49 protein-coding genes (1 of these 49 running past the window's edge) are annotated in these 57,671 nt (G+C 56.5%); 16 read left to right on the top strand and 33 right to left on the bottom strand.

What is annotated here, in order from left to right:
* On the bottom strand, positions 1 to 407 hold a 407-nt coding region (locus HII27_RS02355), incomplete at its 3' end, for a helix-turn-helix domain-containing protein (protein ID WP_185666381.1).
* Between the two features lie 110 nt (positions 408 to 517).
* The gene (pepT, locus tag HII27_RS02360; RefSeq protein ID WP_185666382.1) at positions 518 to 1,744 is read right to left on the bottom strand and encodes a peptidase T; all 1,227 of its coding nucleotides are present in this window, start codon (positions 1,742 to 1,744) and stop codon (positions 518 to 520) included.
* A 267-nt stretch (positions 1,745 to 2,011) separates the two neighbouring features.
* On the opposite strand from pepT, the gene potA reads away from it, so the two are divergent.
* The 4 genes from potA to potD are packed head-to-tail and all read left to right on the top strand — an operon-like array spanning position 2,012 to position 5,840.
* Complete coding sequence (potA, locus tag HII27_RS02365; RefSeq protein WP_185666383.1) at positions 2,012 to 3,148, top strand: spermidine/putrescine ABC transporter ATP-binding protein PotA; 1,137 nt, start codon at positions 2,012 to 2,014, stop codon at positions 3,146 to 3,148.
* On the top strand, positions 3,132 to 3,989 hold the full coding sequence (potB, locus tag HII27_RS02370; protein ID WP_185666384.1) for a spermidine/putrescine ABC transporter permease PotB: 858 nt from the start codon (positions 3,132 to 3,134) through the stop codon (positions 3,987 to 3,989). The genes potA and potB overlap by 17 nt, the downstream gene beginning before the upstream one ends.
* Positions 3,986 to 4,777, top strand: a complete 792-nt coding sequence (potC, locus tag HII27_RS02375) for a spermidine/putrescine ABC transporter permease PotC (protein ID WP_185666385.1) — start codon at positions 3,986 to 3,988, stop codon at positions 4,775 to 4,777. Before potB ends, potC begins: the two co-directional genes overlap by 4 nt.
* A gap of 16 nt (positions 4,778 to 4,793) precedes the next feature.
* The gene (potD, locus tag HII27_RS02380) at positions 4,794 to 5,840 is read left to right on the top strand and encodes a spermidine/putrescine ABC transporter substrate-binding protein PotD (protein ID WP_185666386.1); all 1,047 of its coding nucleotides are present in this window, start codon (positions 4,794 to 4,796) and stop codon (positions 5,838 to 5,840) included.
* 39 nt (positions 5,841 to 5,879) lie between these two features.
* Here the strand turns inward: potD and HII27_RS02385 are convergent, their stop codons facing one another.
* The 3 genes from HII27_RS02385 to HII27_RS02395 all read right to left on the bottom strand — a co-directional run bounded on the left by HII27_RS02385 (position 5,880) and on the right by HII27_RS02395 (position 11,476).
* The gene (locus HII27_RS02385) at positions 5,880 to 6,719 is read right to left on the bottom strand and encodes an aldose 1-epimerase (protein ID WP_185666387.1); all 840 of its coding nucleotides are present in this window, start codon (positions 6,717 to 6,719) and stop codon (positions 5,880 to 5,882) included.
* Positions 6,719 to 8,152, bottom strand: coding sequence for a sugar porter family MFS transporter (locus tag HII27_RS02390; protein WP_185666388.1), 1,434 nt, complete (start codon positions 8,150 to 8,152; stop codon positions 6,719 to 6,721). The genes HII27_RS02385 and HII27_RS02390 overlap by 1 nt, the downstream gene beginning before the upstream one ends.
* Positions 8,153 to 8,218: 66 nt before the next feature.
* A complete protein-coding gene (locus tag HII27_RS02395; protein WP_185666389.1) occupies positions 8,219 to 11,476 on the bottom strand; it encodes a DUF5107 domain-containing protein in 3,258 nt (1,085 codons plus the stop codon).
* Positions 11,477 to 11,590: 114 nt separating this feature from the next.
* On the opposite strand from HII27_RS02395, the gene HII27_RS02400 reads away from it, so the two are divergent.
* Entirely contained in the window at positions 11,591 to 12,787 is a 1,197-nt protein-coding gene (locus HII27_RS02400) for an ROK family transcriptional regulator (RefSeq protein ID WP_185666390.1), read from the top strand.
* Between the two features lie 99 nt (positions 12,788 to 12,886).
* Here HII27_RS02400 and cobB read toward each other — a convergent pair whose 3' ends face one another.
* From cobB to lolC, 5 genes are read right to left on the bottom strand one after another with little or no spacing between them, the layout of a single operon-like run.
* Positions 12,887 to 13,708, bottom strand: a complete 822-nt coding sequence (gene cobB, locus HII27_RS02405) for a Sir2 family NAD+-dependent deacetylase (protein WP_185666391.1) — start codon at positions 13,706 to 13,708, stop codon at positions 12,887 to 12,889.
* Between the two features lie 12 nt (positions 13,709 to 13,720).
* Positions 13,721 to 14,632, bottom strand: coding sequence for an N-acetylglucosamine kinase (gene nagK, locus HII27_RS02410; protein WP_185666737.1), 912 nt, complete (start codon positions 14,630 to 14,632; stop codon positions 13,721 to 13,723).
* Between the two features lie 60 nt (positions 14,633 to 14,692).
* Positions 14,693 to 15,937: a lipoprotein-releasing ABC transporter permease subunit LolE gene (lolE, locus tag HII27_RS02415; RefSeq protein WP_185666392.1), complete on the bottom strand. Its 1,245-nt coding sequence runs from the start codon at positions 15,935 to 15,937 to the stop codon at positions 14,693 to 14,695.
* Entirely contained in the window at positions 15,937 to 16,638 is a 702-nt protein-coding gene (gene lolD, locus HII27_RS02420) for a lipoprotein-releasing ABC transporter ATP-binding protein LolD (RefSeq protein WP_185666393.1), read from the bottom strand. The genes lolE and lolD overlap by 1 nt, the downstream gene beginning before the upstream one ends.
* Positions 16,631 to 17,830: a lipoprotein-releasing ABC transporter permease subunit LolC gene (gene lolC, locus HII27_RS02425; protein ID WP_185666394.1), complete on the bottom strand. Its 1,200-nt coding sequence runs from the start codon at positions 17,828 to 17,830 to the stop codon at positions 16,631 to 16,633. The genes lolD and lolC overlap by 8 nt, the downstream gene beginning before the upstream one ends.
* A 172-nt stretch (positions 17,831 to 18,002) precedes the next feature.
* Between lolC and HII27_RS02430 the strand changes: the two genes are divergently transcribed.
* Positions 18,003 to 18,626: a DUF2238 domain-containing protein gene (locus tag HII27_RS02430; protein WP_185666738.1), complete on the top strand. Its 624-nt coding sequence runs from the start codon at positions 18,003 to 18,005 to the stop codon at positions 18,624 to 18,626.
* Between the two features lie 28 nt (positions 18,627 to 18,654).
* Here HII27_RS02430 and HII27_RS02435 read toward each other — a convergent pair whose 3' ends face one another.
* The 3 genes from HII27_RS02435 to melA form a co-directional block, all read right to left on the bottom strand.
* Positions 18,655 to 18,909 carry a SemiSWEET transporter gene (locus HII27_RS02435; protein WP_185666395.1) on the bottom strand — a complete coding sequence of 85 codons (255 nt, stop codon included), beginning with the start codon at positions 18,907 to 18,909 and terminating at the stop codon, positions 18,655 to 18,657.
* A 2-nt stretch (positions 18,910 to 18,911) separates the two neighbouring features.
* Positions 18,912 to 20,342, bottom strand: a complete 1,431-nt coding sequence (gene melB, locus HII27_RS02440; protein ID WP_185666396.1) for a melibiose:sodium transporter MelB — start codon at positions 20,340 to 20,342, stop codon at positions 18,912 to 18,914.
* 83 nt (positions 20,343 to 20,425) lie between these two features.
* The gene (melA, locus tag HII27_RS02445) at positions 20,426 to 21,781 is read right to left on the bottom strand and encodes an alpha-galactosidase (protein WP_185666397.1); all 1,356 of its coding nucleotides are present in this window, start codon (positions 21,779 to 21,781) and stop codon (positions 20,426 to 20,428) included.
* 419 nt (positions 21,782 to 22,200) lie between these two features.
* Between melA and HII27_RS02450 the strand changes: the two genes are divergently transcribed.
* The 5 genes from HII27_RS02450 (at position 22,201) to fhuE (ending at position 29,923) form a co-directional block, all read left to right on the top strand.
* Positions 22,201 to 22,467, top strand: coding sequence for a hypothetical protein (locus HII27_RS02450; protein WP_185666398.1), 267 nt, complete (start codon positions 22,201 to 22,203; stop codon positions 22,465 to 22,467).
* A 21-nt stretch (positions 22,468 to 22,488) separates the two neighbouring features.
* Entirely contained in the window at positions 22,489 to 22,827 is a 339-nt protein-coding gene (locus HII27_RS02455) for a hypothetical protein (protein ID WP_185666399.1), read from the top strand.
* Positions 22,828 to 23,008: 181 nt separating this feature from the next.
* Positions 23,009 to 23,935 (top strand): transcriptional regulator MelR, encoded by a 927-nt coding sequence (melR, locus tag HII27_RS02460; RefSeq protein WP_185666400.1) that lies wholly within the window; start codon positions 23,009 to 23,011, stop codon positions 23,933 to 23,935.
* Positions 23,936 to 24,051: 116 nt separating this feature from the next.
* The gene (gene mfd, locus HII27_RS02465; protein ID WP_185666401.1) at positions 24,052 to 27,498 is read left to right on the top strand and encodes a transcription-repair coupling factor; all 3,447 of its coding nucleotides are present in this window, start codon (positions 24,052 to 24,054) and stop codon (positions 27,496 to 27,498) included.
* A 253-nt stretch (positions 27,499 to 27,751) separates the two neighbouring features.
* On the top strand, positions 27,752 to 29,923 hold the full coding sequence (fhuE, locus tag HII27_RS02470) for a ferric-rhodotorulic acid/ferric-coprogen receptor FhuE (protein ID WP_185666402.1): 2,172 nt from the start codon (positions 27,752 to 27,754) through the stop codon (positions 29,921 to 29,923).
* Between the two features lie 141 nt (positions 29,924 to 30,064).
* On the opposite strand, the gene ptsG is transcribed toward fhuE, so the two are convergent.
* The 14 genes from ptsG to yceD all read right to left on the bottom strand — a co-directional run bounded on the left by ptsG (position 30,065) and on the right by yceD (position 42,560).
* Entirely contained in the window at positions 30,065 to 31,498 is a 1,434-nt protein-coding gene (gene ptsG / locus HII27_RS02475; RefSeq protein WP_185666403.1) for a PTS glucose transporter subunit IIBC, read from the bottom strand.
* Between the two features lie 319 nt (positions 31,499 to 31,817).
* A complete protein-coding gene (locus HII27_RS02480) occupies positions 31,818 to 32,612 on the bottom strand; it encodes a metal-dependent hydrolase (RefSeq protein WP_185666404.1) in 795 nt (264 codons plus the stop codon).
* 10 nt (positions 32,613 to 32,622) lie between these two features.
* Complete coding sequence (gene holB, locus HII27_RS02485) at positions 32,623 to 33,627, bottom strand: DNA polymerase III subunit delta' (protein WP_185666405.1); 1,005 nt, start codon at positions 33,625 to 33,627, stop codon at positions 32,623 to 32,625.
* On the bottom strand, positions 33,624 to 34,265 hold the full coding sequence (gene tmk, locus HII27_RS02490) for a dTMP kinase (RefSeq protein WP_185666406.1): 642 nt from the start codon (positions 34,263 to 34,265) through the stop codon (positions 33,624 to 33,626). The genes holB and tmk overlap by 4 nt, the downstream gene beginning before the upstream one ends.
* Positions 34,255 to 35,277: a cell division protein YceG gene (gene yceG, locus HII27_RS02495; protein WP_185666407.1), complete on the bottom strand. Its 1,023-nt coding sequence runs from the start codon at positions 35,275 to 35,277 to the stop codon at positions 34,255 to 34,257. Before yceG ends, tmk begins: the two co-directional genes overlap by 11 nt.
* A gap of 1 nt (position 35,278) precedes the next feature.
* Positions 35,279 to 36,088 carry an aminodeoxychorismate lyase gene (pabC, locus tag HII27_RS02500; RefSeq protein WP_185666408.1) on the bottom strand — a complete coding sequence of 270 codons (810 nt, stop codon included), beginning with the start codon at positions 36,086 to 36,088 and terminating at the stop codon, positions 35,279 to 35,281.
* A gap of 141 nt (positions 36,089 to 36,229) precedes the next feature.
* Positions 36,230 to 37,471, bottom strand: coding sequence for a beta-ketoacyl-ACP synthase II (gene fabF, locus HII27_RS02505; protein WP_185666409.1), 1,242 nt, complete (start codon positions 37,469 to 37,471; stop codon positions 36,230 to 36,232).
* An 88-nt stretch (positions 37,472 to 37,559) separates the two neighbouring features.
* The gene (acpP, locus tag HII27_RS02510; RefSeq protein WP_000103754.1) at positions 37,560 to 37,796 is read right to left on the bottom strand and encodes an acyl carrier protein; all 237 of its coding nucleotides are present in this window, start codon (positions 37,794 to 37,796) and stop codon (positions 37,560 to 37,562) included.
* 209 nt (positions 37,797 to 38,005) lie between these two features.
* Entirely contained in the window at positions 38,006 to 38,740 is a 735-nt protein-coding gene (gene fabG, locus HII27_RS02515) for a 3-oxoacyl-ACP reductase FabG (RefSeq protein WP_035894171.1), read from the bottom strand.
* Positions 38,741 to 38,750: 10 nt separating this feature from the next.
* The gene (gene fabD / locus HII27_RS02520) at positions 38,751 to 39,680 is read right to left on the bottom strand and encodes an ACP S-malonyltransferase (RefSeq protein WP_185666410.1); all 930 of its coding nucleotides are present in this window, start codon (positions 39,678 to 39,680) and stop codon (positions 38,751 to 38,753) included.
* Between the two features lie 17 nt (positions 39,681 to 39,697).
* On the bottom strand, positions 39,698 to 40,651 hold the full coding sequence (locus HII27_RS02525; protein WP_185666411.1) for a beta-ketoacyl-ACP synthase III: 954 nt from the start codon (positions 40,649 to 40,651) through the stop codon (positions 39,698 to 39,700).
* Between the two features lie 59 nt (positions 40,652 to 40,710).
* Positions 40,711 to 41,769 carry a phosphate acyltransferase PlsX gene (gene plsX / locus HII27_RS02530; RefSeq protein ID WP_185666412.1) on the bottom strand — a complete coding sequence of 353 codons (1,059 nt, stop codon included), beginning with the start codon at positions 41,767 to 41,769 and terminating at the stop codon, positions 40,711 to 40,713.
* 79 nt (positions 41,770 to 41,848) lie between these two features.
* Positions 41,849 to 42,022: a 50S ribosomal protein L32 gene (gene rpmF, locus HII27_RS02535; protein WP_003036242.1), complete on the bottom strand. Its 174-nt coding sequence runs from the start codon at positions 42,020 to 42,022 to the stop codon at positions 41,849 to 41,851.
* A 16-nt stretch (positions 42,023 to 42,038) separates the two neighbouring features.
* Positions 42,039 to 42,560: a 23S rRNA accumulation protein YceD gene (gene yceD / locus HII27_RS02540; protein WP_185666413.1), complete on the bottom strand. Its 522-nt coding sequence runs from the start codon at positions 42,558 to 42,560 to the stop codon at positions 42,039 to 42,041.
* Positions 42,561 to 42,702: 142 nt separating this feature from the next.
* Here yceD and HII27_RS02545 point away from each other — a divergent pair, with 142 nt between their 5' ends.
* The 3 genes from HII27_RS02545 (at position 42,703) to HII27_RS02555 (ending at position 45,928) form a co-directional block, all read left to right on the top strand.
* The gene (locus tag HII27_RS02545; protein ID WP_185666414.1) at positions 42,703 to 43,287 is read left to right on the top strand and encodes a Maf family protein; all 585 of its coding nucleotides are present in this window, start codon (positions 42,703 to 42,705) and stop codon (positions 43,285 to 43,287) included.
* A gap of 175 nt (positions 43,288 to 43,462) precedes the next feature.
* Complete coding sequence (locus tag HII27_RS02550; RefSeq protein WP_185666739.1) at positions 43,463 to 44,587, top strand: dienelactone hydrolase family protein; 1,125 nt, start codon at positions 43,463 to 43,465, stop codon at positions 44,585 to 44,587.
* Positions 44,588 to 44,692: 105 nt separating this feature from the next.
* Positions 44,693 to 45,928 carry an MFS transporter gene (locus HII27_RS02555; protein ID WP_317983832.1) on the top strand — a complete coding sequence of 412 codons (1,236 nt, stop codon included), beginning with the start codon at positions 44,693 to 44,695 and terminating at the stop codon, positions 45,926 to 45,928.
* A gap of 45 nt (positions 45,929 to 45,973) precedes the next feature.
* On the opposite strand, the gene rluC is transcribed toward HII27_RS02555, so the two are convergent.
* A complete protein-coding gene (gene rluC / locus HII27_RS02560) occupies positions 45,974 to 46,936 on the bottom strand; it encodes a 23S rRNA pseudouridine(955/2504/2580) synthase RluC (RefSeq protein WP_185666415.1) in 963 nt (320 codons plus the stop codon).
* Between the two features lie 656 nt (positions 46,937 to 47,592).
* Here rluC and rne point away from each other — a divergent pair.
* On the top strand, positions 47,593 to 50,865 hold the full coding sequence (gene rne / locus HII27_RS02565; protein ID WP_185666416.1) for a ribonuclease E: 3,273 nt from the start codon (positions 47,593 to 47,595) through the stop codon (positions 50,863 to 50,865).
* Positions 50,866 to 50,910: 45 nt separating this feature from the next.
* On the opposite strand, the gene HII27_RS02570 is transcribed toward rne, so the two are convergent.
* Positions 50,911 to 51,846 (bottom strand): LysR family transcriptional regulator, encoded by a 936-nt coding sequence (locus HII27_RS02570; protein WP_185666417.1) that lies wholly within the window; start codon positions 51,844 to 51,846, stop codon positions 50,911 to 50,913.
* On the opposite strand from HII27_RS02570, the gene HII27_RS02575 reads away from it, so the two are divergent.
* Positions 51,791 to 53,173, top strand: coding sequence for an MFS transporter (locus HII27_RS02575; protein WP_396401268.1), 1,383 nt, complete (start codon positions 51,791 to 51,793; stop codon positions 53,171 to 53,173). The genes HII27_RS02570 and HII27_RS02575 overlap by 56 nt on opposite strands.
* 84 nt (positions 53,174 to 53,257) lie before the next feature.
* On the opposite strand, the gene flgL is transcribed toward HII27_RS02575, so the two are convergent.
* From flgL to HII27_RS02595, 4 genes are all read right to left on the bottom strand, one after another.
* Entirely contained in the window at positions 53,258 to 54,193 is a 936-nt protein-coding gene (flgL, locus tag HII27_RS02580; RefSeq protein ID WP_185666419.1) for a flagellar hook-associated protein FlgL, read from the bottom strand.
* Positions 54,194 to 54,207: 14 nt separating this feature from the next.
* Positions 54,208 to 55,878: a flagellar hook-associated protein FlgK gene (flgK, locus tag HII27_RS02585; protein WP_185666420.1), complete on the bottom strand. Its 1,671-nt coding sequence runs from the start codon at positions 55,876 to 55,878 to the stop codon at positions 54,208 to 54,210.
* A gap of 63 nt (positions 55,879 to 55,941) precedes the next feature.
* Positions 55,942 to 56,892 (bottom strand): flagellar assembly peptidoglycan hydrolase FlgJ, encoded by a 951-nt coding sequence (gene flgJ / locus HII27_RS02590; RefSeq protein ID WP_185666421.1) that lies wholly within the window; start codon positions 56,890 to 56,892, stop codon positions 55,942 to 55,944.
* On the bottom strand, positions 56,892 to 57,671 hold the 3' portion of the coding sequence (locus tag HII27_RS02595) for a flagellar basal body P-ring protein FlgI (RefSeq protein WP_185666422.1). Its footprint extends 318 nt past the window's final position; only the last 780 of its 1,098 coding nucleotides appear in the window; its start codon lies off the right edge, out of view — the gene reads right to left on this strand; the stop codon is at positions 56,892 to 56,894. The genes flgJ and HII27_RS02595 overlap by 1 nt, the downstream gene beginning before the upstream one ends.

The following is a 57,671-nucleotide window of genomic DNA, read 5'->3' on the forward strand; positions in this document are numbered from 1 at the left end:
AGCGGCTGACGATTCCCGGGCGTTCTGTGTTTGCGCTTTCTGTCCGGAACCATCCCCTGGCGTTTGAGGATATCGCCGATAGTGCTGGCAGCCGGGACCGGGAAGTCGGCCTGATGATTAAGGAGCCACATCCGCAGTTTTTTAGGTCCCCAGTCAGGATGTTTTTGCCGTAATGCCATCAGATGGGCAGCAATATCTGGCGGGACGGTGCGGGAATGTGAGAGTGGCGCGCGTGAGCGGTCGAAAAGCGTCGCAGGCTCTGAAGGGTCGAAACGCCCGAGCCATTTATAGCCCGTTTTACGACTGATGCCGAAGAGACGGCAGAGTGCGGAGAAAGACATCGTGCCAGCGTGGCTGGCACGGATAAAATCAAGACGTTGCATAGGTCGGGTCTCAGTCCAGGGCATAGCGAGTCTCCTCTTCTATGCCTGTTATAACTGTTACCCATGTATCCGGTCTAAAGTGTTACCTATGTTCCCGGTTTGTACCGAATGCGACCCCGGGTTTTCTTTACTGGTTAACCGCGTTTCGCCGTCAGCTCCGCGATACGCACAATCACCTGCACCGCCTTCTCCATCCCTTCCAGGGTCACAAACTCGTGCTTGCCGTGGTAGTTATAGCCGCCGGTAAAGAGGTTCGGGCACGGAAGTCCCATAAACGACAGCTGCGCACCGTCGGTGCCGCCGCGAATCGGTTTGAGATCCGGCTCGATGTCGCAATCGCGCATCGCCTGCTGGGCAATATCCAGAATATAAGGATGATCGGCCACCTTTTCGCGCATATTGTAATAGCTGTCTTCAATAATCAGCTCAATATAGCAATCCGGGTGCAGACCTTTCCCCACCTTCTTAGCTATCTCCATCATCTTGCGCTTACGCGCTTCAAACTGCTTGCGGTCGAAATCACGCACGATGTAGTGCATCTCCGCGCGATCCACCGAGCCTTTGATGCTGGTGAGATGGTAGAAGCCTTCGTAGCCTTCGGTGGTTTCCGGGCTCTCGTCGGCCGGCACTTCCGCGTGAATGCGGGCCGCCAGCGACAGCGCGTTGACCATCACCCCTTTCGCGGTACCCGGATGCACGTTGTTACCGACAATCTTGATGGTAATAGAGGCCGCGTTAAAGTTCTCAAACTCCAGCTCGCCCACACCACCGCCGTCTACGGTATAGGCCCACTGGGCGTTAAAGGCTTCAACATCAAAGTGCTTCGCCCCTTTGCCGACCTCTTCATCCGGGGTAAACGCCACGCGAATATCGCCGTGCGGAATGTTTTTCTCTTTCAGCACCGCCAGCGCGGTCATGATTTCGGCAATACCGGCTTTATCATCGGCACCCAGCAGCGTTTTGCCGTCGGTGGTGATAAGCGTTTGCCCCAGCAGTTGATGCAGCACCGGGAACATCACCGGCGACAGCACTTCATCACCGATCCCCAGCGCGATATCGCCGCCGCGATAGTTTTCAACAATTTGCGGATTGACGTTTTTGCCGCTGAAATCCGGAGCGGTATCAACATGGGAGATAAAACCGATCGCCGGAATATCGCCGCTGACGTTCGCCGGGAGGGTGCCCATCACCGTTCCCTTCTCGCTCAGCGTGATGTTAACCAGCCCCATTGTTTCCAATTGCTCTTTGAGCAGATGTAATAGTTTCCACTGCCCTTCGGTACTCGGCACCTGACGCACGCCGGGCTTCGACTGTGTGTCCAGTGAAACGTACTGCAAAAAACGCTCAAGCAATTTATCCATGTAGCCACCCTCACTTTTTGTGACAACATTATCAATAAGCAGGAAAACACAAATATTGCGTCAGGTCACTTTTAGCCCGGCAAAGGCCATTTTTTTCATCAATTCATCGCTAATCATCAGATATACCTAAGGTAGCTTAGACAAGGATTGGCGATTGGGTATCGTTTGCCGTAGAATGCCAGCCCTTATTAATAAATCTCAGACCTCTAAACGTCTAAAGGTGGATAACCACAAACCCCGCATCGGTAAGCCATCCGGTGTGTTGACATGGGACAGAGTAAGAAATTGAATACAAAATCGCGTTCGCTTTCACCGCTGGTGCAACTGGCGGGAATTCGCAAAGATTTCGATGGAAAAACGGTCATCTCCGATCTGAACCTGACCATCAATAACGGCGAGTTCCTCACGCTGCTTGGCCCCTCTGGCTGCGGTAAAACAACCGTTCTTCGCCTTATCGCTGGGCTGGAAAACGTCGATGCCGGGACCATCCATCTGGAAAACCAGGACATCACCGACGTGCCCGCCGAAAACCGCCACGTCAATACCGTGTTCCAGAGCTACGCGCTCTTCCCGCATATGACCGTTTTCGAAAACGTCGCCTTCGGCCTGCGGATGCAGAAAACCCCGGCAAACGACATCAGCCCACGGGTTCACGATGCGCTGCGTATGGTGCAGCTTGAAGAGTTTGCCCAGCGTAAACCGCACCAGCTCTCCGGCGGGCAGCAACAGCGCGTCGCCATTGCCCGCGCCGTGGTCAACAAGCCGAGCCTGCTGCTGCTTGATGAATCCCTCTCCGCGCTCGACTACAAGCTGCGTAAGCAGATGCAGAACGAACTGAAAGCGCTGCAGCGCAAGCTCGGGATCACCTTCGTGTTCGTCACCCACGATCAGGAAGAAGCCCTGACCATGTCCGACCGTATCGTGGTGATGCGCGACGGCAAAATTGAGCAGGACGGCACGCCGCGCGAAATCTACGAAGAGCCGAAGAATCTGTTCGTGGCGAGCTTTATTGGCGAGATTAATATCTTCAACGCCACCGTTATTGAGCGTCTCGACGAGCTGCGCGTTCGCGCCAGCGTCGAAGGCCGCGAATGCAATATTGACGTCAAATTCCCGGTCACCCCAGGGCAGAAGCTCAACGTTCTGCTGCGCCCGGAAGATCTGCGCGTCGATGAAATTCACGACGGCACCGACGTCGACGGCCTGATTGGCTACGTGCGCGAGCGTAACTATAAGGGCATGACGCTGGAGTCAGTGGTGGAGCTTGAGAACGGCAAGATGGTGATGGTCAGCGAATTCTTCAACGAAGACGACCCCGACTTTGACCACTCGTTAGATCAGAAAATGGCGATTAATTGGGTAGAAAGCTGGGAGGTTGTACTGGCTGATGAAGAGCACAAGTAAGTTCCAGAATGTGGTGATTGCCACCATCGTCGGTTGGCTTGTGCTGTTTGTGTTCCTGCCCAACCTGATGATCATCATCACCAGTTTCCTGACGCGTGATGATGCCAACTTCGTCCAGATGGTCTTTACCCTGGACAACTACGCCCGGCTGCTTGACCCGCTATATGCCGAGGTGCTGCTGCACTCGCTGAACATGGCGTTTATCGCTACGCTGGCGTGCCTGGTGCTGGGCTATCCCTTCGCCTGGTTTCTGGCGCGCCTGCCGCATAACGTGCGCCCGCTACTGCTGTTCTTGCTGATTGTTCCCTTCTGGACCAACTCGCTGATTCGCATCTACGGGCTGAAAATTTTCCTCAGCACTAAGGGCTACCTCAACGAATTCCTGCTATGGCTAGGCATTATTGATACCCCTATCCGCATCATGTTCACCCCCAGCGCGGTGATTATCGGCCTCGTCTATATTCTGCTGCCGTTTATGGTAATGCCGCTCTACTCCAGCATTGAAAAGCTCGATAAACCGCTGCTGGAAGCGGCGAAAGACCTCGGCGCCAGCAAGCTGCAAACCTTTATCCGCATCATCATTCCGCTGACCATGCCGGGGATTATCGCCGGCTGCCTGCTGGTAATGTTACCGGCAATGGGGCTGTTCTACGTTTCCGACCTGATGGGCGGCGCGAAAAACCTGCTGATTGGTAACGTCATCAAGAGCCAGTTCCTCAACATCCGCGACTGGCCGTTTGGCGCGGCCACCAGCATTACGCTGACCGTGGTGATGGGGCTGATGCTGCTGGTGTACTGGCGCGCTTCGCGCCTGCTGAACAAGAAGGTGGAGCTGGAATGATCGGTCGACTGCTGCGCGGCGGCTTTATGTCCGCCATTTATGCCTATCTGTACATCCCGATTATTATTTTGATCGTCAACTCGTTTAACAGTTCGCGCTTCGGGATCAACTGGCAGGGCTTCACCACCAAGTGGTACAGCCTGCTGATGAACAACGACAGCCTGCTACAGGCGGCCCAGCACTCGCTGACGATGGCGATTTTCTCCGCCACCGCCGCCACGCTGATTGGCTCGCTCACCGCCGTGGCGCTCTACCGCTATCGCTTTCGCGGCAAACCGTTCGTCAGCGGCATGCTGTTCGTGGTGATGATGTCACCGGATATCGTGATGGCGATTTCCCTGCTGGTGCTGTTTATGCTGCTCGGTATTCAACTGGGCTTCTGGTCGCTGCTGTTCTCGCATATCACCTTCTGCCTGCCGTTTGTGGTGGTCACCGTCTACTCGCGCCTCAAAGGCTTTGACGTGCGTATGCTGGAAGCGGCGAAAGACCTGGGCGCCAGCGAACTGACCATTCTGCGCAAAATTATTCTGCCGCTGGCGCTGCCAGCGGTGGCCGCAGGCTGGTTGTTAAGCTTTACCCTGTCGATGGATGACGTGGTGGTCTCGTCGTTCGTGACCGGGCCAAGCTATGAAATTCTGCCGCTGAAGATCTACTCGATGGTGAAAGTTGGCGTTTCACCGGAAGTGAACGCACTGGCGACGATTTTGCTGGTGCTGTCGCTGGTGATGGTCATTGCCAGCCAGCTGATTGCACGAGATAAAACCAAGAGCCTGAAGGTCAGGCACTAAACTCAGGGGACGTAAAATGAAAAAATGGTCACGCCACCTGCTCGCGGCAGGTGCTTTAGCGCTCGGCATGAGTGCGGCCCACGCGGACGATAGCAAAACGCTCTATTTCTATAACTGGACAGAGTACGTGCCGCCAGGCCTTCTGGAACAGTTCACCAAAGAGACCGGCATCAAGGTTATCTATTCGACCTACGAGTCGAACGAAACCATGTACGCCAAGCTTAAGACCTACAAAGACGGCGCCTACGATCTGGTGGTGCCGTCGACCTACTTTGTCGACAAAATGCGCAAAGAGGGCATGATCCAGAAGATCGATAAAAGTCAGTTGAGCAACTTTAAGAACCTCGACCCGGAGATGCTCAACAAGCCGTTCGATCCGAACAACGACTACTCGATCCCCTACATCTGGGGCGCAACGGCGATTGGTATCAACAGCGATGCCATTGACCCGAAAACCGTCACCAGTTGGGCCGACCTGTGGAAGCCGGAATATAAAGGCAGCCTGCTGCTGACCGACGATGCCCGTGAAGTATTCCAGGTGGCGCTGCGCAAGCTCGGCTACTCCGGTAACACTACCGACCCGAAAGAGATTGAAGCGGCCTACAACGAGCTGAAAAAGCTGATGCCAAACGTGGCAGCGTTCAACTCCGACAACCCGGCTAACCCGTATATGGAAGGCGAAGTGAATCTGGGGATGGTATGGAACGGTTCTGCGTTCGTGGCCCGTCAGGCCGGTACGCCGCTGGAAGTGGTGTGGCCGAAAGAAGGCGGTATCTTCTGGATGGACAGCCTCGCTATTCCGGCCAATGCCAAAAACAAAGAGGGCGCGCTGAAGCTGATTAACTTCCTGCTGCGCCCGGACGTGGCAAAAGAGGTGGCGGAAACCATCGGCTACCCAACGCCAAACCTGGCGGCGCGCAAGCTGCTGAGCCCGGAGGTCGCCAACGACAAATCGCTCTACCCGGATGCCGAGACCATTAACAAAGGCGAATGGCAGAACGATGTCGGCAGCGCCAGCACGCTGTATGAAGAGTATTACCAGAAGCTAAAAGCGGGACGTTAATTATCGCCCCGCTAGCCCGGCAGGCACCGCGCCGCCGGGCTACACCAGCGCTATCTCCGCCGTAAAATGCATCTCCTCTCCCGCACTCAGCAACACTAACCCCGGCTGTCCGTCCATCGAATGCGCATCGACCGGATGGGTTTGCGGTTCAAGACAGACAAACGCTTCGCCTGGTGGGTGATACAACATCAGCCAGGGCGTACGGGCCGTTAACTGTACCGTCATGTCCGATCGCCGTAGCGTCGCCACGCCGCCCCAGCCCGAATAGCCGACATTTTGCCAGCGGTCGGCGACCGGCGCAGGCCGATTAAAGTCGGCGTCTTCAGGCAGCACAGGCTGCCATCGCTCAGGTAAATGTCGTTCCCCTTCTGGCCAGTAACCAGCAGAAGAGAATGTCAGCGTCGTGTCGCTATCTAGGGTAAAGAACGGGTGGATCCCCATACCATACAGCATCGGTTTGGCCCCGCGATGGCGCAGCGTTATCGCCACCTGCAAACGTGCTTCTACCAGCGTATAGCTCAGCTCGGCCTGGTAATCGAAGCCGCAGCGGTGCCGCTGGCTCAGGGTCAGAACGCAGCGTTGCGCCGCCTGTGATACCACCGTCCAGCGGCTTACCCAGCCGTCGCCATGCAGGAAGAAGTCGTTATCCACCGGGGAGTCCGGCAGCGTTATCCGCTCTCCCGCCAGGCTAAAGCGATTGTCGCGTACTCGGTTCGCCACCGGAAGCATGGGAAACAGGGCCACATCATCCGGCCGCGCCCCCTTCCCTGCCCGCAGTAGCGGCTGGCCGTCAGCCACCCGCTCGAGACTCTGCACGGCGCCACCTTGCGGGGTAATGCGCATCCGCAGATGCGCATTCTCAAGCAGCAGTTCGGTCATCAGTGCGCCCGACCGGTATTGGTTGCCGTTGCGCTTTTCTGGTGGCCCGCCGCCAGCTGCTCTTCGAGCGCCTCCAGGGTCACGCCTTTCGTCTCAGGCACGTTACGCAGGATGTAGAGATAGCCCAGCGCGCAAATAACACCATAGAGCGTGAAGCTGCCTGCTGCGCCCAGCCCGGCGTTCAGTAGCGGGAAGGTATAGGTCAGCAGGAAACAGGCCACCCACAGCGCCAATGTTGCCAATGACATCGCCAGCCCACGCACGCGGTTAGGGAAAATCTCCGCCAGCAGCACCCAGGTGACCGGCGCCAGCGTCAGCGCATAAATGGCGATCGCCGCCAGCACCAGCAGCAGCACCGGCCAGCCCATAATGCCCAGCGCGTAGGCTCCGGCAATCAACGCGTAGATAACCGTTAAGCCGCTCGCCCCCAGCAGCATCAGCTTGCGACGCCCCAGTTTATCCACCAGCGGCAGCGCGGCGATGGTGAAGACCAGGTTGATAATCCCGGTTGCGACTATCGATTTCAGCGTGCCGTTGATATCAAACCCGGCGGAGGCAAAAATCTCCTGCGCATAGTTGAAAATCACGTTGATGCCGCACCACTGCTGGAAGATAGCCAGTACGACGCCCATGATAACGACCGGCTTAACCTGCGGCTGTAACAGCGTAGAGAAAGCAACCCGCTGGCTGTCTTTCGCCAGCGTATGGGCGATATCGTTCAGGGTACGGCTGGCGTATTCCGGTGAACCAATGCGTTCCAGCATCTGGCGGGCGCGAGCCTCTTTCCCGGCCTTCATCAGCCAGCGCGGCGATTCCGGTACGATAAACAGCAGCAGTAAAAAAGCCACCGCAGGCAGAAGCTCCGCGCCAAACATCCAGCGCCAGCCCGTTTGCCCGTTCCAGCTTTCAACAATCGCCTGCTGGGTTGCCCCGGCGGCGACCGGCTCGGCAATCAGCAGGTTCACCAGCTGCGCCGCCAGCACGCCAATCACGATAGTCAGTTGGTTGATAGCCACAAAGCGACCGCGTTTTTCCGCCGGGCTCACTTCGGCGATATAGAGTGGGCTGAGCGCAGAGGCCAGCCCAATCCCGACGCCGCCGACGATGCGATACACCACAAACATGTCAAAGTTGCTGGCCATCGCCGTTCCCCACGCCGACGCGCTGAAGAGAATGGCCGCCAGAATAAGCGGCAGTCGGCGACCAAATTTGTCGGCACACCAGCCCGAAACCAGCGCGCCGAGCACGCAACCCACTAGCGCCGAGCTCATCGCCCACCCGGACTGCGCCGGATCGGTGATATTGAAATAGGCTTCATAGAACGGCTTGGCACCGCCGATCACCACCCAGTCATAGCCAAATAGCAGCCCGCCGCAGGCGGCGACCAGGCAGATGGTCCAGACGTACCCCATTTTTAATTCTGTAGCTTTCATGTTGATTTCCTCAGTCGGAAAACGCAGGGTCAGAGTGGCGGGTGGCTCGTGCCACCCGCTGTTATGTTATGGCAACAGCTCGCGTTTCAACACATGACGGAACAGGTGTGCTTTGTCATGAGCCGGATTCAGCGCCAGCAGGCGGGTCAGCAATTCACTGGCGCGTTCACGTTCTCCCAGCCCCAGCCAGCCCAGCGCCTCGATAAACAGACAGTGCTGCTGATGCTGCTGGCGACTATCGCTATCCAGCGCCACCAGGTCCGGCAAGGACACCGCGAAGAAATCACTCTCCGGCGCAATATCACGATTCGCTTCAGCCCAATGGATAAAGCTGCGGAAATGCGCGTCAGCCCCGGCGTGATCGCCGAGAACCCGGCGCGCCATCCCCTGCCAGAAGAGGTAGTCGGCAGGCTGGTCGTTGTAGTATCGTCCGGCCTCCAGCACCGATTCGCCGTCACGGGCACGGCTGAAGTAGTACCGCGCCTGTTCGTGCTGGCCCATCTGAGAGGCATAGACACCCAGCAGATACCAGATGTCGTTATCCGTTTGCCCCGGCAGGCGGCCTTCACCAAGGTTATGCGGGTAGTGCAGCGCGGCTTCCAGCAGTGCGGTGGCCTTGTGGGGATCGTCCTGTGCTAACGCCCGATGCATCTGGTTGAGCAAATACTGGCCGGTAACCTTCCCCTCACCGCCTTCCCATGGATGGAAGACACGGTCGCGCAGTACCTCTGCGGCAGCGTCATAATCACCGTGGGCATGCCACAGGCTGAGCAGCTCGGCGGTCAGATCGTCGCGGCGGAAGACCACGCTCAGGCGGTCATTAAGCCGAGTTAATCGGGTCTCAACGCTTTCTGCGTTCAGCTTCGCAAGACAGTCCAGCTCAAACAGGAAGCGCGCATTCTCGGGTTCCAGCGCCACCGCTTGCGCCAGACTTTGCGCCGCTGCATCGGCATCGTGCTGTTTGTTCCACTGCCAGATACCCAGCAGACGGTGAGCCGGGGCAAAGGTCGGTTCCAGCGTCAGGGTTTGCTGCCAGCAGGCTACCGCTTCGTCGTAACGACGTTTGCTGTACCAGAAGCAGCCCAGCAGCCAGATAGCAAAAGGTGAGTCCTGGAGTTGTTGCAGCATCTGCACTTCATCCAGGGTGTTAGGGAAGCGCACCCGGCGGGCAAAGGCCTGCCGCGCCCGTTGCAGGTTGGCAGCACGATCGTCGCCCAGCGCCGCGCGCCACAGCAGCGGCAGCGTCTCCTGGCTATCGAGAACGGCCAGCAGCGTTCGCGCGTCCTCGCGCAGGCCCAGCGAGACAAGCCAGCCGGCCAGAATGCTGGCGTTGGTTCCGCGCTGTCCCGTCACCTGCAGCAGAGCATCACGATCGGCAGCATCACCACGGATCGCAAAGCGCGCATAGTGCAGCGGGTAGCTCAGCGGATAGTGTGAAAGCTGTTGGGCAGTCCAGCGCAGCGCTTCGTCTTCCCGACCGAGACGCGCCAGAACCAGCGCCTTCAGCCCCATCGCCAGGTTGTTGCTGCCGTTAAACAGCAGGCTTTTCTCCACTTTTTCCAGCGCATCAGCATAGTCACCGCGCTTCATCGCCAGTCGCGCCAGCGCCCAGAAGGCCGCATCGCGACAGTTACCGCTCCAGCTCGCTTTGTAATAGCTATCCCATGCCGCATCGTCGTTACCCTGACGCTCCAGCGCCGTTGCCAGCAGCCAACTAGCCTCACCATCGCGCGGGTTTTTATTCAGACGATGCGTGCGCACCAGCGCGGCTTCCGCGCACTGCTGCGCCTGCACCCAGTCGGCAGCATTCAGCGCCAGCGTACCGAGCGCGACGTTATTGCGATAGTCGTGAGGGTCGATAGCCAGCGCACGACGGTAGTAGTCCTGCGCATGACGGCTGGCATGGTTATACTGCTCAAGGTGCTGGCCGATGAAATAGAGTTCATCCGGGTTATCAAGCGCCTCTGGCTGCGCCGGGGCTTGTGCAGCATCCGGCAGCGGGGTCTCCTGTGGAATATGTTCGTCGTAGCGCAGCAGCGTGGTTCCGGTGGTATCAAGCACTGCCAGCGATAAACGTTGCGGCCCCGGCGACGGCAGCGTCTGCTGCCAGCTTTCCCCCGGCGTTAATGAGATAACGGTCTCCCACTGCGATTCGCCCTCTGCCGTCAGCACAACGCTGACTTCATGCAGTGGGGCCACGGCGTAGACGCCCAGCGTGATGTTATCGTCCTGGCGTTCCAGTTTGATAGCCAGGGTCGTGCTGGCGTTGTGCACCCGCCCCAATTCACCATATGGCAGGAAGTTCTGCACAAAGACCTTCTCTTCAAACGGGGCCAGCCAGGTGAAGTCAGGCTGATTATCGGTGTAGACCCCGGTCATCAGTTCAATGTACGGGCCGTTCTCATCGGTCAGGTTGCGATCCCAGGCCTGGCCAAAATCACCGTAGCCCCAGCTCCACTGTTTTTTGCCCGGTGAGACGTGATGGTCTGCAACGTGCAGCAGCCCGCCATGTTCGCCGTGATGGTAGGCGCCAACAAAGTCATAGTCTGATTTTTCCGCCATATAGGAGGTCGGTACCGGCACGTTTTTATAGCGTGAGATATCCACGCCAGCCGAGTAGTCCACCTTGTAATACGTCCCGGTGGCGATAGGGAATGCCGATACGGCGCGCTTGCCGTGGTCGAAAACGGCGGTCACGTCCGGTGGGAAGATGCTCTGGTGATCGTCACCGCCCTTCACCGCCGGGTTAGCCCACCAGAGGAAATGACGCGGAGTGGCGTTGCCGTTAAAGACCTTACCGGTAATTTCAATGAGCGCCCGGTCCGGATACAGCGTGAAGCCCGCCATCACCTGCAGACCGCGCATCGGCTCCACTTCGCCCATCCATACCGTCTGTTCGCCCTGCTTGCCTGCCTGGATAGTGACGTCAACCGGCATAAAGGTGGTCGGGCGGTGATGCTGCGGCCAGTTAAACTCGATACCACCGGAGATCCACGGTCCCAGCAGACCAACCAGCGCCGGTTTCACCACTTCGTTGTAGTAGACAAAGTCACGCTCACGGACTTTATCGTAGGCACGATGAATACGCCCACCGAGCTCCGGTAGCAGCATGACGCGGATGAAATCATTCTCCATCCAGACCGCCTGGTAGTCGCGCATTTCACGCTCACCGGTCAGGGTATCAATCACCCCATAAGGCCAGACCGCGCCAGATGAGCCCTGATAGACGCGTTTTTCGAGAAACATGGGGTTAGGATCTTCGGCGCCGGTGGTCCATGTCGGGAGGGATACGGTTTCTTGCCAAACCTTCACTGCACTGTACATTCAGCTCTCCACTAAATAAATTGAAGTGAAATGGGGGAATGACAACATTCTGGCTGAGCATGTCGCGGTTAAAATGCGCAATGCTCACGCAATACAGTTAAGGGAGTTAAGTAAATGTTGCGAACCGGTTTTAATAATGCCCGGGTCAGGCAGACCAATAAGCAGGTATTTCTTGGTCATTTATGGCGCGAAAAGCAGCTCAGTAAGTCCCGGCTGGCGCAGATAACCGGGCTGTCGATCCCGGCAGTCAGCAATATTCTGCAGGAGCTGCTGGATGAAGGCCGTATTACCCATTCGCGGGAAAACCTCAGCCAGCGCGGGCTCAACAGCGGCAGCTTCCAGATCCCCACCGATGGCGCCTGGCTGCTGTGTATGAACGTGTCGCCTACCCACATCAGCAGCCAGTTAGCCGATAGCCGGCTGCTCCCCATCGGCGACGTGCAGCACGAAACCATTAGCGCCCCGCAGCCCACCGCGTTGATTAGCGCCATTGCGGCCCACTGGCGGCGGTATAGAAAGCAGCATCCGCAGGCCATCATTAACCTGGCGCTTGGTGTACATGGTCAGGTCGACCCGGTGACCGGGGTTTCGCAAACCATGCCGCAGGCACCGTGGAAAGCGCCGCTGGAAATCCGCTATCTGCTGGAAGAACAACTGGGCATACAGGTGCGTCTGGATAATGACTGTGTGATGCTGGCGTTGGCGGAGAAATGGCAAAATCCGGCGGCGCTGGAAGACTTCTGCGTGATTAATGTCGATTACGGCATTGGTTCATCGTTCGTGATTAACGACAGGATTTGGCGCGGGAGCCTGTATGGTTCGGGACAAATTGGCCATACCATCATCAACCCCGATGGGATGGCCTGTGACTGCGGTCGCTACGGCTGTCTTGAGACGGTGGCGTCATTAAGTGCGTTGAAAAAGCAGGCCCGTATCTGGTTAAAATCTCGTCCTGGTAACCAGAGTCTCGACCCCGATAACCTCACCACCGCACAGCTGATCGATGCCTGGCGGCGCGGAGAAGGTCCGGTACGGGCGTGGGTGGAAAACGCGGCCAGCGCTATTGGGCTAAGCTTGTATAACTTTCTGAATATTCTCAACATTAATCAGATCTGGCTGTATGGTCGAAGCTGTGCCTTTGGCGAACCCTGGCTGAACACCATTATCCGCCAGACCGGGTTTAACCCTTTCGATCACGGCGATACGCCGAAAATTAAGGCCACGCAGATTGGATTCGGTCAATTGACCCCGGGGCAGCAGTTATTGGGCAGCGGTTATCTCTACGTCGAGGCATTGCTGAGTGAAGTTTAACCAACACAATGTAGCCCGGCCAAGCGCAGCGTCGCCGGGATGACAGCAATAAAAAAAGCGGAGCCTGAGCTCCGCTTTTTCATTGTCATAACCCAAACATCAAATTTCTTTCAGCAGCTTCGCCACAAACGCTGGCACCACTTCGCTTGCCAGACCATAGTGCTTCTCTTCAAATTCACTGCCGACCTGGCTTGGCTCAAGGTTCAGCTCGACGGTATGCGCACCGTGCAGCTTCGCTTCGTGAACAAAACCCGCCGCCGGGTAGACGTGGCCCGATGTGCCGATGGCGATAAAGATATCCGCCCTCGCCAGCGCCATATAGATATGGTCCATCTCAAACGGCATTTCGCCAAACCAAACGATATGCGGGCGCAGCGGCGCCGGGAACTGGCAGCAGTGGCAGCGATCGTCAACGGTCAGATCGCCCGGCCAGTCAAACACCTGGCCGCTTTGGGTGCAGCGCACCTTGAGCAGTTCGCCGTGCATGTGCAGCACGTTTTTATTGCCCGCGCGTTCATGCAGATTGTCGATGTTCTGCGTCACCACCAGCACGTTCTCACCCAACGCCTCTTCCAGCCTTGCCAGCGCCAGATGCGCCGGATTCGGCGCAATCTCCGCCTGCTGTAGCTGACGACGGCGTTCGTTGTAGAAGCGTTGCACCAGCTCAGGATCGCGGTGGTAGCCTTCCGGCGTCGCCACGTCCTCAACCCGATGCTCTTCCCACAGCCCGTCCGCCGCGCGGAAGGTCCGAATGCCCGACTCCGCCGAAATGCCTGCGCCCGTCAGTACGACCACTCTTGGTTTATCCATCTCTTCTGGCATCACCCTGTCCGTAAAGAAAATTCGCTGGCGCAGACGCTGGCGCAGCTGACGTTTATTCCGACGAAAACGGCTCAATCGATGTAAGCGGCGCGACTGCATATCTACTCCATGTTAGTTGGTCAGATGAAGGAACGCCGCGCCGCGCATCCCCCCTGCATCACCGTGACGGGCGCGCTCAATGCGCGGCGTACGGGCTACAGGCAGTAAATGACGCGGTAAGCGTTGCGCTAGTCCATCGGCGATCGCTGTAAAATTAGATAACCCACCGCCGAGCACCACCAAATCCGGGTCGACGATGGTCAGGATGTTGCCAAGGCACACCGCAAGCAGATCCAGATAGCGTTCAACGTGCTCACGCGCGTTAGGATCCCCTTGCTGCCAGAGAGCAACAATTTCCGGCGAGGTCAGCGGCTGCTGATAAAAATGCGCGTACAGCCACGCAAAACCACGACCGGATAAATAGTTTTCAATGCAGCCGGACTGGCCGCAGCCGCAGCGGGTAAGCGGAAAATCACGCCCCACCACTTCCAGCGCATCCACCGGCAGGCGAATATGGCCAAACTCGCCGGTAATATAGCTATGACCGGTAATCGATTTACCGTTCAGAACGATACCGCCGCCAACGCCGGTGCCGAGAATCAGCCCCATCACCAGCGGATACTGGGTGAACTCGTCGTCCCAGGCTTCGGAAATCGCGAAACAGTTGGCGTCGTTATCCAGACGGACGTCGCGATCGAGCAAACGGCTTAAGTCTGCGCGCAGCGGTTTGCCGCTGGCCGCCGGGACGTTAGCCGCATACAGCAAACCGCCCTCGGTTTCCGGCATGCCGGGAATGCCTATCCCCACTGTACCCCGACAGTCAAAGCGTTCGTCGGCCTCTTTTACCAGTGCGATGACCGCGTCAAGAAAGCTTTCATAGCTCTCTTTCGGCGTGGGAACGCGCGTTTCCCACCGTAGCTGGCGCGATGAATCAAATACGCCAAGTGCAATCTTGCTGCCGCCAATGTCAAATCCGTAATGCATCATGGTTCATTCCTCTAACTGACGCGCGCAGCAGCAAGGCCACACGGTCAGGACGTCAAATTACTGGCCACTCAGCACCCTCGCAGGGTCGATTCGGCTGGCGCGACGGGCGGGATACCAGCTCGCCAGCAGACTCAGCAACAGTGCCGTGACCAGCACATAAACGACATCCAGCCAGTGCAATTCAGACGGCAGGAAGTCGATAAAATAGATGTCGCCAGATAAGAACTGGTGACCAATAAGTTTTTCAATCACGTTGATAATGTTGGTCAGGTACAGGGAGCCAAGCACCCCAATCACCACGCCACACACGCTGCCCAGCAGGCCAGCCAATAAACCATACCACACGAAAATGGCGCGAATCAGCCCGTCTTTGGCGCCCAGTGTGCGCAGCACCGCAATATCGCTGCTTTTATCTTTCACCGCCATCACCAGCGTGGAGACGATGTTAAAGCAGGCCACGCCGATCACCAGCACCATCGCCAGATACATAATGGCGCGGATCATCTGGATGTCGCGGTACATGTAGCCGTAGGTGCCAATCCAGCTTTTGATATAGACGTAATTGTTGGTCACTTCGCCTGCGTCACGCACCAGCTTGTTGGCGTTAAAGACGTCGTTCACCTTGATGGCGATACCGGAGATGCTTTCGCCCATGTCGAGATACTGCTGGGCGTCCTGCATTGGGATCATCGCAAAGCTGTGGTCGAGCTGGCCGCTTAGCTGCAGAATCCCCGTTACGTGCAGGCGCACGCGTTTTGGCTGCAGCAGCTTATGTTCCGGATTCGAGTTCGGGATCATGATGGAGACCCAGTCTCCCGCCTTCACCTTCAGCGCATCGGCCACGCCTTTGCCGAGAATAATCTGCTGTTCACCGGCTTTAAAATTAGCCCATGCTTCAGCCTGGATAAAACGCGGCAGCGCGCTGAGCTTGCTCTCCTGCACGGGATCAACGCCCTTCACCTGGATGGCGCGCAGGTTGCTGCCGCTCTCGACCAGGCCGGTAAAGTTGATGTACGGCGCCGCGGCTTCAATGCCCTTCACCGCTTCCACTTTTGGCAACACGTTCTGCCAGTGATTCCACGGCTGGTTCACCGCTTCAATTTCACCGTGCGGCACCACCGCCAGAATGCGGTTATTCAGCTCACGCTCAAAACCGTTCATCGCGCTAAGGCCAACGATCAGCACCGCTACGCCCAGCGCGATGCCGACCGTAGAGATCACGGAAATCAGCGACACCATGCCGCCGCGCCGACGGCCGCGGCTAAAGCGCAGGCCGATCAGTAATGAGAGGGACGGAGCCATTAATGCGCTCCCATCAGGGTCAGTTGGTCGCTCAGGTGGCCATCGCACATTTCGAGCTGACGGCCCATTCGTTTCGCCAGTTGAAGATCGTGCGTCACCACCAGGAAAGCGGTGCCCTGCGACTGATTCAATTCACCCAGCAGTTTGAAGATGCTGTCAGCATTTTTCGCATCAAGGTTACCGGTTGGTTCATCGGCCAGCACCAGGCGTGGGTTATTCACCAACGCACGGGCAATCGCCACGCGCTGACGTTCGCCGCCGGAGAGCTCCGATGGACGGTGGCTCGCGCGATGCTCAAGCCCTACCGCTTTCAGCATTTCCAGCGCACGGGTGGTGATTTCAGCCGTTTTCTTCTTGCCAATCAGCAGCGGCATCGCCACGTTTTCCAGCGCGGTAAAGTCCGGCAGCAGATGGTGGAACTGGTAGATAAAACCGAGTTTCTGATTACGCAATTCAGCTTTCGCCGCCGAAGAGAGCTTACTCATCGGTTGACCGCTGAAAATCACGTCGCCGGTGGTTGGCGTATCCAGCCCGCCGAGCAGGTGCAGCAGCGTACTTTTACCGGAACCGGAGGTGCCGACAATCGCCATCATTTCGCCTTCGCCAATGCTGAAGCTGACATTGTGCAGAACGTCGGTTTGCACATTGCCTTCCTGATAGCGTTTGCACAGGTTGTCGCATTGCAACAGGATCTTATTCATAACGTAAAGCCTCAGCGGGTTGAGTGGCGGCAGCGCGCCAGGAAGGGTAAAGCGTCGACAGCAGCGCCAGGGCCATCGCCACCAGCGCAATCACGATAACCTGCAGCGGCTCGATGGCAACCGGCAGCGCCGCACCGTCGAGGAACGCGCCGATAATCGGCATTAAATTGTTGAGCTGGCTAGCCAGCAGCACGCCAAGCACCGCGCCTAGCAGCGCGCCAATAATGCCCGCGCTGGCGCCTTGCACCATAAAGACGGTGAGGATCTGTCGCGGCGTCAGCCCTTGGGTTTGCAGAATGGCGACTTCGCCCTGCTTCTCCATGACCATCAGCCCCAGCGAGGTGATGATGTTAAACGCGGCAACGGCGACGATCAGGCTCAGCAGCAGCCCCATCATGTTCTTTTCCATGCGCACGGCCTGGAACAGCTCGCCTTTACGCTCGCGCCAGTCCTGCCATTTGGTGCCCTGCGGCAATGTTTGCTGGCTCAGAGTATCCACCTGCAGCGGTTTATCCAGCCACAGACGCCAGCCGGTGATATTCCCCAGCGGGTAGAGCATCAGGCGGGAAGCATCCTGAATATTGACCAGCATCTGGTAACCGTCGACCTCGCTGTTGGCAGCAAAAGTACCAATCACCGTAAACAAGCGCTGGCTCGGCAGGCGACCCATCGGCGTAAACTGGCTGGCAGAAGGCACCATCACGCGAATTTGATCGCCACGGTTAACCCCGAGCTGCCCGGCAAGCTGTTCGCCGAGAATGACGTTATATTTTCCGGCGGTGAGATCGGTCTGTTTGACGTTGACCAGGTACGGCGTGAGCGGATCTTTTTGCGCCGGGTCGATCCCCAGCATCACCCCGACCGAAACGCTACGTGCGCTTTGCAGCACCACATCACCGGTGGTAAGCGGTGCGACGCGCGTTACGCCCTGAAGCTTCGCGCTCTGTTCCGGGTGCTGTTGTGGGTTGAGGGAGCCCTGTTCGGCTGTCAGAATGGCCTGCGGCATCAGCCCCAGAATGTTGTTTTGCAGCTCGCGTTCAAAGCCGTTCATCACCGAAAGTACGGTCACCAGCGCCATCACGCCAAGCGTGATGCCGATAGTCGACAGCCAGGAAACAAAGCGACCGAAGCGGTCCGCTGCTCGCCCACGCATGTAGCGCAGGCCGATAAATAGTGCGACAGGTTGGTACATGTAATCCGTCTGGTTGCTGAAAGCAGATGCACGAGTATATAAGCGAAAGCAGGATGGGTAAATGACTGAACCGTAAGCGCAAGGCTGACAATCGCTGACGAAAGGACGCAAACATTGAAATTTTGGTCGTCACGGACAATAGTGATGTTTTCCCTTTATTTGCGAATTCATGATGATCCGCACCGTAAATCCTCTGCTGTTATCCGCAGGCGCGGCGCTTCTGGCGCTGTTCCTGATTTATACCGGCGTGAACGCCGCTGAAAAAGTGACCTGGCTGATGGAGGTCACCCCGGTGATTATCGTTGTGCCGCTGCTGCTATTCACGGCGAAACGCTATCCCCTCACCCCGCTGCTTTACACGCTGATTTTCTTTCACGCCATTATTCTGATGGTCGGCGGTCAGTACACCTACGCGAAGGTACCGATTGGCTTTGACATACAGGCCTGGCTTGACCTCAGCCGTAACCCGTACGACAAACTGGGGCATTTCTTCCAGGGGCTGGTGCCAGCGCTGGCGACGCGCGAAATCCTGCTGCGTGGGCACATTGTACGCGGGCGTAAAATGCTGGCGTTTCTGGTCTGCTGCGTAGCGCTCGCCATTAGCGCAACCTACGAGCTGATTGAGTGGTGGGCGGCGTTGGCAATGGGGCAAGGTGCAGATGATTTTCTCGGCACTCAGGGCGACCTGTGGGATACGCAGTCGGATATGTTCTGTGCCCTGCTGGGTGCGCTGACAACGGTTATCGTACTGGCGGGTTGGCACTGCCGACAGTTAAAAGCTGCCGGATGGCGCTAACGCCATCCGGCAATCCTCACAATACGCCCTACCCGCGTCGGAACTTGATAATCAAAATCGGCATGGCGAACACCAGCGTCATCAAATTCGCCATGCTGACCGCCGTATCTTCAATCATCACGCCGTAAATCAGCCACATTATTAGTCCGCAAACGAACATAATGTACATCAGGCCGGAGATCCCCTGGGTGTTGCGGGTAGCAATCACCTTAATGGCCTGCGGTAAGAACGACAGCGTCGTCAGGCATGCGGCCGCATAGCCAATCCAGGAAGCCCACTCCATGTTTACGCCTGCGCATCGCGGGTAACGGGAATCGGCCTGACCGGCACCTCTTGCGATGCAGCAGGCGTCGGCACTTTGCGGTATTTATCCAACAGGTGAATCTGAATTTTACGCAACTGGTCGCCGTTCAGACGGTAGAAGCGGAAATAGAGCACCAGGGTAATCGCAAAGAACACGACAGGCAGCACAATCATGATGAACTGCATACCGAGCACGGTTTCAGCAGACTGGGCAACGTTTGGCGTATAGCCAATCACCCCGAGCACTACCGCGATAAAGAAGGCGGCAAACGCCGACCCGCCCTTCACCACCATCGTCTGCACCGCATAGGCGATACTTTCGCAGCGAACGTTAAACTTGTACTCGCCGTAATCGACGGTATCCGCCACCATTATCACCTGCAGAACCCAGAACAGCGCGGTACCGACGTTCAGGAAAATCCCCGCAAGGCAGATGACCAACACGTTCGCCGAACCCGCCAGCGCCATCAGTAACAGCACGCCGCCGCTGACCATCGGCAGAAGTGACGCCCCCGCCCACAGCACTCGTCGCGACAGCGCCTTCGCCAGACGCGGGAACAGCACCAGCGTCAGCAGGTTGGCCGCCCCGGCATAGGAGAGGTAGTACGGGAACAGATCCGCATCACCGACCACGTAGGTGAAATAGTAAATGGCAAAGCCGGTGATGATATTCGACGCCACGTTGTAGGCCAGCGCCATCCCCAACAGGCAGGAGAGCTGATCGTTTTTGTAGATGAGGGCGAGAATGGATTTCAGCGACAGGCGGCTGCTGTCCGCCGTGGCATCGCTGTCTGACGAGAAGACTTCATGGACGTTGCGCAGCGTGACAATCGTCGAGGCGATAAAGAACGCGATCAGCACCAGCGTGAACATCTGGAAGCCAAATCCCCGGTCCGCGCCGCCCACGTAGTTCACAAACGGTAGCGTAATCCCAGCAGTAACGAACCCGGCGAGGCTGGCAAAAAAGCGCGGGAACGGCACCAGCTGTTCGCGTTCGCGCTTATCCAGGGTAATGGTGGGTACCAGCGACCAGAACGGAATATCCATCAGGGTATAGGTCGTGCCCCACAGGATGTAGGTGATGCAGACGAACACCACCTGCGTAGTGCCTTCAAACAGGTGGGCGCTGAACAGTAAAAACAGCACCAGCGAGTTCGCCAGCGTGCCGAGCAGGATCCACGGCTTAAACTTGCCCCATCGCGTTCGCGTAGCGTTCACCACCCAGCCCATGATCGGGTCGTTGAACGCATTCCAGATTTTAGCCACCAGAAACAGCGTGCCCACCAGGCCTACCGATAATCCCACCACGTCGGTGTAGTAGTACATCAGGTACATGTAGACGATACCGATGGCGAAATCCTTACCAAACGCACCGAATCCGTAACTGAGTTTTGTTGTCAGAGAGATGCTCATAGGGTACCAGGTCGCTGTTACCAGCGCCCGCCTTCTGTTATTAGAGAGGTAAGCGCCGGGTCTTACGCCCGGCGCAGTTGGGCTTAACGGTGCAGCCAGGCCGGCAGCCAATCGCCGTGTGAGGCAATCAGGTCATCCACCAGCGCGTAAATCTCTTCAATGCCCAGCACTGCGGCGGTATGCGGGTCCATCAGCGCCGCGTGGTAAACGCGGTCGCGGTTTTCGGTCAGAATCGCTTCGGTCAGCAGCGTCTGCACGTTGATATTGGTTTGCATCATAGCCGCCAGATGAGACGGAATCGTACCCACTTTGGTTGGCTGAATACCGTTGGCATCCACCAGGCACGCTACCTCAACGCAGCTGCCCTGCGGCAGGTTATCGATAAGCCCGTCGTTACGAACGTTGCCGTAAATCACGCTCGGCTCACCGGTCCAGATAGCGTTCATAATGGTGCTAGCGTATTCACGGGACGGTTTGATATCGATGCGGTCGGCGGTTTTGTACTCTTCCAGCTCTTTATGCCAGTTCGCCAACTGCTCGACGCAACGTTTTGGATACTCGTCCAGCGGCACCTTATAGCGTTCAATCAGATCCTCGCGCCCCGGTTTGATAAACCACGGGGTGTATTCTGCAAAGTGCTCTGACGACTCGGTGACAAAATAGCCCAGCTTTTTAAACATCTCATAGCGCACGATATTCTGGCAGCGTTCATTGCCGTGAATATTCGGTTTCGGCGCCTGCCCCGCGTCATAGGCGGCCAGCAGTTCTGGGTAGAGGTTAACATAGCGACCGTCGGCGGTTTTACGCTCCAGCTCCAGATAGAACGCCATATGGTTAATCCCGGCGCTGCGATAGCGCAGCGTGGCAGGGTCGATATTCAGGTCGCGAGCCAGCTCTTCCGCCGTACCCTGTACCGAGTGGCACAGCCCCACCTGCTTGATGTGCGGATAACGGGCGTACATGGCCCAGGTGTTCATCGCCATCGGGTTAACGTAGTTCAGCATGGTGGCATCAGGGCAGACTTCGGTCATGTCGTCGCAAATTTGCCACAGGTGCGGGATGGTGCGTAGCGCACGCATAATGCCGCCAGGCCCGAGGGTATCGGCAATGGTCTGCTCCAACCCGTGGCGTTTGCAGACCTCAAAATCGGTCACGGTGCACGGCTCGTAGCCGCCAATCTGGAAGGCGACCACCACAAAATCAGCGCCCTGTAGCGCCGCTTTGCGGTCGGTATGGCAGGTGATATGGCCGGATGCACCGGCGGAATCCATCAGTTTACGCACCACAATGTGCGACTCTTCAAGGCGCGTCTCATCGATATCCATCAGGGCGATATGCGCTGATTTAAGTGCCTCGCGATGAAAAACATCGCCCAGGATATTTTTAACGAAAATGGTTGAACCCGCGCCGATAAAGGTAATTTTTGGTGCTGTCATCATGACTCTCCAGAAACAGTAGTGAACGCCTTTATCGTGGCACGCGCCCTGGATGAAAACCTCCGTCTTCCCTGATGAGCATTCCCAAAAACTCAGATCTGATGCCGCTCGCGACAAGATCTGAGTTTTTGGGAGTAAATTGACTAAAAAGCAGAGTATCCGGCCTGCTAATCAGGCTAGTATCTGTTTATAACCGCCGAACTGGTCAGACGCTCTATGCAGGATTGCCTGAATCGTTTGGTAGATAGGGTGGTGCTAAATGCCGCTTTTGCGCTAATGGCAAGTACGACGATTAAAAGCAGAGGGGGGGGTAAAATTTATGACAAATATTGCCACCCTTGCAAACTGCTGCTAATGTAGACAATGACAGTATGCCAGCACGGTCATTCAGACCGTTGGCCAATGAGATAAGGTGTAAAACGATGACAACCACGATTTCCCAAAAGTCGGCTCGCGAAATGCTTGGCAACCCTGAGCAATTCAGAGGTGGGGTCTATATCACCAAAAATGGCACGACAGAGCTGTTTGTGCAGACCGCCGACGAACGTGAAGCGGAACTGGCCGAACGCCAGCTGCACATGGAAACTGCAGCCATGCTGAAACTGGTCGGGTTGTCCCAGCGTGATTATGAGGAAGGCCATTATAGTTCTGGTCGCGATGCCCTTGCCCGCAGGAGAGCGGCGGAGTAACAGTGGGTCCAGGAGGACAACGTGACGATCGTATACATTACCAGGACTGCCGAGCAAACGCTCGATGTCATAGAAGCGTACAAAGCGACACGGATGCCGCTGAAAGAGGCCCAGGCTTTCACGGCCGACTTACTGGAGCGGGCACTCGACGCGATTGAAACCAATCCGACGCGCTACCCACCAGACCCAGGTGCCCTGCAAATGGGCATAACGCTGCAACGCTGGTTAGACGTAGATTCGCAGTATCTCTGCCTATATCGATATTTCCCCAAAGAAGATATGGCCCTTCTGGACATTTTCTCCAGTACCCGCCAGAACTATCTCTCTTTGCTCTACATGGTCCAACTCTCCCGGCCCTAAGCACAATGGCTCGCATTCGGAGGCCTCTAACGCTTTCAGCAAAATACACATTTTCCGGTAAGCACTGACGCCGCAGACTTGCACCTACAACTCACCGAAACATAGCTAACGGATATAATAGCACCCGCGTTTGAGTCTGCCCTGCTGGCATGATTCTGATAATTCAGGAAACGGAGTCACCATGAGCGACGAGCCAATCACCTTTCTGCCCCGCGATCCGCATATGTGCAACGGCGATGAAAAGCAGACCCGTAGCCCACTGTCGCTCTATTCTGAATACCAGCGCATGGACATTGAACTGCGTCGGCCGCACGCCATGCCTGCCAGCCACTGGCACGGTCAGGTGGAGGTCAACGTGCCGTTTGACGGCGATGTGGAGTATCTGATTAACAATGAAGTGGTGCAGATTAAACAGGGACACATCACCCTGTTCTGGGCCTGTACTCCGCATCAGCTGACGCGACCGGGCGACTGTCGGCAGATGGCGATTTTCAGCCTGCCGATGCACCAGTTTCTCTCCTGGCCGCTGGACCGGGAGCTGATTAACCACGTCACCCACGGCATGGTGGTGCAATCGCTGGCGACCCAGCAGCTCAGCACCTTTGAAGTACTGCGCTGGCAGCAGGAGGCCTACAGCCCAAACGAACAGATTCGCCAGTTGGCGATCGATGAAATCGGCCTGATGCTCAAACGCTTTAGCCTCTCCGGCTGGCAGCCCATCCTGCTTAACAAAACCTCGCGTACCCACAAGAACAGCGTCTCGCGCCACGCGCAGTTTTACGTCAGCCAGATGCTGGGCTTTATTGCCGATAACTACGATCAGGCGCTGACCATTAACGACGTGGCGGATCACGTCAAGCTCAACGCCAACTATGCGATGGGCATTTTTCAGCGCGTGATGCAGCTCACCTTAAAGCAGTACATCACCGCCATGCGCATTAACCACGTACGCGCCCTGCTGAGCGACACCGATAAAACCATCCTTGATGTGGCGATGACGGCGGGCTTTCGTTCCAGCAGCCGCTTCTACAGCACCTTCAGTCGCTACGTCGGCATGTCGCCGCAGCAGTACCGCAAGCTAAGCCAGCAGAAGCGACAAACTCTCTGATCCGCCGGATTCATCATTTTATGCGGTTGCACTCCCGCCGCCATCACGGATAATAAGTACAGCAAATTTATATTATTACCGTGAAGACACGGCTTTCTGGAGAACGTGCGCCGACTATGCCTGAACATGCCCGTTACGACCTACCGAGTAAATCTGGCGACCAGCGCCAGCTTGGCGAACTGACCGGTGCCGCCTGCGCGACACTGGTGGCAGAGATCGCTGAACGTCACGCCGGTCCGGTGGTGCTTATCGCCCCGGATATGCAAAATGCGCTGCGTCTGCACGACGAAATCAGCCAGTTCACCGATAATCTGGTGATGAATCTCGCCGACTGGGAAACGCTGCCTTACGACAGCTTCTCCCCGCATCAGGACATTATCTCCTCACGCCTGTCGACGCTGTACCAACTGCCAACTATGCAGCGCGGCGTACTGATTGTGCCGGTCAGCACGCTGATGCAGCGCGTCTGTCCGCACAGTTTCCTGCACGGCCACGCACTGGTGATGAAAAAAGGCCAGCGCCTGTCACGCGATGCGCTGCGTAATCAACTCGAAAGCGCGGGCTATCGCCACGTTGATCAGGTGATGGAGCACGGGGAGTACGCCACCCGCGGTGCGTTGCTTGATCTCTATCCGATGGGCAGCGAGCAGCCTTACCGCCTCGACTTCTTCGATGATGAAATCGACAGCCTGCGCGTCTTCGACGTCGACAGCCAGCGCACGCTCGAAGAAGTGGACGCCATTAACCTGCTGCCCGCGCACGAATTCCCGACCGATAAAACCGCTATCGAACTGTTCCGCAGCCAATGGCGCGATAAATTCGACGTCAAGCGCGATGCCGAACATATCTATCAGCAGGTCAGTAAAGGCACGCTGCCTGCCGGTATTGAATACTGGCAGCCGCTGTTCTTCAGCGAACCGCTGCCGCCACTGTTCAGCTACTTCCCGGCCAATACGCTACTGGTTAATACCGGTGATATCGACGCCAGCGCGAGCCGCTTCCAGGCCGATACCCAGGCGCGATTTGAAAACCGCGGCGTCGACCCGATGCGTCCGCTGCTGCCGCCTGCCCAACTTTGGCTGAAAACGGATGAGCTAAACAGCGAGCTGAAAAAATGGCCGCGCGTGCAGCTCAAAACCGAGAGCCTGCCGAAAAAAGCGGCCAATACTAACCTCGGCTTCCAGTCGCTGCCGGAGCTTGCCGTTCAGGCGCAGAACAAGTCACCGCTGGAGAGCCTGCGTAAGTTTATCGAGTCCTTTACCGGCCCGGTGATTTTCTCGGTAGAGAGCGAGGGGCGTCGTGAAGCGCTGGGGGAACTGCTGGCGCGCATTAAGCTTGCGCCGAAACGCATCCAGCGTCTGGATGAAGCCACCGGCAACAACCGCTATCTGATGATTGGCGCCGCCGAGCATGGTTTTATCGATACCCAGAATAACCTGGCGTTAATCTGCGAAAGCGACCTGCTTGGCGAGCGTGTAGCGCGCCGTCGTCAGGACGCGCGTCGCACCATTAACCCGGACACGCTTATCCGCAACCTGGCGGAGCTGCACATTGGCCAGCCGGTGGTCCACCTGGAGCACGGCGTCGGCCGCTATGCCGGGATGACCACGCTGGAAGCGGGTGGTATTACCGGCGAGTATCTGATGCTCACCTATGCCAGCGACGCCAAACTGTACGTGCCGGTCTCCTCGCTGCACCTTATCAGCCGCTACGCGGGCGGTGCGGAAGAGAACGCGCCGCTGCATAAGCTGGGCGGCGACGCCTGGACGCGCGCGCGGCAGAAAGCCGCCGAGAAGGTGCGCGACGTGGCGGCCGAGCTGCTGGATATCTACGCCCAGCGCGCCGCCAAAGAGGGCTTTGCCTTCAAACACGACCGCGAACAATATCAGCTGTTCTGCGATAGCTTCCCGTTTGAGACCACGCCAGATCAGGCGCAAGCAATTAACGCGGTGCTGAGCGACATGTGCCAGCCGCTGGCGATGGACCGTCTGGTGTGCGGCGACGTGGGCTTTGGTAAAACTGAAGTCGCCATGCGTGCCGCCTTCCTTGCGGTTGAAAACCACAAGCAGGTTGCGGTACTGGTACCGACCACCCTGCTTGCCCAGCAGCACTACGACAACTTCCGCGACCGCTTCGCCAACTGGCCGGTGCGCATCGAGATGCTGTCCCGCTTCCGTAGTGCCAAAGAGCAGACGCAGATTCTGGCCGAAGCCGCCGAGGGTAAAATCGATATTCTGATCGGTACCCACAAGCTGCTGCAAAGCGACGTTAAGCTGCGCGATCTGGGTCTGTTGATTGTTGATGAAGAGCACCGCTTTGGCGTTCGCCATAAAGAGCGCATCAAGGCGATGCGTGCCGACGTTGATATTCTGACCCTAACCGCCACGCCAATTCCGCGTACGCTGAACATGGCGATGAGCGGCATGCGCGACCTGTCGATTATTGCTACCCCACCGGCCCGCCGTCTGGCGGTGAAAACCTTCGTGCGCGAGTACGACAGTCTGGTGGTGCGCGAAGCGATTCTGCGTGAAACGCTGCGCGGCGGTCAGGTTTACTACCTGTTCAACGACGTTGAAAACATTCAGAAAGCTGCCGATAAGCTGGCAGAACTGGTACCGGAAGCCCGTATCGCCATCGGCCACGGGCAGATGCGCGAGCGCGAGCTGGAACGCGTGATGAATGATTTCCACCACCAGCGTTTCAACGTACTGGTGTGTACCACCATCATCGAAACCGGTATCGACATCCCAACCGCCAACACCATTATCATCGAGCGGGCGGACCACTTCGGTCTGGCCCAGCTGCACCAGTTGCGCGGTCGCGTCGGTCGTTCGCACCACCAGGCCTACGCCTGGCTGCTGACGCCGCATCCGAAAGCGATGACCACCGACGCGCAAAAACGTCTGGAAGCCATTGCGTCGCTGGAAGACCTCGGCGCAGGCTTTGCGCTGGCGACCCACGACCTCGAAATTCGCGGTGCGGGCGAACTGCTCGGTGAAGATCAAAGTGGCTCCATGGAGACCATCGGTTTCACGCTGTATATGGAGCTGCTGGAAAACGCCGTCGATGCGCTCAAAGAGGACCGCGAGCCATCGCTGGAGGATTTGACCAGCCAGCAAACCGAAGTCGAACTACGCATGCCGTCGCTGCTGCCGGATGATTTTATTCCTGACGTCAACACCCGCCTGTCGTTCTACAAGCGGATCGCCAGCGCGAAGGGCGAGAACGAGCTGGACGAAATCAAGGTTGAGCTGATTGACCGTTTCGGCCTGCTACCGGACGCCGCGCGCAACCTGCTGGATATCGCCCGTTTACGTCAGCAGGCGCAGAAACTCGGGATCCGCAAGCTTGAAGGCAATGAGAAAGGCGGCGTGATTGAGTTTGCTGAGAAGAATCACGTTAACCCGACGTGGCTGATTGGCTTACTGCAAAAGCAACCGCAGCACTATCGTCTCGACGGCCCGACACGCCTCAAATTCTTCCAGGATCTGAGCGAGCGTAAAACGCGCATGGAGTGGGTGCGCCAGTTTATGCGCCAGCTTGAAGAGAACGCGGTCGCCTGAGTCTCTTCGTTACGGGCCCGGCAGGCGTAGCGCCGCCGGGCCATCTCCACCAGTTATCCCTTCTCCCCCCGTCATTCTCTACTGAAAAACCGTTTCACTTTCTATCATTACCCGGCTTACTTTTGTTTACATATGAATAAAAATGCGTATATTTCTCATTTGCATTTGTTTTCAATTGCGCATTGGCATTTTTTATCAATCGTGGCCATAGAGCTGCGGATCACAACAACACTCGTAAGATTAAGGGTTTACCATGTCTCTTGTTTTCACTACCCGGGATAGACGTACCGCTCCTTCTCTCGTGGCCGTCGGCATTGCGCTGGCGCTTTATCCTCATCTGGGGCACGCCGCCACGGATAACAAAGATGACACCATCATCGTAGAAGGCAGCGATGAAACCAGCCCGGAGTCGCAGCAGCAGGATTACAGCGTCAAAACCACGACCACCGGTACCAAGCTACTACTGATACCGCGCGATATTCCGCAGTCCGTCAGCGTTGTTAGCCAACAGCGAATGAAAGATCAGAATCTGAATTCAATTGGTGAAGTATTAACCAACACCACCGGCGTGACCGCACAAGTACAGGATAGCGACCGTACCGTGTTCTACTCTCGTGGCTTTTTCGTCAGCAACTATGCCTACGATGACCTGCCGACGTCGATAAGCGAAGTATGGAACTTCGGTGACACCACCACCGATACCGCGATTTATGATCGTATCGAAGTCGTTCGTGGTGCCACCGGCCTGATGAGCGGCTCTGGTAATCCATCAGCCTATGTCAACATGGTGCGCAAACATGCCGACAGCCGGGAGTTTCAGGGCAACGTTTCGGCCACCTACGGCAGCTGGGATAAGCAGCGCTATGTATTGGATCTACAGGCACCGCTGGTTGAGTCCGGTAACGTGCGCGGGCGCATGATTACGGGCTATCAGGACAACGACTCATGGATGGACAACTATCACTATCAGAAAAAATTTCTCTACGGCGTTGTTGATGCCGACCTGACGGATATGACCACGCTGTCGGTAGGCTACGAATATCAGGAGAGCACGACCGATGACCCGACCTGGGGCGGCCTGCCAACCTGGTATAGCGACGGCAGCAGAACGCACTATAACCGCAGCGACACCGTCGCGCCGAACTGGGCTTATTCCGACAAAGACAGCAAAAAAGTGTTCGCCAACTTTACCCAACGCTTCGACAGCGGCTGGGAAGCCCATATCAACGGCATGCACACCGAAACCAATTTCGATACCAAAATGATGTACATGTACGGGTACCCCGACAAAGAGACCGGCAACGGCATGGTCGGCTACGGTGGCTGGAACCGGGGTGAGCGCAAACAGGATGCGGTGGATGCTTTCCTGCGCGGTGGTTACGAGCTGTTTGGTCGCCGTCATGAGCTGATGTTTGGCGGTAGCTTCAGCCGCCAGCGGAACCATTACGATAACTCCGTGCCTGCCACCGCAGGTACGATGGTTGACGTGGGCAGCTTCAATAACTGGAACGGCAACATTGCCGACCCGCAGTGGACACCGTGGAAGTTCTACAGCAAAGACGATATACGTCAGTCCTCGGCATACACCTCTACGCGTATTTCGCTGGCAGACCCACTGAACCTGATCCTTGGCGCACGTTATACCAACTACAACATCAAGTATAACCCTGCTGGTGCTCCCACAACGTTTCTTGATAGCACCAAGAGTGACGTCACACCCTATGCAGGCCTGGTTTATGACATCAATGACACCTGGTCGGCCTACGCCAGCTATACCACCATTTTCCAACCGCAGGATAAACGCGATGCCAGCGGTCGCTACCTTGATCCAACCACCGGGAAGAGCTACGAAGCCGGTGTGAAAGCCGATTGGTTTAATACGCGCCTGACAACCTCACTGGCGGTATTCCGCATTGAACAGGATCATGTGGCAAGCAGCACTTCCGATCAGCTGCCAAGCGGAGAGTCTATCTACGAATCGCTGGACGGCGTGGTCAGCCGAGGGGTCGAATTCGAACTGAACGGCGCGCTGACCGATAACTGGCAGTTGACCTTTGGCGCAACCCGCTATGTCGCAGATGACAAAGACGGTAAAGCGGTGAGCTCCGATCAGCCGCGCACGACGCTCAAGCTGTTCACCCGCTATCAGTTGCCAATGGTGCCCGAGCTGACGGTTGGCGGCGGCGTTAACTGGCAGAATAAGATCTGGAACAACGTCAGCGACGGTCCGAAGGGGGCTGACTATATCGAACAGGGCAGCTACGGGCTGGTGAATCTGTTTAGCCGTTATCAGGTAACCAAGCAGTTTGCCCTGCAGGCCAACATCAATAACCTGTTTGATAAGAAGTACTACGACTACGTGGGTTCGTATCTGGTTTACGGTGCGCCAATGAACGTCTCTATCTCGGCAAGCTACGATTTCTGATAATAACCGGTTCCCCGGGCTACATAGAGCCTGTAGCCCGTCCAGGCGAAGCGCCGCCGGGATTGACTCCCATCTCACAGACGTAAAAAAGGCAGCCATTCGGCTGCCTTAGTCTCCCCAATTTTACGACCTCGTAATCAATTAGTGATTACGAATATAGTCGTCCATCTCGGTTTTCAGGTTATCGGATTTAGTACCGAAAATCGCCTGAACGCCGGAACCCGCAACCACCACGCCCGCAGCGCCCAGTTTTTTCAGGCCAGCCTGATCAACTTTCGCTACGTCGGCTACGCTCACGCGCAGACGGGTGATACATGCATCAAGGTTCGTGATGTTTTCTTTACCGCCGAAGGCTGCAATCAGCGCCGGAGCCATCTCACTGGTTGCGGTTGCTTTGGTGTCTTCAGTGTTATCTTCACGACCCGGAGTTTTCAGGTCCAGTGCTTTAATCAGCACGCGGAAGACAACGTAGTAAACGATCGCATAGCAAATACCGACGATTGGGAACAGCCACAGTTTGCTGCTGTTACCGGACAGTACGATAAAGTCGATCAGGCCGTGAGAGAAGGAGGTACCGTCACGCATACCCAGCAGGATACAGATCGGGAACGCCAGACCAGCCAGAATCGCGTGGATGATGTACAGAATCGGCGCAACGAACATGAAGGAGAACTCGATCGGCTCGGTAATACCGGTCAGGAACGAGGTCAGCGCTGCGGAGATCATGATACCGCCCACTTTTGCACGGTTCTCTGGTTTAGCAGAGTGCCAGATGGCAATCGCAGCAGCCGGCAGGCCGTACATTTTGAACAGGAAGCCGCCGGACAGTTTGCCCGCAGTCGGGTCGCCTGCCATGTAGCGAGGGATATCACCGTGGAATACCTGGCCTGCGGCGTTGGTGTATTCACCAATCTGCATCTGGAATGGAACGTTCCAGATGTGGTGCAGACCAAACGGCACCAGGCAGCGCTCGATGAAGCCGTAGATACCAAACGCCACAACCGGGTTCTGGTAAGCAGCCCACTGAGAGAAGGTCTGGATAGCAGTACCAATTGGTGGCCAGATTAAGGACAGGATCACACCGGTAAAGATAGCGGCCAGACCTGAGATGATCGGTACAAAGCGCTTGCCCGCGAAGAAGCCCAGGTATTCTGGCAGCTTGATGCGGTAGAAGCGGTTGAACATGTACGCAGCAATTGCACCGGAGATAATACCGCCAAGAACACCGGTATCAGCCAGGTGTTTAGCAGTGATTTCTTCAGCCGGTAAATGCAGTACCAGCGGCGCAACCACAGCCATGGTTTTCACCATGATGCCATAAGCGACGACTGAGGCGAGTGCGGATACGCCATCGTTATTGGTGAAGCCTAATGCTACACCGATAGCGAAGATAAGCGGCATGTTAGCAAAAACAGAACCGCCTGCTTCTGCCATAACATGAGAGACGACGGCTGGCAGCCAGCTGAAGTTTGCGGAACCGACGCCCAGCAGGATACCTGCGATAGGCAGCACGGAAACCGGCAGCATCAGCGATTTACCGACCTTCTGCAGGTTAGCAAATGCATTCTTAAACATAATTAGGAGTGCTCCTGAGTATTTGTACTTTTGTTATACACGTTGTGTATATCTACGTTTTCACGCATTGGTGAGAGGGGAGAGACTCACCAGGGACAGGACATCTAAGTGCCCTTTTTATTTATTACACAGAGTAAAATAATTCACTCCGGTTTTGTTTGACGGCTATCACGTTTCAAAGAGCTATAGCGCAAAATCTTAATCTTCTTTACATAAAACGTGTCTGTATGTTTCAGAAATAACATTCACCGCCACTTTTATGGCGGTGAACTGTACTCGCTTTGTCTATTAATTACGAGCAATAAAATAAGCTATGAAATCAGGCAGATTGCAGGCGGGATGGGGCGATGTGGAAAAGGCGGGCGAAGTTATCTGTCGTCTGCAGCGCAAGCTGTTCAAGGCTTACGCCCTTCAGCACCGCCATGTACTCTGCCACGTCTCGAACCATCGCTGGCTGGTTCTCTTTACCACGATGCGGTACCGGAGCCAGGTACGGGGAATCGGTCTCAACCAGCAACCTGTCCAGCGGTACATAGCGTGCGGCATCGCGAAGCTGCTCCGCATTACGGAAAGTGACAATGCCGGAAAACGAGATATAGAAGCCCATATCCAGTAGCTTACCCGCCGTCTCTCTATCTTCAGTGAAACAGTGTAGTACACCGCCGCAATCCGTCACCTTTTCTTCCTGCAGGATGGCCAGGGTATCGGCACGCGCGTCGCGGGTATGAACGATGACCGGCTTGTTCAGCTCGCGGCCAATCTGAATGTGCTGGCGAAAAGAGAGCTGCTGCTGCGCTTTGGTTTCCGGGGTGTAGAAATAGTCCAGCCCGGTTTCCCCCATTGCGACCACACCCTCTTCCGCCGCCAGACGACGCAGTTCTTCAACATCGTACGGCTCGTCCTGATTCAGCGGGTGAACGCCGCAGGAAAAGACCACTTCCGGGCGATTGCCCACCAGCTCACGCATGCTGCGATAGCCAGGAATGGTAGTGGCGACTGCGAGGGCAAAACGGACGTCGCGCGCGGCGGCTTTCGCCATCACATCGTCAACGTCTTTGTGCAGGGATTCATAATTAAGGCCATCAAGATGGCAATGCGAGTCGACTAAAAACATGATGTCTCTCTTAGAGGTGGGATACTGGCAGTACCACACCAGGTTGCAAATACTGTTCCCAGCGCAGCAGGCGCTCGGTGAGGATCAATTCTCGGTTCAGCCCCGTCACGCTCAGCAGCTGCTCGCGGCAGGTGCAGGCATCGGCGGCTATCACCTGTAGGCGGGAAGCGGATAGCATGTTCGCCAGTTGATGTACTAAGCCAAGGCTATCGGCGTTGGTCAGCCGCGTAATGCGCTGTTGATGCTTCAGCGCGTCCAGCAGCAGCGACGAGAACCAGTGCAGACGCGCCACGACTGAATCATGGTTCAGCGTCGGCAAAAGCGCCAGCCAGTCACCGCTGGTTAAGGTGGCGCTCAGCGCCTGGCAGAGCTTTTCGCGCGCGCCCCAACTTTCTGGAGACAGCAGTTCCAGCGCGGCCGCTGGCGCATGGTCGCACAGGCGCAGCGCGGTGAGCAGCGTCTCTCGCGGCTGGCTGATTTCTCGCTCCAGCCACGCCAGCGCATAGGCTTCGCTCGGCGGCGCCAGATGAAAAGCGCGGCAGCGACTGCGCAGCGTCGCCAACAGGCGAGCTGGCTCTTCACAAGCGAGGAAGAACCAGGTGTTCTTCGGCGGCTCTTCCAGCGTTTTTAACAACGCGTTGGCGGCGGCTTCGGTCAGCAGTGCCGCATCGGCAATCCACACCACCTTCGCCCCGCCAAGGCGTGAATGTTCATACAGCTTTTCGCTGGTGTCGCGCACCGCATCAATGCCCAACGTGCTTTTGCCTTTCTCCGGCTGCAGCACGTAGTAATCCGGGTGCGTCCCCGCCTGCATCAGCTGGCAGCTATGGCACTGACCGCAGCTTTTATGGCCGTCGGGGGTCTGGCACATCAGAAAACGGGTGATGGCGTAGGCCAGTGAATCAGCCCCCATTCCGCCGCGCGCCTGAATCAACAGCGCGTGGTGACCCCGTCCGGCCTGGTAGCTTGCGACAAGCTGCTCAAACGGTGGGCGTAACCACGGATACCATTTCATGCCTGCTGCTCCGCAACCCAGGCGGTGACCGCCGCACGGATATCGTTCATCACGTTGTCCAGCGGCTGGGTGGCATCGACAGTAATAATACTGCTATCTTCCGCCGCCAGCTCCAGATAACGGGCGCGGGTGCGGTTGAAGAAGTTCAGCGACTCCTGCTCAATACGGTCGAGGTCACCACGCGCACGGGCACGCTTCAGGCCCACTTCCGGCGTCACGTCGAGATAAATAGTCAGGTTCGGACGAAAATCGCCAAGCACCGTATTGCGCAGCGTCGACAGCATCTCTCTATCGATACCGCGACCACCGCCCTGATAGGCCTGAGTCGAGAGATCGTGGCGATCGCCAATAACCCACTTCCCGCTCGCCAGTGCTGGTTTGATCACCGTTTCAACCAGTTGCACGCGCGCGGCGTAGAACATCAGCACTTCCGCTTTATCGGTAATCACTTCGTCGCCGACTGATTTGATGTCCAGCACCAGGCTGCGCAGTTTTTCTGCCAGCACGGTGCCGCCCGGTTCACGGGTGAACAGCAGGTCGTTTACGCCGAGGTTGCGAAGCGTTTCGACAACCACGTCGCGAGCGGTGGTTTTGCCCGCCCCTTCCAGTCCTTCAATGACGATGTAATTACTGCGCATTTTTATCCTTTAGCACTTTCAGGTAATCCTGTACCGAGCGGTTATGGCTCGCAAGATTGGTATTAAACGTATGCCCGCCTTTGCCGTCGGCCACAAAATAGAGGTACGGCGTTTTTGCCGGATGCGCGGCGGCATTCAGCGAGGCTTCGCCCGGGCTAGCAATCGCGCCCGGCGGCAGGCCAGAAATCGTGTAGGTATTATACGCGGTCGGGGTCTCAAGATCCTTACGGGAAAGCTTTCCATCGTAGCGCTCACCCATACCGTAGATAACGGTCGGATCGGTTTGCAGACGCATGCCGATGCGCAGGCGGTTGATAAACACCGACGCCACGCGGTCGCGCTCTTCTGGCACTGCGGTCTCTTTCTCAATGATAGAGGCCATCGTCACCAGCTGATTTTTGTCGTTATACGGCAGGTTCTCCGCTCGCCCTTCCCAGACTTTATCGACCTGTGCGACCATTTTCTGGTGCGCGCGCTTGAGGATGGCGACATCGCTGGTATTGGCGGTGTACATCCAGGTGTCAGGCCAGAACCAGCCTTCCACCCATTCCGGGTTATTGAACTTAAGCGCTTCGGCTACCGTGGCGTATTTATCATCGCTCAGCGTGTGTTTGATGTACGGCGCTTCACGTAGCTGCTTGAGATAGTCGCTGAGGCGCATCCCTTCAACAAAACGCAGCGGGAACTGCGCCTCTTTGCCGCTACCCAGCAACTGCAGCATTTCACGCACAGTCATCTGCGGCGTGAAACGATAGGTGCCAGCCTTAAAGTGGGAAAGCTCTGGTTCAAGACGCAGCAGCCACTGGAAGACCCGTGGACGGTTGATCACTTTCTCGGCGTAAAGTTGGTCGCCCAGCGCCAGTCGCCCGGTGCCGGTTTTTAGCGTAAAGACCGTCTCGTCTTTAATCAGGAGCGTACTGTTGGCGAGCTGTCGGACTTTCCACACGCCAATACCGGCGGCAATGCCCAGAATAACCAACAGTAACAAAACTACGCGTAACATTTTCTTCATGCTAATCAGGCGACTCACAAAGTGGGGCTAGAAATTGGTAAAGTTCGCGGGCAGACCACTGCTGCTCCGCATAGTGCTGAACGGGGACAAGCGGCATCAGCGCGTTACAAATAAGCACTTCATCCGCATCCGCTATCGCCGTCAGCGGCGCATTCACTTCGACAACGCGAAACGCCGAGCGTGCCAGCTGCGCAATAATAAACTGGCGCATAATCCCATCCACTCCGGCCTGGTCAAGGCGCGGCGTAAACACATCCTGCCCGCAGCGCCAGAACAGATTGGCGGCACAGCATTCCGTAAGCCACCCGTCGCTGTCAAGGACAAGGGCCTCATCGGCCGTCGTCTGCTCAAGATGAGAACGAATCAGCACCTGCTCGAGGCGATTGAGATGCTTAAGACCCGCGAGATACGGGTTACGTCCAAGCGTTACCGGGCTGAGCGCAAGAGTGATCCCCTCCGCTTTCCAGCGCGCGTAATGGGCTGGTGCAGCCGATGTCGAGAGTATCCGCGTCGGCGTCTGGCAGGCGCTGCCGCTATAGCCACGGCCACCTGCGCCACGGCTAAGAATGATTTTGAGCACCCCATTTTGCAGGCGCTGCGCCAGCATCATCATCTCATCGCTGAGCGTTGACCATAATTCGAAGGGAATAGCCAGCCGCTGACAGGCGGATTGCAGGCGAGCGATGTGCGCAGGCAGAAGCTGCACCCGGCCGTTGACCACTCTGGCGGTGGTAAAGCAACCGTCACCAAACTGAGTAGCGCGATCGTTCACCGCGAGCGTGTTCTGCTCGAGGCCATTAATCAAGAACATAGCGGCTCCTTATTGATGGTCGGGTAGTGTCGCAGGATGAAACGCGCTGAACAAGCAGAGAAAGCTGAATAAAAAAAGGCCCGACATGCGGGCCTTCATCGATGCGTTGTCTGATAGCGCGTCGCCATCAGACAATCAGGCTCAGACCTTTTTGAAGATCAGTGAACCGTTGGTACCACCAAAGCCGAAGGAGTTACACAGGGTGTACTCCATACCGCTGACCTGACGCGCTTCGTGAGGTACGAAGTCCAGGTCACAACCTTCATCCGGATTATCCAGGTTGATGGTTGGCGGAACGGCCTGATCGCGCAGTGCCAGGATGGAGTAGATAGATTCTACTGCGCCTGCAGCACCGAGCAGATGGCCGGTCATAGACTTGGTGGAGCTGACCATTACGCGGCTCGCAGCGTCGCCGAAGACAGACTTAACGGCCTGCGCTTCTGCTTTATCGCCCGCTGGCGTAGAGGTCCCGTGGGCGTTCACGTAACCAATCTGGCCCGCATCAATGCCCGCGTCGCGAATAGCGTTAACCATCGCCAGCGCTGCACCTGCGCCGTTTTCCGGCGGTGAAGTCATGTGGTACGCATCGCTGCTCATACCGAAGCCAACGACTTCAGCATAGATTTTCGCGCCACGTTTTTTCGCGTGCTCGTACTCTTCCAGTACGACCATACCTGCGCCGTCACCCAGCACAAAGCCATCACGCTCTTTATCCCACGGACGGCTCGCCGCCTGCGGGTTATCGTTACGCGTAGACAGCGCACGCGCCGCACCGAAACCACCAACGCCCAGAGGGGTACTGGCTTTTTCAGCGCCACCGGCAACCATCGCATCCGCATCGCCATAAGCGATGATACGCGCGGCCTGACCGATGTTGTGCACACCGGAAGTACAGGCGGTCGCGATGGAGATGCTTGGCCCACGCAAACCGAACATGATGGTCAGGTGACCTGCCACCATGTTAACAATCGTCGACGGAACGAAGAACGGGCTGATCTTACGAGGACCACCATTCACCAGAGAGGTGTGGTTTTCTTCGATAAGACCGAGACCGCCAATACCGGAGCCAATAGCGGCGCCAATACGGTGAGCGTTCTCTTCCGTAATTTCAAGGCCAGAATCCTGCATGGCCTGAACGCCAGCGACAATTCCATATTGAATGAAGGCATCCATCTTGCGCTGTTCTTTGCGCGAGATAATGTCATCACAGTTAAAATCCTTTACTAAGCCAGCAAATTTGGTTGCATAGGCGCTAGTATCGAAATGGTCGATCAGGCTGATGCCACTCTGACCGGCAAGGAGAGCTTTCCAGGTAGACTCTACGGTATTGCCGACAGGAGACAACATGCCCAGTCCGGTCACAACTACACGACGCTTAGACACGTTTGTCCTCCAGGGAGGGATAAAATAGATACTTGTGGGACAAAAAGATAAAACTCAGGCGGTCGAATGACCGCCTGGAGATGTTCACTTACGCCTGGTGACCGTTGATGTAATCAATGGCAGCCTGAACGGTGGTGATTTTCTCAGCTTCTTCGTCCGGAATCTCAGTATCAAACTCTTCTTCCAGAGCCATTACCAGCTCAACGGTGTCAAGAGAATCTGCGCCCAGGTCTTCAACGAAGGAAGCATTGTTGGTCACTTCTTCCTGCTTAACGCCCAGCTGTTCGCCGATGATTTTCTTAACGCGTTCTTCGATAGTGCTCATACTCTTAAATTTCCTATCAAAACTCGCTTTCGCGATGGTTTTCGTAGTGTATAAAATGTTGAAAAATTTGCAACTAAATCCCGGCAGGTCGTACCACGATTTTACGCTATTTTGAGGGTGTTTGCCCTCATAACGCAAATGATTTTGCACTAATCATGCTCAGACATACGTAGATTGCCCGTTGTCTGAGCACTTTGTGCAAAACGCAATCAGACCATGTACATCCCGCCGTTTACGTGCAACGTTTCACCAGTGATGTAACTTGCTTCGTCGGAGGCCAAAAATGCAACCGCACTAGCGATTTCATTTGGAGTGCCGAGGCGCCCCGCAGGAACTGCCGCCAGTGTACCCGCACGCTGCTCATCGGTCAGCGCACGCGTCATGTCCGTTTCAATAAAGCCCGGAGCAACAACGTTCACAGTAATACCGCGTGACGCAACTTCACGCGCCAGTGATTTACTGAAGCCGATCAGACCCGCTTTCGCCGCAGCGTAGTTAGCCTGACCTGCATTTCCCATGGTACCAACCACAGAACCGATAGTGATGATACGCCCATGACGCTTTTTCATCATAGCGCGCATTACCGCTTTTGACAGACGGAAAACAGATGACAGGTTGGTTTCGATGATATCGTTCCACTCGTCATCTTTCATGCGCATTAACAGGTTATCACGAGTAATCCCGGCATTATTGACCAGAATGTCGACTTCGCCAAATTCCGCGCGGATATTTCCGAGAACAGATTCAATAGATGCCGGATCGGTCACATTCAACAGCAGACCTTTACCGTTCGCACCCAAATAATCGCTAATCGCCTGCGCGCCGCTTTCGCTGGTCGCAGTACCGATAACTTTCGCGCCGCGAGCGACGAGAGTTTCAGCGATTGCGCGGCCAATACCGCGGCTTGCACCCGTTACCAGTGCAATTTTTCCTTCAAAGCTCATGCTTTCCTCTTTATTGCGCAAGTGCCGCTGACAGGGCAGCCGGCTCGTTAATGGCCGATGCAGTCAGGGTATCTACAATACGTTTGGTCAGACCGGTGAGGACTTTACCCGGACCAACTTCATACAGATGCTCTACACCCTGGGATGCCATAAACTCCACAGTTTTGGTCCACTGAACCGGGCTGTACAGCTGGCGAACCAGCGCGTCGCGAATCGCGTCGGCATCGGTTTCGCACTTCACGTCGACGTTGTTCACAACCGGAACAGTCGGCGCGTTAAAGGTAATTTTCTGCAGCTCAACGGCCAGTTTCTCGGCAGCAGGCTTCATCAGCGCACAGTGGGATGGCACGCTAACCGGCAGCGGCAGCGCACGCTTAGCGCCCGCTGCTTTGCAGGCGGCACCTGCACGTTCAACCGCTTCTTTGTGACCGGCGATAACCACCTGGCCCGGCGAGTTGAAGTTAACCGGAGAAACCACCTGGCCCTCCGCAGACGCTTCGCACGCTTTAGCGATAGACGCATCGTCAAGACCGATGATAGCAGACATGCCGCCAGTGCCTTCCGGTACCGCTTCCTGCATGAATTTGCCGCGCAGTTCAACCAGACGCACCGCGTCAGCGAAAGCGATAACGCCCGCGCAAACCAGCGCAGAGTATTCGCCCAGGCTGTGACCGGCCATCAGAGTCGGTGCTTTACCGCCCTGCTGCTGCCACAGACGATACAGGGCAACGGAAGCGGTCAGCAGCGCAGGCTGAGTCTGCCAGGTTTTGTTCAGCTCTTCAGCAGGCCCCTGTTGGGTCAGCGCCCATAAATCGTAGTCCAGCGCTGCGGAAGCTTCATGAAAAGTTTCTTCAATAACCGGATAGGTTGCTGCCAGTTCAGACAGCATGCCTACCGCCTGTGAACCCTGACCCGGGAACACGAAAGCGAATTGCGTCATGTTTATAATCCTTATACTTAGAAACGAACCAGCGCAGAGCCCCAGGTGAACCCGCCACCGAAGGCCTCGAGCAGCACCAGTTGACCGCGTTTAATGCGACCGTCGCGTACCGCTTCGTCAAAGGCACAAGGCACGGAAGCGGCGGAGGTGTTGCCGTGACGGTCGAGAGTGACCACGACATTGTCCATCGACATGCCGAGCTTCTTCGCCGTCGCGCTGATAATACGTAAGTTCGCCTGGTGCGGCACCAGCCAGTCCAGTTCAGAACGGTCGAGGTTATTCGCTGCCAGCGTTTCATCAACGATGTGCGCCAGTTCAGTCACCGCGACTTTAAAGACTTCGTTACCCGCCATCGTCAGATGGATGGAGTTTTCCGGGTTAACGCGATCGGCGTTCGGCAGCGTCAGCAGCTTACCGTAGCTCCCGTCTGCATGCAGATGGGTAGAGATGATGCCCGGCTCTTCAGATGCGCCAAGCACCACGGCGCCCGCGCCGTCACCGAAGATAATGATCGTGCCGCGATCGGTTGGATCGCAGGTACGTGCCAGCGTATCGGCACCGACCACCAGCGCATATTTCACTGCGCCCGTTTTGACGTACAGATCGGCCACACTCAGCGCGTAGGTGAAACCTGCGCACGCTGCCGCGACGTCAAATGCCGGTGCGCCTTTCACGCCCAGCATTTCCTGAATCTGACAGGCTGCACTTGGGAAAGCGTGGGTAGCAGAAGTGGTAGCCACCACAATCAGCCCCAGTTCGCTGGCTTCAATGCCCGCCATTTCCAGCGCGCGTTTTGCCGCTTCGTAACCCAGCGTAGACACGTTTTCATCAGGGCCAGCAATACGGCGCTCACGGATACCTGTACGGGTGACAATCCACTCGTCAGACGTATCAACCATTTTTTCCAGATCGGCGTTAGTCCGCACTTGCTCAGGCAGATAGCTGCCGGTACCAATAATCTTCGTATACATGTACGCTCAGTCACTTTTCGCTAATATAGCCGCCCTATTCAACCATCGGGGCGCTGGCGCTATCGGTTGCCAGCTTCCAGAGTGTCGAATCCTGCGGGGTATACGGATTCCAGGCGAGCGGCAATTCGCTGAGGAACTTGTCGCTGCACCGCCTGCACTGCCTGTTCTATAGCGATCGCAAAGGCTCGCTGATTGGCTGCACCATGACTCTTAATCACCGTGCCGCGCAATCCTAACAGACAGGCGCCATTATACTGGTCGGGGTTGAGGTGACTGAATCGCCTTGTCAGGCTTTTTTGTAACCAACGCTTTAATAAAAACAGCCACCACGACCGTTTTTTCCCTTCACTCTGTGATTTCAGCAGCGAGAGGAAGACTCTGACAACCCCTTCCATCGTCTTTAAGGTGACGTTACCTGTGAAGCCATCGCAAACCAGCACATCGGTTTTTCCCGTCAACAGTTCATTGGCTTCAAGATAGCCGATATAGTTGAGGGAAGAGATTGTTTTTAACACTAATGAGGCATCACGAATACTATCATGCCCCTTAATCTCTTCTTCACCGATGTTCAGTAGCGCAACGCGCGGGTTTTCAATTCCCAGCACGTCTTCGGCCATGACCGAACCCATGACGGCAAACTGCACCAGCATGTTACTGTCGCAATCCACGTTGGCACCGAGATCCAGCACCACCGTTTTGCCCTTTTGCTGATGCGGCAGAACCGTCACCAGCGCCGGGCGCTCAATCCCCTGAATGGGCTTGATCAATAATTTTGCCAGCCCCATCAGCGCCCCGGTGTTTCCGGCGCTGACGCAGGCTTCGGCCCGCCCTTCTTTCACCATCTCAAGCGCCACGCGCATTGAACTACCGCGGCTATGGCGGATAGCATGCGAGGGCCGTTCATCACTGGCAATAACCGACTGGGCAGGGATAATCTGCAAACGTGAACGTTGTTCAAAGTCAGCTTTGGCAAGTAATGGCGTAATGTCGTCGGGATTACCGACTAAAAGAAGTGAGAGTTGCGGATTAGAACTCAGTGCCTGCAATGCTGCAGGCACTGTCACGGAAGGGCCAAAATCGCCCCCCATGACATCTAACGCCAGGGTTAGACGTGTCAAGGTATCGTCGCCGCTTGGTTTGGGTTTCCCCGCGTTAACGGGGAAATTCCTCACTAAGCTTCATCACGCTTTCGCGTGATTACTTAGCGATTACCTTACGGCCACGGTAGAAACCGTCGGCAGTGATGTGGTGACGCAGGTGTTGTTCACCAGAAGTTTTGTCTACAGACAGGCTGGTGACTGCGGTCAGAGCGTCATGGGAACGACGCATGCCACGTTTGGAACGGGTTGGTTTATTCTGTTGTACGGCCATGGACCTTACTCCTCAATTACTTTTGCTTTAAGCTGGCTAATACGGCAAATGGGTTTGGCTTCTGTGCCTCTTCAGGCAATTCACCAAAGACCATGTCCGCCTCGGACACTTCACAGTGTTCAGAATCATGCACCGGAACTACCGGCAAGGCGAGGATGATTTCATCTTCAACCAACGCCAGCAGATCGATTTCACCGAATTCGTTAACCTCAATCGGCTCATACGCTTCCGGGAGTGCCTCAACCTGATCATCATTTTTGACCGGGCTGAAACAATACTTTGTGTAGACATGATGAGTAAACGGTTTCCCGCAACGCTGACATTCTAACGATACCGTTACCTTCGCATCACCGGTCAGAACCGCGAGGCGTTGGTTATCGATATCGAAGGACATTTCGCATTCTACATCACTGTCCACACTGACTACGGACGCGGCGACGCGCTCCGCCTGATCGGGGGTATAGATACCCTGGTAATCAAGGCGTTTTTGAGCCGTACGAACCGGATCGAGAGTCAGGGGTAATTTTACCTTTTGCATAGGGCGCGCATATTAACTTTGTAACGTCATAGAGTCAAAGAAAAAGGCAGCCTCAGGTTGCCTTTTGCCAATAATTCGCACACATTGCGGCCTATAGTTTAAAATGTCGGAATCTAATTCGCTACCGTCTATTTAAAAAATTATGCCTGAATTGATTCTTGCTTCGACATCCCCCTATCGCAAACAGCTGCTCGAGAAACTCGGCCTGCCCTTCGAGTGCGCCGCCCCCGAGGTCGATGAACTACCGTTACCAGGCGAAACCCCACGCAGCCTGGTCCTGCGACTGGCGCAGGCCAAAGCCCAGGCGCTGGCCGTGCGTTTCCCTAACCATCTGATTATTGGCTCTGACCAGGTCTGTTTGCTCGATGGAGAAATCACCGGTAAACCGCACACCGAAGAGAATGCTCGCCTGCAATTAAAAAAGGCCAGTGGTAATGTGGTGACGTTTTATACCGGGCTGGCGCTGTATAACTCCGCCAATGGCCAGCTACAAACGGAATGCGAGCCGTTCGACGTTCATTTCCGCCATTTAAGTGAGCAAGAAATCAACGCCTATATCCGTAAAGAAAATCCGCTCAACTGCGCTGGAAGCTTTAAAAGCGAGGGGTTGGGGATTGCATTATTTGACCGCCTTGAAGGGCGCGATCCGAACACGCTGATTGGTTTACCGCTGATTGCCCTGTGCAAAATGCTCCGTCGGGAGCGCTTTAACCCGCTGGCAGATTAGTGCATTTCCGGCGTCGCTACATTTGGGATAGGTAGCCCGGCCGAGCGCAGCGACGCCGGGAAATCCCCCCACGATCACAGTTTATTTTTTCATCACCATTACAATTCAGACTCCACATTGAAACATTGTTTTAATTTAAGGAGAGAGAATGCGTGGTACCCCTAAACTGTTATTTATGCTGGCAATGCTGAGCACAACGCAGGCCAATGCCGCTGATGACTGGCAGCATCAGGGCATTGTCGAAGGCAACCTTCCCGCCAGCTGGCAACAGATGAAAAGCCAAATGCAGTACCCGGATTCATGGCTTTCCGGGCACTATTCCGATTTTAAAACGTGGCAGCAGCATGCCCGTCAGTTATTTCGTCACTCGCTTCTCACTCCTGACGCGACCAAACCCTTCGACGCACAAAACATCGCCCGCGAAGACCGAGGCAGCTACACCGCAGAAAAGCTGGCCCTTAACATCACCGACGACAACCGCATCGCTGCGCTGATGCTGACGCCAAAATCCCCGGGCCCACATCCGGCAATCGTCCTGCTCCACGACCACGGTTCAAAATTCGATATCGGCAAAGAGAAACTCATCCGCCCATGGGGTAACGCCGAGCAGCTTGCCAGCGCCCAGGCCTGGGCCGATAAATTCTTCAGCGGGCGTTTTATTGGCGATGAGCTGGCAAAGCGTGGCTACGTGGTTATCGCCATCGACAGCCCCGGCTGGGGCGATCGCGGGCCGATGGAGTATGAACAGCAGCAGGCACTGGCCAGCAACTACTTTAATCTGGGACGTTCTCTGGCGGGTGAAGTGGCCTATGAAGATATGCGAACCGTAGACTTTCTCGCCTCGCTTAAAGGGGTCGATAGCCAGCGTATCGGCGTGCTCGGTTTCTCAATGGGCGGGTATCGCGCCTGGCAGTTGGCGGCGCTGTCCGATAAGGTCGCCGCCACGGCGGTTATCTCCTGGTTTGGTACCTATAACGGCCTGATGACCCCGGGTAACAACGTGCTGCGCGGCCAGTCGGCCTTTTATATGCTGCATCCGGGCATGGCGGCCAAAATGGATATTCCGGATATTGCAAGCATTGCCGCACCGAAACCGATGCTGATATTTAGCGGCGGACAGGACAAGCTTTTCCCGGCCAGCGCAGTCAACGATGCCTTTGCCAAAGTGCACCGCGTCTGGTCTTCGCAAAAAGCCGACAACATGCTAGTAACCAAAACCTGGCCAGCGTTAGGTCACGTCTTTTACCAGCAACAGCAGGAGGAAGTGTTCCCGTGGCTGGATAAATGGTTGAAACCTTAACCCCTCGCCCTCAGCCCGGTGTGATATCAGGTCTGAGGGCATAGCTTTTTCTTGCCGGACTCAGTACTCTCTCGCCACCCTTTTCCCTGACCCAAGGAGTGCTCCGTGAGCGCCCCATCTTCGCCGCCCTCTGCTTCGCTTTGGCTTCCTATTACGCTTGCCAGCCTGATCCTGATGATCACTATGGGCATCCGTCAGACCGTGGGGCTATTTGTGCACCCTATCGTGATGGAAACGTCGATGAGCATCGCCGAAATCAGCATGGCGCTGGCGATTGGTCAATTGATGTGGGGAGCGTTCCAGCCGCTGTTTGGCGCCTGGGCAGATAAATGCGGCGCGTTCAGCGTACTGGTACTCGGTGCGCTAATGATTGCGTTGGGTCAACTGGGCACGCTGTGGGCCGCGTCGTTTCTGCCCTTAACCCTGGCGCAAGGTCTGCTCAGCCCTGCAGGTGCCGCTGCGGGCAGCTTCTCGGTACTGATTGGCGTAGTCGCCAGCCGTCTGCCTACCGATAAAGGTTCCATGGCAAGTGGCCTGATCAACGCCGGTGGTTCGGTTGGGCAGTTTATCTTTGCCCCACTGGTGCAGTTGATTATCGGCCTGCGAGGCATGGCCTCCGGGCTGGTGTTTCTGGCGATTGCCGCCCTTGCGACCATCTTTCCGTCCTGGATGCTGTGTCGCGGCGATAAACGCCCGTTGGCACATGCACCTACCTCATCAGCGGCCGACCCAGGACTTAAACAGCAGATTGCCCTCGCCTTTCGTAACCCAAGCTATCTGTTGCTGCACGCAGGCTTTCTCACCTGCGGTTTTCACGTCGCATTTCTGACTACCCACCTGCCATCTGAAGCCGCACTCTGCGGACACGATGCCACCGTTCCGGCTATCAGCCTGTCGCTGATTGGCTTATGCAACATTGCGGGCAGCATCATGGCGGGCTTTCTCGGCAAGCGTTATCCGATGAAGTACATTCTGGCCGTGCTGTATGCCTCCCGTGCGGTGATGATTGCGTTGTTCCTGGTTTCCTCGAAATCAGAGGCGGCCTTCTATATCTTCGCCTGCGCAATCGGTTTTACCTGGCTTGCCACCGTGCCGCCGACGGCAGGCATCATCGGCAAGCTCTTCGGCACCCGCTACCTGGCAACGCTGTTTGGCTTCACGCTGTTTACCCATCAGATTGGGGCCTTTTTCGGTGCCTGGCTGGGCGGCGTGGCGATGCAGTACGAAGGAAGTCTGACGTGGGTGTGGTACGCGGATATTGCGCTGGCGCTGCTAGCCGCGCTGGTGAACCTGCCGATTAAAGAAAAAAGCGTCGCCGTTCGCGTCAGCGACATGGCATAAAAAAAGCGGGCTCTCAGAGCCCGCTTTTCACTTTATAACAGCCTGTTACTGCTGCTTGCTTTGATTACGCAGCACTTGCAGGCAGCGCTTGAGCTGGTCATCCAGCGGCGCTTCAATACGCAGCACTTCACCGGTACCCGGGTGAGTAAACTTCAGTGCAGCAGCATGCAGGAACAGACGGTTCAGGCCAGTGCCTGCGAGCTGTTTATCAAACTCGCGGTCACCATAACGGTCATCGAAGGCAATCGGGTGACCGGCATGCAGCGTGTGCACGCGGATCTGGTGCGTACGCCCGGTCACCGGGCTACAGCGCACCAGCGTGGCGTGGGTATAGCGTTCTTCCACCTTAAAGCGGGTTTCCGACGGCTTCCCTTCCTGGCTCACGCGCACAATGCGCTCGCCGCTTTGCAGAATATTTTTCAGCAGCGGTGCCTGCACCACTTTAACGTGGGACTGCCACTGCCCGCGCACCAGCGCCAGGTAATCTTTTTGCATCCCCTTCTCGCGCAGCTGTTCGTGCAGCGAACGCAGCGCAGAGCGCTTCTTCGCCACCAGCAGGACGCCGGAGGTGTCGCGATCCAGGCGGTGTACCAGTTCAAGGAAGCGGGCTTCCGGGCGTAAAGCGCGCAGCCCTTCAATCACGCCAAAGCTCAGGCCGCTACCGCCGTGCACGGCGGTACCAGAAGGTTTGTTCAGCACGAGGATATGATCGTCTTCATAGAGGATCACGTCGCTCAGCGCCGCGACTTTTTGCAGATGCGGCGACACCGCCTCTTCTTCACGCTCGGCGACGCGCACCGGTGGGATACGCACTTCATCACCGGCTTCCAGCTTATATTCTGGTTTGATGCGTTTTTTGTTTACCCGCACTTCACCCTTACGCAGGATGCGGTAAATCATGCTCTTCGGCACACCCTTCAGCTGGGTGCGCAAAAAGTTGTCAATTCGTTGCCCGGCTTCATCAGCGCTAATGGCAATCATTTTTACGGTCGGAGTCTCAGTTTTCATGGTGCGCGATTCTAAATATCCCGGCTCAATAGCGCCACTCATTTTTCTATGCTTATATTTATCATTACCCATTTCTGACGTTGCTTCACCCTATGAGTTGTTTGTTATTAGAACAATCTCATCGGACTGGTGAAAAAACTGTGAGTAACCGGGTGATAAAAGGTGAAAGTCATCTTGCTATAACCAGGTTAGCAAGGAATAATGAATCTGTTTTCCGTGTTGAACCTGGAATAACAAGGATATTTACGGAATGACCAGTTTTGTCCGTCCGATCATCCACGCAGCAATGGCGTAAGACGTATTGATCGTTCAGACAGTTAGCGGGCTGCGAGTTGCAGTCCTTACCGGTACATATACTGTATGATTTTTAGATGGCAGACAGAAAACGCAACGGGAAACATCCGTGCAGACCTCTACCTTCTGAAAGATAACGAGTATAAATGGAATCTTCTCTGGAGAGTTATCCCAGGCTGTTCCCCAAATAATTGCGCTGTGTTTCCGCTTGAAACACAGGCTACCGACACTCTGCGCCTCTTAAGCGAGCGACAACCGTGAGGTTGGCGACGTGAATAGTCACGAGGCCATCGGTTTACCCCGGAAAGGCAACACTCTGCTCGCAGCTTAGTCGTCAATGTAAGAATAATGAGTAAGTTACGATGAAAAGAATGTTAATCAACGCAACTCAGCAGGAAGAGTTGCGTGTCGCCCTCGTTGATGGGCAGCGTCTGTACGATCTGGATATTGAAAGCCCAGGACACGAACAGAAAAAAGCGAACATCTACAAAGGCAAAATTACCCGTATTGAACCAAGTCTCGAAGCCGCATTTGTTGATTACGGCGCCGAACGTCATGGTTTCCTCCCCCTCAAAGAAATTGCTCGCGAATACTTCCCTGCTAATTACAACGCCCATGGCCGTCCGAACATCAAAGACGTACTGCGCGAAGGTCAGGAAGTTATCGTTCAGATTGATAAAGAAGAGCGCGGCAACAAAGGCGCTGCACTGACCACCTTTATCAGCCTTGCGGGCAGCTACCTGGTGCTGATGCCGAACAACCCACGTGCTGGCGGTATCTCCCGTCGCATCGAAGGTGACGATCGCACCGAATTGAAAGAAGCGCTGGCAAGCCTCGAGCTGCCGGACGGCATGGGCTTGATCGTACGTACCGCTGGCGTGGGTAAATCCGCCGAAGCGCTGCAGTGGGATTTAAGCTTCCGCCTGAAGCATTGGGAAGCTATCCAGAAAGCCGCTGACAGCCGCCCTGCTCCGTTCCTGATTCACCAGGAAAGCAACGTGATTGTTCGCGCCTTCCGCGACTATCTGCGCCAGGACATCGGCGAAATCCTGATCGACAACCCGAAAGTGATGGAGATGGCGCGTCAGCACATTTCTGCGCTGGGCCGCCCGGATTTCAGTAGCAAAATCAAACTGTACACCGGTGAAATCCCGCTGTTCAGCCACTACCAGATCGAATCGCAGATTGAATCCGCTTTCCAGCGTGAAGTCCGTCTGCCGTCAGGCGGTTCTATCGTTATCGATAGCACCGAAGCGCTGACCGCTATCGATATCAACTCCGCACGTGCTACTCGCGGCGGCGACATCGAAGAAACCGCATTCAACACCAACCTGGAAGCGGCCGATGAAATCGCCCGTCAGCTCCGCCTGCGTGACCTCGGCGGCCTGATCGTTATCGACTTTATCGACATGACCCCGGTACGCCACCAGCGCGCGGTAGAAAACCGTCTGCGTGAAGCGGTGCGTCAGGACCGTGCGCGTATCCAGATCAGCCACATTTCTCGCTTCGGCCTGCTGGAGATGTCCCGTCAGCGTCTGAGCCCGTCACTGGGTGAATCCAGCCACCACGTCTGCCCACGCTGCTCCGGCACCGGTACCGTGCGTGACAACGAATCGCTGTCGCTCTCCATTCTGCGTCTGATTGAAGAAGAAGCGCTGAAAGAGAACACCAAAGAAGTTCATGCAATTGTCCCAGTGCCAATTGCCTCTTACCTGCTGAACGAAAAGCGCGCCGCTATCAGCGCCATCGAATCCCGTCAGGGCGATGTTCGCTGCATCATCGTGCCAAACGATCAGATGGAAACCCCGCACTACTCCGTACTGCGCGTGCGTAAAGGTGAAGAGACCACTACCCTGAGCTACCTGCTGCCGAAGCTGCATGAAGAAGCCATGGCGCTACCGGTAGAAGAAGAGTTTGTTGAGCGTAAGCTGCCTGAACAGCCAGCGCTGGCGACCTTCGTGATGCCTGAAGTGCCAGAGCCAACGGCTGTCAAAACCAGTGCTGTTGCCGCTGCGCCGCAGGCTAAAACAACCGCTGCTGCCGCACCTGCTGCACCAGGCCTGATTTCCCGTTTCTTCGGCGCGCTGAAAAACCTGTTTGCCGGTACCCCGGAAACGCCGGTTGAAGCCCAGCCAGAGAAGCAGGAAGCCAAGCCGGAACGTCAACAGGAACGCCGCAAACCGCGTCAGAACAACCGTCGCGACCGTAATGATCGTGGTGATCGTAACGACCGCCGTGGCGATCGCAACGAGCGTAACGAACGTAACGACCGTGGTGAAAACGCTGAAGGCCGTGAACCGCGCGAGAGCCGTGAAGGCCGCGAGGACAACCGTCGCAACCGTCGTGAGAAGCCACAGCAGACCGGTGAGGCACGTGAAAACCGCCAGGTCGCTGCCGTAGACGACAGCGAGAAAGCGAAATCCCGTGACGAGCAGCAGCAGTCCCGCCGCGAACGTAACCGCCGCCGCAACGACGAAAAACGTCAGCAGCCGCAGGAAGCTAAGCCGCAGAGCCGCGAAGAACAGCCGGTTATTGCCGAGGAAGCCGCAGCGGAAGAGCGCGTTCAGAACATGCCGCGTCGCAAGCCGCGCCAGCTGTCGCAGAAAGTGCGTATCGAAACCCCTGAGCAGACCGCAGCACGTGAACTGATTGCTGATGAACCGCAGCAGGAAGAAGCACCACGTACCGCTCTGGCGAAAGTTGACCTGCCAGCCGTCGTTGATGTTCCGGCACAAGCCGAGCAGGACGATAACGCTGAAGGTCGTGATAACAACGGTATGCCACGTCGCTCCCGTCGTTCTCCACGTCACCTGCGCGTCAGCGGCCAGCGTCGCCGTCGTTACCGTGATGAGCGTTACCCGACCCAATCACCAATGCCGCTGACCGTCGCCTGTGCGTCGCCAGAACTGGCATCCGGTAAAGTGTGGATCCGTTACCCGGTTGCACAGGTTCAGGATCAGGCCATCGTTGATGCACCGGTTGAGCAGGAAGAGATTGCACAACCAATCGTGGCAGAAACCGTTGAGCAAGCCGTAGCGCCTATCGCTGCCGCTGAGCCAGTTGCACCAGTAGCTGTTGAAGCGCCGGTACAGCCTGCGGAAGTGGTTGAGCCAGAAGTCGTCGTTGAACCTGTTGTGGTGGTTGCTGAAGCAGCGGCACCTGCGCAGGAAGAAGCGCCTGTTCCGGTCATTGCAGAAGCGGTAGCTGTAGCTGAAGAGCCAGTCGTTGTTGAAGAAGCGCCGGTACAGCCGGTTGCCGAAACCGCAGCGCCGGTTGAAGAAGCCAACGTGGAAGCCGAACCGGCAGTCGCAGAGCCAGTGGTTGAAACTCCGGTAGCGGTAACGCCTGAAGTGGTTGCGCCAGTTGTCGCAGCAGCTCCGGTCGTTGAAGCGCAAGTGGTTGCACCGGCACCGGTTGTCGAAGCGCCCGTTGTCGCCGAGCCAGCCCCTGCCGCCGCTCACCATGCCACGGCACCAATGACTCGCGCACCTGCGCCAACCTATGTGCCTGAAGCGCCGCGTCACAGCGACTGGGTTCGCCCTACCTTTGACTTCGACGGTAAAGGTTCCGCCGGTGGTCACAGCGCAACCCATACCGCGACCTCAGGTCCAACCCGCCCGCAGCCGGTTGAATAACCGCCGCGAGTAAAATAAAAAATCGGCCCCGGTGGCCGATTTTTTTTACCCTTTTTTTGGCTGCTGCATGCCAGCAATTTGCGGCATCACTTCCCGCATCAGATCGAGAAACTTACGCAGCCGCGTTGGGTAGTACCGCGCCCACGGATACACCAGATGCACCGGCAGCGGCGCGGCCTGCCACTGCGGCAATAGCTCAATCAGCTCCCCGCTTGCCAATTCCGCTTCCACCGTCCAGCTTGAGACAATCGCCACGCCCACGTGTGCCAGCGCCGCGTTTTTTGCCACGTACAGGCTGTCAGTGCTGAGCCGCGCCGCCACCGCGACATTCACCGTCTGGTCACTCTCGGTATGGCGTAGCACGATCTCATGCTGATAGAAGGTGCTGATGGCAATCCACGGCAGCGCGGAGAGTGACTCAGGGCAGTCCACCGCCGGATAACGCGCAAGCAGTTCGGGCGAGGCCACGATACAGCGCGGCACTTCCGCCAGCAGCACCGATACCGTTGCCGGGTCAACGTCGGCCCCCACGCGGATCGCACAGTCGATATTATCGCTGATAAAGTCCACCGCTTTATCATGCAGCATCCACTCCACCGACAGCTGCGGATAGCGTGCCAGAAAGCCCACCAGCGGCGTCAACAGCTGTTGCTGACCGAAGGCATGCGGTGCACGTACCCGCAGCGTACCGACCGGCTGGTCATCAGAAAACTGTAAGGCATCTTCCAGCGCCAGCCAGGACTCCACCACCTGCCGGGCATGCTGATAGCAGCGCTCACCGTCGTCCGTCAACTTCATGGCATGCGTCGAGCGTTGCAGCAGCCTCGCGCCCAGCATCTCCTCCAGCGATTGCAGGCGGCGGCTGACGGTGGCCTGGGTGGTCTGGAGCTGCCGGGCAGCAGCGGAGAGCGAACCGGACTCCACAATGCGAATAAAGGTCCGCATCAGCTCGACGCGATCTATACGCTCATTTCTTTTCATTATCGACTTGCCTATACGTCAAACGTATAACTGTTTTACCACCTTGCCGGCTACCGCTCTACCCCAAAGACGCGGAAAATGCGCCTCATACACCGTTGAGGACAACAACATCATGAACAATCACACCGCATCAACACAGGCAAATGGCCTGCTTATTTTTATCCTCGCGCTGGGCGCTGGGTTCAGCGTCGCCGCCATTTATTACGCCCAGCCTCTGCTGCCGCTGATGGGCTCGACCTTAAACCTGAGCGTAGAAGGCATGGGGCTGATACCTACCCTGACCCAGGCCGGCTACGCGTTGGGGATTCTGTTTCTGCTGCCGCTCGGTGACCGATACGACCGCCGGACGCTCATTTTGCTGAAAAGCCTGTCGCTGGCGGTACTGCTGCTGGTTTACAGCCTGACCCAGCAGTTTCACTCGCTGCTGGCGGTGAGTTTGCTTATCGGGATGGCGGCCACCATGGCGCAGGATATTGTCCCGGCGGCGGCGATCCTTGCTCCGGCTGGCAAGCAGGGAAAAATGGTGGGTACGGTCATGACCGGTCTGCTGCTGGGTATTCTGCTGTCGCGAACCGTGAGCGGCGTGGTGGGTGAACTGTTCGGCTGGCGCGTGATGTACCAGGCCGCTGCCGTCAGCATTGCGCTGATTGGAGCCCTGCTGTGGCGCGTGCTGCCGAATTTTACCGCCCACTCAGAGCTGCGCTATCCGGCACTGATGGCTTCAATGGCGCACCTGTGGCGTCGCTACCCGACGCTGCGTCGTGCCGCCATGGCGCAGGGCTTTCTCTCTATCGCCTTTAGCGCCTTCTGGTCTACCCTTGCCGTGATGCTGACCGAGCACTACCACATGGGCAGCGCCGTTGCCGGTGGGTTCGGTATCGCCGGTGCCGCCGGGGCATTAGCGGCACCGCTGGCAGGTGGTCTGGCGGATAAAGTCGGTGCCGAAAAGGTCACTCAGTTGGGTGCACTGCTGGTCAGCATCTCATTTGCCCTGATGCTGCTGCTCCCGATACTGCCGCCGATGGCGCAACTGGCGCTGATTGCTGTCTCCGCCGTGGGCTTTGATCTAGGCCTGCAGTCAAGCCTGGTGGCGCATCAGAACCTGGTCTATAGCCTTGAACCGCAGGCTCGTGGTCGCCTGAACGCGCTGCTGTTCACCGGGGTGTTTATCGGGATGTCCGTGGGTTCAGTGCTGGGTACGCAGGTTTATGCGATGGCCGGTTGGGAAGGCGTGGTCGTACTGGCGACGATTGCTGGTCTGGTGGCGCTCGCCATTCGCATCAGCGAAACCTGGCGTCTGCGTAACGCCGCACTCAATGCGCAGTAAGCGATGAAAAAAAGCCCGCGACGGGGTAGTGACGCGGGCGACAAAAACATATCCAGTTTCCAGATATGTCAAAACCTACATGTTTTATTTATTCAGTTGGAACAGCGACATTCCCTGCATATCCGTAAACGCTTTGTACGCTGCCTGTAGTGCGGTTTGCTGCATGGTGTAATTCGAAATCGTTTCGTTCCAGTCTACGTCAACCAGGTTGCTCATCTGCTGGGTTTGCGCCAGCGCACGGTCATCGCCCAGCGAATCGAGCTTATCAAGTTCGTTAAGCTGGGTACCCAGTTCGGCGCGAACGGTCAACACGTTGTTCAGCGCCCCTTTCATGCTACGGTTCGCTCTGTCAATTGCTTCAGATGACACCGCTTTCAAGGATTCATCATCACCTACCGGCGTTTTCAGCGCGTCAATCACCTTGTTGAGCGCCACAAAAATGTTGCTATCGGCATCAGTGCTCGCACTCGCAGGGTCTTTATCAAAAACCAGATTACCGGTGTGGCCAATAACCATCGTACGCGCGGAATCGACCTGTTGTTGCACGTTCTCAGACCCACCGTTGTAGGTACCATCCGCATCAAATGGTGCTGCATCCGTCTTATAGCCAGCAAAAATATAGCGACCATTACCGTCAGTGCTGTTGGCGAGGTTGAGGATTTGATCGCGAATACCTTCGAGATCCGTTGCCAGTGATGCACGGTCATCGTCGCTCAGCGTGCCGTTTCCGGCATATACGATCTTCTCCTGCGCCGACTGGATAGCCGTGGTGACCTGAGACAGCGTTTTCTCTTCAATCGAGACGCGCTGGGTAGCAAAGGTACGCGCGGTCGCATACTGGCTGTTTTGCGCCTGAGCCTGTGACAGCACGACGGCCTGAGAAGCCGCAACCGGGTCGTCCGATGCGCGGTTAACCCGCTTTCCGGTCGACATCTGTTCACCGTATCCCAACCATGCAGACTGGGAGTCGGTAATGCCCCGCATATTCTGCTGATACATCATTAAAGTACTGACGCGCATGATGTTCCCTCTTCTTAGCGAATATTAATTAATGCGTCGAAGATGGTGCTTGCGGTTTGCAGCACCTGCGCATTGGCCAGATAATACTGTTGGTACAGCTGCAGGTTGCCATACTCTTCATCGAGGTTTACCCCGGAGATAGACTGCTGCTGCTGCGTGAGTTCGGTAACGACGCTTGCTTGCGTGGTGCTGCTGCTCTTCAACGTGGCGGTTTTGGTGCCGATGCTACTCACCAGCGCCGCGTACGCATCGTTGAAGCTCTTTGAGCCACCAACGATTTTACTGGTCTGTAGATCCAGCAGTTTTTGCCCATTGCGGTTATCACTTTCGCCACCGCTATTACCAGAAGCATCCGCAATACCCATCGCAATTTGCGACTCACTGCTGATCTCCACTTTCATATTGACGATGGTGTCGGAAACCGGTTTTAAGATGAAGCTATCGCCCACTGCTGCGCCATTAGTTGGGTCAGCCGTTTCGACATTTACCGTTAAGCCATCAAATTGAAGTGAGGTCGGCGTGCTGGTCGTATCCAACGTCACCGTGGTGTTATCAGACAGTCGCGTTACCTGCCAGCCGCCACTGGTATTGACGATGCGATAATCCGTCGCCTGTACCGCCGAGGCCTTGCTTACCTGTGCCACCAGCTCTGCGCCGCCGGTATTTTTAGCGTTTGGCAGCACCGCTGGTATGCCAAAGCTGAAGAACGCTTCACCTTTTTTGCCATCTGCGTCGACGCCACCTTCATGCACCTTGTTAAAAGCATCGGCAAAGGCCAGCGCCATCTGGTTGAGGCTATTACGCGTCTGGTCCAGATCCTGAGAACGGAAGGTCAGCATGCCACCCAGTGAGCCGGTGGTCAGCAGCTTTTCCGGGATTTCGATGCTACCCGCCACATTATCCACATACGCCACGGTGGTGCGCGTTGGATCGGCGCTGCTCGGTACTGCTGCCAGTTGATTCGACTTCGTGCCCGCCACCAGCGTGTAGCCATTAGCCATAGTGATGTTGTAGGTGCTGCCATCCTGGACGTTCACCTCTACGCCAACCAGCTTGTTCAGATCGCTCACCAACTGATCGCGCTGATCCAGCAGGTCGTTTGGCGATGCTCCCGCCCCCACGCCGGTCAGACGCGCAATTTTGTCGTTCAGGCTGGCAATCTGCGAGGTGTAGTTGTTGATCTGCTCAACGGTTGAGGTGATGCCAAGATTAACCTGCTTGTCCTGGTCGCGCAGATACTGATCGGCAACCTTGAACTGGTTCACGACGCCATCGGCTTTACCAAGTACGGTCTGACGTGCCGCTGGATCTTCGGCGTTGCTGACCAGCGTCTGCAGGCTACTGAAAAAATCCTGCAGGGTCGTCGAAATATTGTTAGTCGAACTGGCAAACATCGTATCGATCTTCGATACCTGCTCGTAGCGCGTCGCCAGACCGCTGCTCTGATTTTGCGCAGAACGCAGCTGGTTGGTGATAAACGCGTTGTACTCGCGCTGAATGCTGGAGACATTAACGCCATTGCCCACCCAACCGCCCGCGCCCAGCGTGCTGTTGGCAGAAGCCAGCACCGTCGTCTGACGGGTGTATCCCGCTACGTTATAGCTGGAGATGTTGTTACTGGTGGTATTCAGCGCCGACTGTGCGGCGCTCAGCCCGCTCATCGCGCTGTTAATTAAACTGGACATGAACGCTCCTTCTTAAGACCATGGTATTACTTATCGGATGGCGGACGGCAAACTTGAGGCTCATCAGAACAGATTTTCGATATCGTTACGGTAGGTATTGCTGACCTTGTCGCTCATCGCTTTTAGCTGCTGAATCATGCTGGTTAATTTGCGCGCATACTGCGGGTCGGTTGCATAGCCAGCGTTCTGTAACGCCTGTGCGCCCTGCTCCGCCGTTGATGCGGAGGTCACCGCCGCATAGCGCGGGTTGCGGGTTAGCAGGCTCACATAGTCCGACAGCGCTTCCAGATACGAGCTGTAGACACGGAATTTGGCCTTCACCTTCTTCGCTTCGCCATTTTCAAATTCAGTGGTGGTGATTTCCGTCACCTTGCCCTTCCAGTCACCGGACGCCTTCACCCCGAACAGGTTAAAGCTCGGCTCGCCGTTTTCCCGGCGGATCTGCCGCTGCCCCCAGCCGGACTCCAGCGCGGCCTGCGCCAGAATCAGGTGGTGAGGAATGCCGCTCTGTTCACTCGCCAGCCGCGCTGGAAGCGAGAGCTGGGCGAGGAAGTCTTTGCTGTCGCCGGAGAGCGGCGTATCGCTGCTGTCCGGCGCCTTCGGCAGCGCCTTACGCACCATCTGCGTCAGCGCGGCGTTCTGGTAGCTGGTGACCGTCTGCATATCGAACTTCATCGGTACCTGACCGACGTTGTCGGCCGGCTCCTGCTGCTGCGTCGACAGCTGTTTGACCATCTCTTCCGCCAGCCCCAGACCTTTTCCTGCGGTCATCTGCTGGGCGATTTGCTGGTCATACATACTGGTGTAGAGCCGCGTCTGGTCGCTGCTGAAAAGACCGTCTTTCGGCAGCGTTTCACGCATGCTTTTCAGCATCATCTGTACGAACATCCCTTCCACCTGACGCGCCACCGGCCGCAGGTTGGCCTGCGGGTCCTGCCCGGCCTTGGTTTTCAGTTCATTCAACGACTGCGCGTCCCAGGCGGCGCTCGCCAGTAATTTGCTGTCGGTCAGCATTAGACAATCTCCACCTTGGCGCGCAGACAGCCTGCGCTCTGCATCGCCTGAATAATCGACATCAGGTCGATTGGCGTTGCCCCCAGCGCGTTCAGCGCACGCACCACGTTGTTGAGATTGGCGCTGGCGCGAATGCTCTGCAGCGAACCACCGCTCTGGCGAAGGTCAATTTGCGTTTGCGGCGTGACCACGGTACGGCCGCCAGCAAACGGCGTATCCGGCTGGTTCACCTGCGCGGAGCGGTTGACGGTAACGGACAGGTTACCTTGCGCCACCGCACAGCTATCCAACGTCACTTCGCGGTTCATCACCACGGATCCGGTACGGGAGTTGATAATGATCTTCGCATCCTGCGGCGTGGTACCCACTTCCAGGTTCTGGATATCCGCCAACAGACGCACCTGACCGCTGCCGCCCACCGGCGCACGCACCTGCACGGTACGCGCATCAAGCGCGGTAGCATTGCCGAGGCTGCTGCGACGGTTAATGGTATCGGCAATCTGCTGAGCCATGGTGAAGTCATCATCGTTTAACTGCAGGTTGATGGTATTACCTGCGCCAAACTGCGTTGGCAGTTCACGCTCGATGGTCGCCCCGCCGGTAATACGCCCGCCGTTCAGCTGGTTCACCTGTACACTGCTGCCACCGGCGGCCGCACCGGCACCGCCCACCAGAATGTTACCCTGCGCTAGCGCATATACCTGGCTGTCCACGCCTTTCAGCGGGGTCATCAACAGCGTACCGCCGCGTAGGCTTTTGGCGTTACCCATTGAGGAGAC

Source organism: Kluyvera sichuanensis (assembly GCF_014218705.1).
GTDB lineage: Bacteria > Pseudomonadota > Gammaproteobacteria > Enterobacterales > Enterobacteriaceae > Kluyvera > Kluyvera sichuanensis.

Excerpts from the sequence above, each read along its gene's own strand:
- fhuE (WP_185666402.1), top strand. The coding sequence starts at position 27,752 with ATGTCTCTTGTTTTCACTACCCGGGATAGACGTACCGCTCCTTCTCTC.
- HII27_RS02545 (WP_185666414.1), top strand. The coding sequence starts at position 42,703 with ATGCCTGAATTGATTCTTGCTTCGACATCCCCCTATCGCAAACAGCTG.
- yceD (WP_185666413.1), bottom strand. The coding sequence starts at position 42,560 with ATGCAAAAGGTAAAATTACCCCTGACTCTCGATCCGGTTCGTACGGCT.
- pabC (WP_185666408.1), bottom strand. The coding sequence starts at position 36,088 with ATGTTCTTGATTAATGGCCTCGAGCAGAACACGCTCGCGGTGAACGAT.
- rluC (WP_185666415.1), bottom strand. The coding sequence starts at position 46,936 with ATGAAAACTGAGACTCCGACCGTAAAAATGATTGCCATTAGCGCTGAT.
- tmk (WP_185666406.1), bottom strand. The coding sequence starts at position 34,265 with ATGCGCAGTAATTACATCGTCATTGAAGGACTGGAAGGGGCGGGCAAA.
- lolD (WP_185666393.1), bottom strand. The coding sequence starts at position 16,638 with ATGAATAAGATCCTGTTGCAATGCGACAACCTGTGCAAACGCTATCAG.
- HII27_RS02525 (WP_185666411.1), bottom strand. The coding sequence starts at position 40,651 with ATGTATACGAAGATTATTGGTACCGGCAGCTATCTGCCTGAGCAAGTG.
- HII27_RS02575 (WP_396401268.1), top strand. The coding sequence starts at position 51,791 with ATGCGAATAAAGGTCCGCATCAGCTCGACGCGATCTATACGCTCATTT.
- flgL (WP_185666419.1), bottom strand. The coding sequence starts at position 54,193 with ATGCGCGTCAGTACTTTAATGATGTATCAGCAGAATATGCGGGGCATT.
- rpmF (WP_003036242.1), bottom strand. The coding sequence starts at position 42,022 with ATGGCCGTACAACAGAATAAACCAACCCGTTCCAAACGTGGCATGCGT.
- holB (WP_185666405.1), bottom strand. The coding sequence starts at position 33,627 with ATGAAATGGTATCCGTGGTTACGCCCACCGTTTGAGCAGCTTGTCGCA.
- lolC (WP_185666394.1), bottom strand. The coding sequence starts at position 17,830 with ATGTACCAACCTGTCGCACTATTTATCGGCCTGCGCTACATGCGTGGG.
- fabG (WP_035894171.1), bottom strand. The coding sequence starts at position 38,740 with ATGAGCTTTGAAGGAAAAATTGCACTGGTAACGGGTGCAAGCCGCGGT.
- HII27_RS02550 (WP_185666739.1), top strand. The coding sequence starts at position 43,463 with ATGCTGGCAATGCTGAGCACAACGCAGGCCAATGCCGCTGATGACTGG.
- melR (WP_185666400.1), top strand. The coding sequence starts at position 23,009 with ATGAGCGACGAGCCAATCACCTTTCTGCCCCGCGATCCGCATATGTGC.
- potC (WP_185666385.1), top strand. The coding sequence starts at position 3,986 with ATGATCGGTCGACTGCTGCGCGGCGGCTTTATGTCCGCCATTTATGCC.
- HII27_RS02480 (WP_185666404.1), bottom strand. The coding sequence starts at position 32,612 with ATGTTTTTAGTCGACTCGCATTGCCATCTTGATGGCCTTAATTATGAA.
- HII27_RS02570 (WP_185666417.1), bottom strand. The coding sequence starts at position 51,846 with ATGAAAAGAAATGAGCGTATAGATCGCGTCGAGCTGATGCGGACCTTT.
- potA (WP_185666383.1), top strand. The coding sequence starts at position 2,012 with ATGGGACAGAGTAAGAAATTGAATACAAAATCGCGTTCGCTTTCACCG.
- potD (WP_185666386.1), top strand. The coding sequence starts at position 4,794 with ATGAAAAAATGGTCACGCCACCTGCTCGCGGCAGGTGCTTTAGCGCTC.
- HII27_RS02390 (WP_185666388.1), bottom strand. The coding sequence starts at position 8,152 with ATGAAAGCTACAGAATTAAAAATGGGGTACGTCTGGACCATCTGCCTG.
- HII27_RS02435 (WP_185666395.1), bottom strand. The coding sequence starts at position 18,909 with ATGGAGTGGGCTTCCTGGATTGGCTATGCGGCCGCATGCCTGACGACG.
- yceG (WP_185666407.1), bottom strand. The coding sequence starts at position 35,277 with ATGAAGAAAATGTTACGCGTAGTTTTGTTACTGTTGGTTATTCTGGGC.
- melA (WP_185666397.1), bottom strand. The coding sequence starts at position 21,781 with ATGATGACAGCACCAAAAATTACCTTTATCGGCGCGGGTTCAACCATT.
- rne (WP_185666416.1), top strand. The coding sequence starts at position 47,593 with ATGAAAAGAATGTTAATCAACGCAACTCAGCAGGAAGAGTTGCGTGTC.
- HII27_RS02450 (WP_185666398.1), top strand. The coding sequence starts at position 22,201 with ATGACAACCACGATTTCCCAAAAGTCGGCTCGCGAAATGCTTGGCAAC.
- nagK (WP_185666737.1), bottom strand. The coding sequence starts at position 14,632 with ATGCATTACGGATTTGACATTGGCGGCAGCAAGATTGCACTTGGCGTA.
- HII27_RS02430 (WP_185666738.1), top strand. The coding sequence starts at position 18,003 with ATGATCCGCACCGTAAATCCTCTGCTGTTATCCGCAGGCGCGGCGCTT.
- flgK (WP_185666420.1), bottom strand. The coding sequence starts at position 55,878 with ATGTCCAGTTTAATTAACAGCGCGATGAGCGGGCTGAGCGCCGCACAG.
- acpP (WP_000103754.1), bottom strand. The coding sequence starts at position 37,796 with ATGAGCACTATCGAAGAACGCGTTAAGAAAATCATCGGCGAACAGCTG.
- cobB (WP_185666391.1), bottom strand. The coding sequence starts at position 13,708 with ATGCAGTCGCGCCGCTTACATCGATTGAGCCGTTTTCGTCGGAATAAA.
- HII27_RS02395 (WP_185666389.1), bottom strand. The coding sequence starts at position 11,476 with ATGTACAGTGCAGTGAAGGTTTGGCAAGAAACCGTATCCCTCCCGACA.
- HII27_RS02385 (WP_185666387.1), bottom strand. The coding sequence starts at position 6,719 with ATGACCGAACTGCTGCTTGAGAATGCGCATCTGCGGATGCGCATTACC.
- ptsG (WP_185666403.1), bottom strand. The coding sequence starts at position 31,498 with ATGTTTAAGAATGCATTTGCTAACCTGCAGAAGGTCGGTAAATCGCTG.
- flgJ (WP_185666421.1), bottom strand. The coding sequence starts at position 56,892 with ATGCTGACCGACAGCAAATTACTGGCGAGCGCCGCCTGGGACGCGCAG.
- melB (WP_185666396.1), bottom strand. The coding sequence starts at position 20,342 with ATGAGCATCTCTCTGACAACAAAACTCAGTTACGGATTCGGTGCGTTT.
- fabD (WP_185666410.1), bottom strand. The coding sequence starts at position 39,680 with ATGACGCAATTCGCTTTCGTGTTCCCGGGTCAGGGTTCACAGGCGGTA.
- HII27_RS02400 (WP_185666390.1), top strand. The coding sequence starts at position 11,591 with ATGTTGCGAACCGGTTTTAATAATGCCCGGGTCAGGCAGACCAATAAG.
- mfd (WP_185666401.1), top strand. The coding sequence starts at position 24,052 with ATGCCTGAACATGCCCGTTACGACCTACCGAGTAAATCTGGCGACCAG.
- potB (WP_185666384.1), top strand. The coding sequence starts at position 3,132 with ATGAAGAGCACAAGTAAGTTCCAGAATGTGGTGATTGCCACCATCGTC.
- lolE (WP_185666392.1), bottom strand. The coding sequence starts at position 15,937 with ATGGCTCCGTCCCTCTCATTACTGATCGGCCTGCGCTTTAGCCGCGGC.
- pepT (WP_185666382.1), bottom strand. The coding sequence starts at position 1,744 with ATGGATAAATTGCTTGAGCGTTTTTTGCAGTACGTTTCACTGGACACA.